The sequence below is a fragment of the Brevibacterium antiquum CNRZ 918 genome, from assembly GCF_900169145.1.
Lineage (GTDB): Bacteria > Actinomycetota > Actinomycetes > Actinomycetales > Brevibacteriaceae > Brevibacterium > Brevibacterium koreense.
The window spans coordinates 57,672-114,573 of the sequence record NZ_FXZD01000003.1 but is presented as its reverse complement, the minus strand read 5'-3'; the positions used below and the strand labels follow the sequence as shown (position 1 = coordinate 114,573).

General features: G+C 63.9%; 50 protein-coding genes and 1 tRNA gene (1 of these 51 running past the window's edge). 21 read left to right on the top strand and 30 right to left on the bottom strand.

Going from position 1 to position 56,902, the window contains the following annotated elements:
• Positions 1 to 535, top strand: the 3' portion of a protein-coding gene (locus tag BANT918_RS05630) for a nucleobase:cation symporter-2 family protein (RefSeq protein ID WP_101619336.1). Its footprint begins 1,043 nt before the window's first position; the window shows 535 of its 1,578 coding nt (coding positions 1,044-1,578); its start codon lies off the left edge, out of view; the stop codon is at positions 533 to 535.
• On the opposite strand, the gene guaD is transcribed toward BANT918_RS05630, so the two are convergent.
• The 8 genes from guaD to BANT918_RS05590 all read right to left on the bottom strand — a co-directional run bounded on the left by guaD (position 504) and on the right by BANT918_RS05590 (position 9,953).
• Positions 504 to 1,811 carry a guanine deaminase gene (gene guaD / locus BANT918_RS05625; RefSeq protein WP_101619335.1) on the bottom strand — a complete coding sequence of 436 codons (1,308 nt, stop codon included), beginning with the start codon at positions 1,809 to 1,811 and terminating at the stop codon, positions 504 to 506. The two genes, BANT918_RS05630 and guaD, sit on opposite strands and share 32 nt — an antisense overlap.
• A gap of 40 nt (positions 1,812 to 1,851) precedes the next feature.
• A complete protein-coding gene (gene xdhC, locus BANT918_RS05620) occupies positions 1,852 to 2,661 on the bottom strand; it encodes a xanthine dehydrogenase accessory protein XdhC (protein WP_167389396.1) in 810 nt (269 codons plus the stop codon).
• Positions 2,658 to 5,072 carry a xanthine dehydrogenase molybdopterin binding subunit gene (gene xdhB / locus BANT918_RS05615; RefSeq protein WP_101619333.1) on the bottom strand — a complete coding sequence of 805 codons (2,415 nt, stop codon included), beginning with the start codon at positions 5,070 to 5,072 and terminating at the stop codon, positions 2,658 to 2,660. Before xdhB ends, xdhC begins: the two co-directional genes overlap by 4 nt.
• Positions 5,069 to 6,553, bottom strand: a complete 1,485-nt coding sequence (locus BANT918_RS05610) for a xanthine dehydrogenase small subunit (RefSeq protein ID WP_101619332.1) — start codon at positions 6,551 to 6,553, stop codon at positions 5,069 to 5,071. Before BANT918_RS05610 ends, xdhB begins: the two co-directional genes overlap by 4 nt.
• A 231-nt stretch (positions 6,554 to 6,784) precedes the next feature.
• Entirely contained in the window at positions 6,785 to 8,260 is a 1,476-nt protein-coding gene (locus BANT918_RS05605; RefSeq protein ID WP_101619331.1) for an NCS2 family permease, read from the bottom strand.
• Between the two features lie 455 nt (positions 8,261 to 8,715).
• Positions 8,716 to 8,803, bottom strand: a tRNA-Ser gene (locus BANT918_RS05600).
• 89 nt (positions 8,804 to 8,892) lie between these two features.
• Positions 8,893 to 9,339 carry a tRNA adenosine(34) deaminase TadA gene (tadA, locus tag BANT918_RS05595; RefSeq protein WP_101619330.1) on the bottom strand — a complete coding sequence of 149 codons (447 nt, stop codon included), beginning with the start codon at positions 9,337 to 9,339 and terminating at the stop codon, positions 8,893 to 8,895.
• Positions 9,340 to 9,398: 59 nt separating this feature from the next.
• Entirely contained in the window at positions 9,399 to 9,953 is a 555-nt protein-coding gene (locus BANT918_RS05590) for a tRNA adenosine deaminase-associated protein (RefSeq protein WP_101619329.1), read from the bottom strand.
• A 78-nt stretch (positions 9,954 to 10,031) separates the two neighbouring features.
• Here BANT918_RS05590 and upp point away from each other — a divergent pair, with 78 nt between their 5' ends.
• The 3 genes from upp (at position 10,032) to BANT918_RS05575 (ending at position 12,827) form a co-directional block, all read left to right on the top strand.
• Positions 10,032 to 10,670 carry a uracil phosphoribosyltransferase gene (gene upp, locus BANT918_RS05585; RefSeq protein WP_101619328.1) on the top strand — a complete coding sequence of 213 codons (639 nt, stop codon included), beginning with the start codon at positions 10,032 to 10,034 and terminating at the stop codon, positions 10,668 to 10,670.
• A gap of 288 nt (positions 10,671 to 10,958) precedes the next feature.
• Positions 10,959 to 11,786, top strand: coding sequence for a winged helix-turn-helix transcriptional regulator (locus BANT918_RS05580; RefSeq protein WP_101619327.1), 828 nt, complete (start codon positions 10,959 to 10,961; stop codon positions 11,784 to 11,786).
• A gap of 99 nt (positions 11,787 to 11,885) precedes the next feature.
• On the top strand, positions 11,886 to 12,827 hold the full coding sequence (locus BANT918_RS05575; RefSeq protein ID WP_101619326.1) for an endonuclease/exonuclease/phosphatase family protein: 942 nt from the start codon (positions 11,886 to 11,888) through the stop codon (positions 12,825 to 12,827).
• 26 nt (positions 12,828 to 12,853) lie between these two features.
• Here BANT918_RS05575 and BANT918_RS05570 read toward each other — a convergent pair whose 3' ends face one another.
• Together BANT918_RS05570 and BANT918_RS05565 are read right to left on the bottom strand one after the other, a co-directional pair.
• Entirely contained in the window at positions 12,854 to 14,044 is a 1,191-nt protein-coding gene (locus BANT918_RS05570; protein ID WP_101619325.1) for a MarP family serine protease, read from the bottom strand.
• 5 nt (positions 14,045 to 14,049) lie between these two features.
• The gene (locus tag BANT918_RS05565) at positions 14,050 to 15,528 is read right to left on the bottom strand and encodes a PrsW family intramembrane metalloprotease (protein ID WP_233430367.1); all 1,479 of its coding nucleotides are present in this window, start codon (positions 15,526 to 15,528) and stop codon (positions 14,050 to 14,052) included.
• Positions 15,529 to 16,111: 583 nt separating this feature from the next.
• Here BANT918_RS05565 and BANT918_RS05560 point away from each other — a divergent pair.
• Positions 16,112 to 18,097: an LPXTG cell wall anchor domain-containing protein gene (locus BANT918_RS05560; protein ID WP_101619323.1), complete on the top strand. Its 1,986-nt coding sequence runs from the start codon at positions 16,112 to 16,114 to the stop codon at positions 18,095 to 18,097.
• A 72-nt stretch (positions 18,098 to 18,169) separates the two neighbouring features.
• Here BANT918_RS05560 and BANT918_RS05555 read toward each other — a convergent pair whose 3' ends face one another.
• The 6 genes from BANT918_RS05555 to BANT918_RS05530 are packed head-to-tail and all read right to left on the bottom strand — an operon-like array spanning position 18,170 to position 24,582.
• The gene (locus BANT918_RS05555) at positions 18,170 to 18,958 is read right to left on the bottom strand and encodes an HpcH/HpaI aldolase family protein (RefSeq protein ID WP_101619322.1); all 789 of its coding nucleotides are present in this window, start codon (positions 18,956 to 18,958) and stop codon (positions 18,170 to 18,172) included.
• Positions 18,943 to 19,728: a fumarylacetoacetate hydrolase family protein gene (locus tag BANT918_RS05550; RefSeq protein WP_101619321.1), complete on the bottom strand. Its 786-nt coding sequence runs from the start codon at positions 19,726 to 19,728 to the stop codon at positions 18,943 to 18,945. Before BANT918_RS05550 ends, BANT918_RS05555 begins: the two co-directional genes overlap by 16 nt.
• 12 nt (positions 19,729 to 19,740) lie before the next feature.
• Positions 19,741 to 20,853, bottom strand: coding sequence for a 3,4-dihydroxyphenylacetate 2,3-dioxygenase (hpaD, locus tag BANT918_RS05545; RefSeq protein WP_101619320.1), 1,113 nt, complete (start codon positions 20,851 to 20,853; stop codon positions 19,741 to 19,743).
• A gap of 11 nt (positions 20,854 to 20,864) precedes the next feature.
• Positions 20,865 to 22,370 (bottom strand): 5-carboxymethyl-2-hydroxymuconate semialdehyde dehydrogenase, encoded by a 1,506-nt coding sequence (gene hpaE, locus BANT918_RS05540; RefSeq protein WP_101619319.1) that lies wholly within the window; start codon positions 22,368 to 22,370, stop codon positions 20,865 to 20,867.
• On the bottom strand, positions 22,367 to 23,104 hold the full coding sequence (locus BANT918_RS05535) for a GntR family transcriptional regulator (protein WP_101619318.1): 738 nt from the start codon (positions 23,102 to 23,104) through the stop codon (positions 22,367 to 22,369). Before BANT918_RS05535 ends, hpaE begins: the two co-directional genes overlap by 4 nt.
• A complete protein-coding gene (locus tag BANT918_RS05530) occupies positions 23,101 to 24,582 on the bottom strand; it encodes a fumarylacetoacetate hydrolase family protein (protein ID WP_101619317.1) in 1,482 nt (493 codons plus the stop codon). The genes BANT918_RS05535 and BANT918_RS05530 overlap by 4 nt, the downstream gene beginning before the upstream one ends.
• 43 nt (positions 24,583 to 24,625) lie before the next feature.
• Between BANT918_RS05530 and BANT918_RS05525 the strand changes: the two genes are divergently transcribed.
• Both BANT918_RS05525 and BANT918_RS05520 read left to right on the top strand, forming a co-directional pair.
• Positions 24,626 to 24,883 carry a hypothetical protein gene (locus BANT918_RS05525; protein WP_101619316.1) on the top strand — a complete coding sequence of 86 codons (258 nt, stop codon included), beginning with the start codon at positions 24,626 to 24,628 and terminating at the stop codon, positions 24,881 to 24,883.
• A 363-nt stretch (positions 24,884 to 25,246) separates the two neighbouring features.
• Entirely contained in the window at positions 25,247 to 27,220 is a 1,974-nt protein-coding gene (locus tag BANT918_RS05520; protein WP_101619315.1) for an FAD-binding monooxygenase, read from the top strand.
• Positions 27,221 to 27,335: 115 nt separating this feature from the next.
• Here the strand turns inward: BANT918_RS05520 and BANT918_RS05515 are convergent, their stop codons facing one another.
• The 5 genes from BANT918_RS05515 to BANT918_RS05495 form a co-directional block, all read right to left on the bottom strand.
• Complete coding sequence (locus BANT918_RS05515; protein ID WP_101619314.1) at positions 27,336 to 28,436, bottom strand: hypothetical protein; 1,101 nt, start codon at positions 28,434 to 28,436, stop codon at positions 27,336 to 27,338.
• A complete protein-coding gene (locus tag BANT918_RS17205; RefSeq protein ID WP_145996943.1) occupies positions 28,433 to 28,804 on the bottom strand; it encodes a hypothetical protein in 372 nt (123 codons plus the stop codon). The genes BANT918_RS05515 and BANT918_RS17205 overlap by 4 nt, the downstream gene beginning before the upstream one ends.
• Positions 28,805 to 28,866: 62 nt before the next feature.
• A complete protein-coding gene (locus BANT918_RS05505) occupies positions 28,867 to 30,516 on the bottom strand; it encodes an HNH endonuclease (RefSeq protein WP_101619312.1) in 1,650 nt (549 codons plus the stop codon).
• A gap of 76 nt (positions 30,517 to 30,592) precedes the next feature.
• Positions 30,593 to 31,204, bottom strand: coding sequence for a uridine kinase (gene udk, locus BANT918_RS05500; protein WP_167389395.1), 612 nt, complete (start codon positions 31,202 to 31,204; stop codon positions 30,593 to 30,595).
• Between the two features lie 79 nt (positions 31,205 to 31,283).
• Positions 31,284 to 32,858 (bottom strand): FCD domain-containing protein, encoded by a 1,575-nt coding sequence (locus BANT918_RS05495; protein ID WP_101619310.1) that lies wholly within the window; start codon positions 32,856 to 32,858, stop codon positions 31,284 to 31,286.
• Between the two features lie 185 nt (positions 32,859 to 33,043).
• Here BANT918_RS05495 and BANT918_RS05490 point away from each other — a divergent pair, with 185 nt between their 5' ends.
• Complete coding sequence (locus BANT918_RS05490) at positions 33,044 to 36,478, top strand: proline dehydrogenase family protein (protein ID WP_208618031.1); 3,435 nt, start codon at positions 33,044 to 33,046, stop codon at positions 36,476 to 36,478.
• A 129-nt stretch (positions 36,479 to 36,607) separates the two neighbouring features.
• On the opposite strand, the gene BANT918_RS05485 is transcribed toward BANT918_RS05490, so the two are convergent.
• Positions 36,608 to 37,369 carry a GntR family transcriptional regulator gene (locus BANT918_RS05485; RefSeq protein ID WP_101619309.1) on the bottom strand — a complete coding sequence of 254 codons (762 nt, stop codon included), beginning with the start codon at positions 37,367 to 37,369 and terminating at the stop codon, positions 36,608 to 36,610.
• 327 nt (positions 37,370 to 37,696) lie between these two features.
• Between BANT918_RS05485 and BANT918_RS05480 the strand changes: the two genes are divergently transcribed.
• From BANT918_RS05480 to BANT918_RS05450, 7 genes are all read left to right on the top strand, one after another.
• Entirely contained in the window at positions 37,697 to 38,836 is a 1,140-nt protein-coding gene (locus tag BANT918_RS05480) for an ABC transporter substrate-binding protein (protein ID WP_101619308.1), read from the top strand.
• On the top strand, positions 38,833 to 39,714 hold the full coding sequence (locus tag BANT918_RS05475) for an ABC transporter permease (RefSeq protein WP_101619307.1): 882 nt from the start codon (positions 38,833 to 38,835) through the stop codon (positions 39,712 to 39,714). Before BANT918_RS05480 ends, BANT918_RS05475 begins: the two co-directional genes overlap by 4 nt.
• Positions 39,699 to 40,598, top strand: coding sequence for an ABC transporter permease (locus BANT918_RS05470; protein ID WP_208618029.1), 900 nt, complete (start codon positions 39,699 to 39,701; stop codon positions 40,596 to 40,598). Before BANT918_RS05475 ends, BANT918_RS05470 begins: the two co-directional genes overlap by 16 nt.
• Positions 40,595 to 41,689, top strand: a complete 1,095-nt coding sequence (locus tag BANT918_RS05465; RefSeq protein WP_101619306.1) for an ABC transporter ATP-binding protein — start codon at positions 40,595 to 40,597, stop codon at positions 41,687 to 41,689. Before BANT918_RS05470 ends, BANT918_RS05465 begins: the two co-directional genes overlap by 4 nt.
• Positions 41,686 to 42,354 (top strand): HAD family hydrolase, encoded by a 669-nt coding sequence (locus tag BANT918_RS05460; RefSeq protein WP_101619305.1) that lies wholly within the window; start codon positions 41,686 to 41,688, stop codon positions 42,352 to 42,354. The genes BANT918_RS05465 and BANT918_RS05460 overlap by 4 nt, the downstream gene beginning before the upstream one ends.
• 26 nt (positions 42,355 to 42,380) lie before the next feature.
• A complete protein-coding gene (locus BANT918_RS05455) occupies positions 42,381 to 43,289 on the top strand; it encodes an endonuclease/exonuclease/phosphatase family protein (protein ID WP_101619304.1) in 909 nt (302 codons plus the stop codon).
• A 190-nt stretch (positions 43,290 to 43,479) separates the two neighbouring features.
• Positions 43,480 to 46,272, top strand: coding sequence for an ExeM/NucH family extracellular endonuclease (locus BANT918_RS05450; RefSeq protein ID WP_101619303.1), 2,793 nt, complete (start codon positions 43,480 to 43,482; stop codon positions 46,270 to 46,272).
• A gap of 96 nt (positions 46,273 to 46,368) precedes the next feature.
• On the opposite strand, the gene BANT918_RS05445 is transcribed toward BANT918_RS05450, so the two are convergent.
• Together BANT918_RS05445 and BANT918_RS05440 are read right to left on the bottom strand one after the other, a co-directional pair.
• On the bottom strand, positions 46,369 to 47,628 hold the full coding sequence (locus tag BANT918_RS05445; protein WP_101619302.1) for an MFS transporter: 1,260 nt from the start codon (positions 47,626 to 47,628) through the stop codon (positions 46,369 to 46,371).
• Positions 47,629 to 47,687: 59 nt separating this feature from the next.
• Positions 47,688 to 49,151: a benzaldehyde dehydrogenase gene (locus BANT918_RS05440; RefSeq protein WP_101619301.1), complete on the bottom strand. Its 1,464-nt coding sequence runs from the start codon at positions 49,149 to 49,151 to the stop codon at positions 47,688 to 47,690.
• 222 nt (positions 49,152 to 49,373) lie between these two features.
• Here BANT918_RS05440 and BANT918_RS05435 point away from each other — a divergent pair, with 222 nt between their 5' ends.
• Entirely contained in the window at positions 49,374 to 50,147 is a 774-nt protein-coding gene (locus BANT918_RS05435) for an IclR family transcriptional regulator (RefSeq protein ID WP_101619541.1), read from the top strand.
• 5 nt (positions 50,148 to 50,152) lie between these two features.
• Here the strand turns inward: BANT918_RS05435 and BANT918_RS05430 are convergent, their stop codons facing one another.
• A complete protein-coding gene (locus BANT918_RS05430) occupies positions 50,153 to 50,416 on the bottom strand; it encodes a DUF2277 domain-containing protein (RefSeq protein WP_101619300.1) in 264 nt (87 codons plus the stop codon).
• 85 nt (positions 50,417 to 50,501) lie between these two features.
• On the opposite strand from BANT918_RS05430, the gene BANT918_RS05425 reads away from it, so the two are divergent.
• A complete protein-coding gene (locus BANT918_RS05425; protein ID WP_233430366.1) occupies positions 50,502 to 51,245 on the top strand; it encodes a GTP pyrophosphokinase in 744 nt (247 codons plus the stop codon).
• Between the two features lie 3 nt (positions 51,246 to 51,248).
• On the opposite strand, the gene BANT918_RS05420 is transcribed toward BANT918_RS05425, so the two are convergent.
• Positions 51,249 to 51,809, bottom strand: coding sequence for a dihydrofolate reductase family protein (locus tag BANT918_RS05420; RefSeq protein WP_101619299.1), 561 nt, complete (start codon positions 51,807 to 51,809; stop codon positions 51,249 to 51,251).
• Between the two features lie 172 nt (positions 51,810 to 51,981).
• Here BANT918_RS05420 and BANT918_RS05415 point away from each other — a divergent pair, with 172 nt between their 5' ends.
• Genes BANT918_RS05415 through BANT918_RS05405 form a run of 3 tightly spaced genes read left to right on the top strand, consistent with a single transcriptional unit; the run spans position 51,982 to position 53,519 of the window.
• Positions 51,982 to 53,001, top strand: a complete 1,020-nt coding sequence (locus tag BANT918_RS05415; protein ID WP_167389393.1) for a type IV toxin-antitoxin system AbiEi family antitoxin — start codon at positions 51,982 to 51,984, stop codon at positions 52,999 to 53,001.
• Positions 53,001 to 53,207 (top strand): hypothetical protein, encoded by a 207-nt coding sequence (locus BANT918_RS05410; RefSeq protein ID WP_101619297.1) that lies wholly within the window; start codon positions 53,001 to 53,003, stop codon positions 53,205 to 53,207. Before BANT918_RS05415 ends, BANT918_RS05410 begins: the two co-directional genes overlap by 1 nt.
• A 24-nt stretch (positions 53,208 to 53,231) precedes the next feature.
• A complete protein-coding gene (locus tag BANT918_RS05405) occupies positions 53,232 to 53,519 on the top strand; it encodes a hypothetical protein (protein WP_101619296.1) in 288 nt (95 codons plus the stop codon).
• A gap of 22 nt (positions 53,520 to 53,541) precedes the next feature.
• On the opposite strand, the gene BANT918_RS05400 is transcribed toward BANT918_RS05405, so the two are convergent.
• Both BANT918_RS05400 and BANT918_RS05395 read right to left on the bottom strand, forming a co-directional pair.
• Positions 53,542 to 53,910 carry a VOC family protein gene (locus tag BANT918_RS05400; RefSeq protein WP_101619295.1) on the bottom strand — a complete coding sequence of 123 codons (369 nt, stop codon included), beginning with the start codon at positions 53,908 to 53,910 and terminating at the stop codon, positions 53,542 to 53,544.
• Positions 53,911 to 53,921: 11 nt separating this feature from the next.
• On the bottom strand, positions 53,922 to 54,455 hold the full coding sequence (locus BANT918_RS05395) for an O-acetyl-ADP-ribose deacetylase (protein ID WP_101619294.1): 534 nt from the start codon (positions 54,453 to 54,455) through the stop codon (positions 53,922 to 53,924).
• A 94-nt stretch (positions 54,456 to 54,549) separates the two neighbouring features.
• On the opposite strand from BANT918_RS05395, the gene BANT918_RS05390 reads away from it, so the two are divergent.
• The gene (locus BANT918_RS05390) at positions 54,550 to 55,434 is read left to right on the top strand and encodes a class II glutamine amidotransferase (protein WP_101619293.1); all 885 of its coding nucleotides are present in this window, start codon (positions 54,550 to 54,552) and stop codon (positions 55,432 to 55,434) included.
• 18 nt (positions 55,435 to 55,452) lie between these two features.
• Here the strand turns inward: BANT918_RS05390 and BANT918_RS05385 are convergent, their stop codons facing one another.
• Positions 55,453 to 55,677 (bottom strand): sulfurtransferase TusA family protein, encoded by a 225-nt coding sequence (locus BANT918_RS05385; RefSeq protein ID WP_101619292.1) that lies wholly within the window; start codon positions 55,675 to 55,677, stop codon positions 55,453 to 55,455.
• A complete protein-coding gene (locus tag BANT918_RS05380) occupies positions 55,674 to 56,729 on the bottom strand; it encodes a YeeE/YedE family protein (protein WP_101619291.1) in 1,056 nt (351 codons plus the stop codon). The genes BANT918_RS05385 and BANT918_RS05380 overlap by 4 nt, the downstream gene beginning before the upstream one ends.
• Positions 56,730 to 56,902: the final 173 nt, after the last annotated feature.

The window sequence follows — 56,902 nt, the reverse complement described above, 5'->3', positions numbered from 1 at the left end:
GGTCGTCGCGGCTGTGCCGATGCCCGTCCTCGGCGGCGCCGGGTTCATCCTCTTCGGAACCGTTTCGGGATCAGGCATCCGCAACCTCAAGGAGGTGAAGTTCGAGGGAAACATGAACCTCATCATCGTCTCCGCCTCGCTCGCCTTCGCACTCATCCCCGTGGTCAAGCCCGACTTCTACGAGCAGTTCCCGTCCTGGGTGCAGACGATCTTCCACTCGGGAATCTCCTCGGCCGCGATCATGGCGGTTCTGCTCAATCTCCTGTTCAACGAGCTGAGTTTCGGCAATTCGCGAAACCCCTCCGTCTACGGTGCGAAGCCCGCGCGCTTCCTCACACCTTCGAACCTCAAGGATCTGCGCGAAGGCGATCAGTTCATCGACGGAGTCTTCGTCGACTGCGATGGCGAGGAGATCCCACTCGTTCCCGACGAGCAGGCCGAGGAGATCCGCGCCGCGATCGACTGCGGAGACATCGTCGACACCGCCAGCGTGAAGCAGGTCGTCAGCGAGGAGTCGGAGCACCGCCGCCCTTGACGAGCTGACCGTCGACCCACACGCGGGTGATGTCGGCTGGTGTCCCCATGGCGAAGATCTTCGCCAGAGCGTCCTCGTCGCTGCCGGCGTGCCTGATGCCCACGTCCAGGGGCTGGTGCGCTGCAGGTGAGATGTAGGCCGCGTCGAAGCGCTTGCCCACGGACAGGTCACCCACCTCATCGCCGAGTTCGAGCGCCTCGGCGCCGGCGGCGGTGGCCAGGTGCAGCAGGTGTGCGGAGCTCAGCGGCAGACCGCCGGACGGGTCGAGCTGCTGCATGAAGTACGCCTGGACGCCCTCCTTGAGCAGGGAGAATCCTGTCCCCGCTCCCACATCGGAGCCGAGCGCGACGCGGACTCCGGCCTCGATGTGTCGGCGCAGTGGGAAGAAGCCGCTGGCCAGGTTCGAATTCGAGGTCGGACAGTGCGCCGAGGCGGCCCCGACCTCGGCCATTCTGGCCAGTTCACGATCGTTCGGGTGGACGTTGTGGGCCAGGATCGTCCGCCTGCCCAGCAGTCCCGCACGATCGTAGGTGTCGAGGTAGTCGCGTGCTTCGGGGAACATCTCGGCGACACCGGCGATCTCGTCGCGGTTCTCGTTGAGGTGAGAGGTCACCCAGACCCCAGGATTGTCCGCCAGCAGCTGCCCACCAGCGGCCAGCAGCTCCTCCCCCGCAGAGAAGGAGAAGCGCGGAGTGATGGCGAATCTGAGTCTGCCGTTCCCGTGCCAGCGGTCGATGAGACCCTGACTCTCGGACACTGATTGCTCGACGCTGGTCAGCAGCGGTTCTGGAAGGGTCTTGTCGCTGGTGACCAGTCCAGATGTGATCCGCAGACCCACCTCGGCGGCTTGGGAGAAGAAGGTGTCCATGGCGGTTGCGAAATGCGAACCGAAGACCATCGCCGAGGTGGTTCCCGCCGAGGTCAGCCCGGCGAGGAACTCGCCGGCCACGGCAGAGGCATAGGCCTCGTCAGCGAGCTTCGCCTCTTCTGGCAGGGCACAGTGGTCGAGCCACTCGAGCAGAGGCTTGCCGAGATAGCCGATCGCGCGGACCTGCGGGTAGTGGACATGGGTGTCGATGAGGCCGGGAATGAGTACGCCGGCACGCAGGTCGACCACCTCGGCGTCGGGATGCTCAGCAACCGCACTCGCGTAGTCGGTGCGGGCGATGATCAGCCCCTCAGCGACGACGATGGCGACGTCTGAGCCCGAGCGCAGAGTGCCCCCGGCGAAGGGGTCGATCGGTGTGTCGAAGACACGGGCACGGTAGATGAACATAGTGGTGCTCCTTGGAAGGTGAAGTGTGGCAGAAGGCCTGTCAGCCGATGCGGCCCAGCAGATCGGCGGCGACGCTGAGTGCGATCGTCGCCGGCTGCTTTCCGGGCAGATCGGGCAGGCCGATGGGGCAGTCGATGGTGTCAACAGTCTCGGGTGTGTGGCCTTCGGCGATGAGGTTCTTTCTGAACCGCTGCCATTTGGCACTCGAGCCGATGAGCCCGATGGACCCGAGGTCGCCGCGGGTCAGTGCCGCATCGCAGAGGTGGAGATCCTCGGCGTGGTCGTGGGTCATGATGAGCACATGCGTGCCCATGGGCAGCCCGACAAGCACCTCCTCGCCGACGACGGCGAACTCGCGATGGACCTGGGCCACAGGCGGTTCCAGTCGCTCGAGCTCCTCGAGATGCTCGGGACGGGAGTCGCTGAGGTGGATGTCGATGTCGTGGCGGGCCAGGATTCGGGTCAGCTCAAGTCCGATGTTGCCGATCCCGAAGATCGCCACCGAGGCGGGCACGGGCAGCGGTTCGAGCAGTACGCTGACCTCTCCCCCGCAGCATTGACGCCCGTATTTGGCCGGTGCCTTGTCGTTGAGTCGCAGCGTGAGCATCTCAGGTTCGGGTCGAGTCGCCTCCGATCCCGGCCCAGACGCTGCAGCCAGGATCTCGCGGGCACGGGTGACGGCAGTCATCTCCATGTTGCCACCGCCGATGGTCCCATGCAGGTCATCGGCGGTGACGATCAGCTTCGCTCCGGCCTCACGCGGGGCGTGCCCGCGAACCGAGGCGAGAGTGACGAGGACGGCCGGCACCCGAGAAGAACGAAGCTTCGCAGCTGTGTCCATCCAGGTCATGATGGGACACTGATGCCTTCCGGGCTCCCCTGCGCAGCATCTCCGGACACGGTAGCATCGCTGGCGGCAGGCAGCCGCACCGATTCGATGGCCCAGAACACGGCTTCGGGCGTCGCCGGTGAGGCCAGCTCGACGGAGGGACCGTGTTCGCCGGCAGTCTCCGAGCCGAACGCGGCCACAGCGCCTCGCAGGGCCTCCCGGACGGAGAATGCGAGCATGAGCGGTGGTTCGCCCACGGCCTTGGAGCCGTAGACGGCACCCTCTTCGTGTGCCTTGTCCAGCAGCGAGACGTTGAAGACCTCTGGCGCCTCAGAGAAGCTGGGGATCTTGTAGGTGCTGGCGGCTTGGGTCGCCAGGCGACCTCGGCTGGGCTTGTCTGATTCGTCCCACCGCAGGTCCTCCAGGGTCAGCCAACCGGCGCCTTGGACGAATCCGCCCTCGATCTGGCCGAGGTCGATCAGAGGTGAGAGCGAATCGCCGACATCATGGACGATGTCGACCCGGCGCAGTGTGTAGGATCCGTCGAAGCGGTTGACCTCGACCTCGGACGCGGCCGCACCGTAGGCGAAGTATTTGAAGGGCTCACCGGTCATGACCGACAGGTCCCAGTGCAGTCCTTCGGTTCGGTAGAACCCGGAGGCCGAGAGCTGGACCCGCTGGAAGTAGGCGGCGTTGATGAGCTCTTCCCAGGTCACCGTCTTCTTCGATGACAGCGCACTGACGATGCCGCGGTGGACGCTGACCTCGTTGGCGGGTGCCCCGAGGATTCCGGCGGCGACCTGTGTCAGCCGGCCCCGGATCTGTTCGCAGGCGTCCTTGACCGCACCGCCGTTGAGGTCGGTTCCGGAGCTTGCCGCCGTCGCCGAGGTGTTGGGGACCTTGTCCGTGCGCGTGGGCGCAAGCCGCACCGTGGACAGAGGCACCCCGAGGGTGGTGGCCGCGACCTGCAGCATCTTCATGTGCAGGCCCTGGCCCATCTCGGTGCCACCATGAGTGACGAGGACGGAACCGTCCTTGTACACGAGGACGAGGGCGCCGCCTTGGTTGAAGGCGGTGAGGTTGAACGAGATCCCGAACTTCACCGGGGTGATCGCGATCGCGCGTTTGACGTGCTCGTTCCGGGCATTGAACTGGTCGATTTCGGATTCCCGGGCCTCCACCTCGGCGGTGGACACGACCTGATCCCAGGCGGCCTCCATCCGCTCGGGATGACGCACCGGCTGGTAGTACGGGGTGTCCTGTCCGGCGGTGTAGAAGTTACGACGGCGCAGTTCACGGGCCGACAGCCCCAGCTTCGGGGCGACCCGGCCGAGGATGTCCTCCATCACCAGCATGCCCTGGGGTCCGCCGAATCCGCGGAAGGCCGTCTGCGAGGTCTTGTTGCACTTCGCAATGCGACCGGCCACACGGATGTTGGGCACCCAGTAGGCGTTGTCGATGTGACACATGGCGCGGGTGAGCACGGGCTCGGACAGGTCGAGGCTCCACCCACCGTCAGCGGTCAGAGTCGCGTCGAGGGCGAGAATCTTGCCCTCGTCGGTGAATCCGATCTTCCAGGACGAATGGAAGCCGTGGCGCTTGCCGGTCATCGTGATGTCGAGTGTGCGGTTCAGACGCAGGCGCACCGGGCGACCGGTGAGCTTCGCGCCGAGGGCCGCCAGAGCCGCATATCCGTGTGGCTGCATCTCCTTGCCGCCGAATCCACCGCCCATGCGCAGGCATTGCACGGTCACCTCATGGGCGGGAACCCCGAGGACGTGGGAGACGATGTCCTGCGTTTCGGTGGGGTGCTGGGTCGAGCACTGGACGAAGATCTGCCCGCTTTCATCGATGTGAGCCAGCGAGGCCTGGGTCTCGAGGTAGAAGTGCTCTTGGCCGGCGAACTCGAATTCGCCTTCGAACACGTGAGCGGCATCGGCGAAGGCTCCGGTGGCGTCGCCCTTGTCGATGACGGGCTGAATGCCGTGGAAGCTCTTCGCCTCGATCGCATCCCTCACGCTGACCAGAGAGGGCAGCGGTTCGTAGTCAACGACGACAGCTGCCGCTCCGGCCTTCGCCGCTTCGAGGTCGTTGCCGAGGACCCAGGCGATGGGCTGGCCGAAGAACATCACCTCGTCAACGGGCAGCATCGGCTCGTCGTGTTTGACGCCCTGGTCGTTGACGCCGGGAATGTCTTCGGCCGTGATCACACGGACGACGCCCGGGATCTCGTAGGCGCCGGCGATATCGACGCTGCCCAGCTTCGCGTGCGCCTGGGTGGACTGCACGGGGTGGGCGTGGAGGACGCCAGTGAGGCGTCCGACCAGGTCATCGGTGTAGAGGGCCGCTCCGGTGACGTGACCGAAGGCGCTTTCGTGGTGGTGGCTCTCACCGACGATGGGATCGGTGGGGCGCTGTGACAGCTGGCTCATCGTCCTGCCTCCTGTTCGGCAAAGAAACGCTCAAGCGAGGACCGCAGCATCGCGGTCCGGTATTTCGCACTCGCCCGGTGATCATCCATCGGGGTGCCCTCGGCGGCGAGGGTATCTGCAGCACCGTGCACGGTCTCCAGCGTCCAGGGTGCCCCCTCGAGCAGCGCCTCGGTGGCCTTGGCGCGAAGCGGGGTGGCCACGACGCCGCCCAGACCGATCCGGGCCTTGGCCACGACCCCGTCCTCGACTCTCACCGCGTAGCCGATTGCGACCGAGGAGATGTCGTCGAAGCGGCGCTTCGCGATCTTCTGGAACGAGGTCAGTGGTGCCAGTGGCAATGGGATGCGGATCGCGGTGATGAGCTCACCCGCACCGCGTACGGTCTGCCGGTAGCCGGTGAAATAGTCGGCGAGTTCCACGATTCGTGAGCCCTGCGCCGAGGTGAGCACGAGCTGTGCGTCCAAGGCCAGGAGCGCCGGCGGGGCGTCGCCGATGGGTGAGCCCGTGCCGAGGTTGCCACCGATGGTAGCGGCGTTGCGGATGAGTCGGGAGGCGAACTGAGGGATCAGTTTGCCCAGCAGCGGGATCGATCCGGCGAGTTCGCGTTCGAGTTCACTCAGTGTGTGAGCTGCCCCCAGCTCAATGTATTCAGCGCTGCGAGCGATGCCGCGCAGCTCGGGGAGGCGGTCGATGGCGAGCATCGATTTGGCGCGTGCGTTCTTGATGTTGACCTCCACGCCCCAATCGGTGGCGCCGGCGACGACGAGAACCTCGGGCTCATCGGCCAGGATGTGAAGCACCTCGGCGAGGGTGGAAGGACGACGGAACCGTCCGATTTCACCGGTGGCGGTATCGGCCCGGTGGATATCGGTGCTCGCCGAGTTCGGGGCCGGCTTCTCGCGACGCGCCGCGACCGGGTCGCCGGGTTCGGGCTGGCCGAGGGCGTAGGCAGCGTCTCGGATGGGGCGGTAGCCGGTGCAGCGGCAGAGGTTGCCTGACAGGGAATGGATGTCGAAGCCGTTGGGGCCGCAGTGGTGGTCGGCCGCGTTGTCGCCGGTGGTCGCAGCGGCATCGTCTCCACGTTCGGGCCGGTAGTATTCGGCGGCCATGGAGCAGATGAAGCCGGGGGTGCAGTATCCGCATTGGGATCCTCCGCGCACTGCCATCTCTTCCTGGACGGGGTGGACGCTCTCACCGTCGGCGAGGCCTTCGGCCGTGATGACCTCTTGGCCGTCGAGTGCCGCGGCCGGCAGCAGGCAGGAGTTGATCGAGGTCCAACGGGTTGTCCCATCGTTCTCGGGGCGGGCGACCATGATGGCGCAGGCCCCGCATTCGCCTTCGGCACAGCCTTCCTTGGCTGCCGTGAGTCCGACTCCGCGGAGGAAGTCCAGAGCATTTGTGTGTGGTGGCCCGTCGAATTCGTGAACGGCTGAGTTCACTGAAACCCGGGCGGTGGAACGTTGAGTTTCCGTGGCAGACATCGCACTTACCTCCTGCGCCTCGTCTCTGCGGCGCACAGTGCATGGTTGGAACAATTGCTTCGTTCTTCGAAACTTCTGGTTATCCATGCGAACAGCAGCGAAGAACGTGGAGTCGAGTTGACGCCGGCGACCCGGTTGGCTGGGTGCCCCGTCAGTGCAGCGACCGACTCAGGCTTCAGTCGCCGTGTGCGATCTGGCCCTTTCCCCAAGCAAGATGTCCAATCATTTCACTCATCCACCTAAGATAGCTGAAATCGGGCCGCGAACGAAGTACAGGACGAATCCTGCTGACACGACCCAGAGGAGCCAGTGGACGTCCCGGCCGCGCTTGCTCATCGCGTGGATGAGGGCCCAGGAGATGAATCCGACGCCGATTCCGTTGGCGATCGAGTAGGTCAGCGGCATCGTGACCATGGTCAGGAATACCGGCAGCGAGGTGCGGAAGTCACTCATGTCGATCTCGCGGATCTGCGTGACCATCATGGCACCGACGATGACGAGCGCGGCGGCTCCGGCTTCCATCGGGATGACGCCGATGAGCGGCGCGAAGAACATCGACAGCAGGAACAGTCCGCCGGTGACGCAGGCGGCGAGTCCGGTTCGTGCGCCTTCGGCGATGCCTGCCGCGGCGTCGACGAACACGGTGTTCGACGAGGCGGAAGCTCCACCACCGGCAACTGCGCCGATGCCTTCGACGATGAATGCACCGCGGATGCGGGGGAACATTCCGTCCTTCGTCTGCAGGCCGGCACTGCGAGCGAGGCCGGTCATTGTGCCCATGGCGTCGAAGAAGTTCGTGAACACCAGAGTGAAGACCAGCATCGTGGCAGCCAGGACGCCGATGCGCTCAAAGGATCCGAACAGGTCGAAGGCGCCGATGAGTGAGAAGTCCGGCAGCGCCACGACCTGACCGGGGATCTCGGGTGCGGCGAGGTTCCAGCCCACCGGGTCCGGGTTGACCGGGTCGCCCACGGTTCCCAGCTTCGCGAAGGCCTGGATGACCATCGCGAGGATCGTGGCCACGATGATGCCGATGAGGATTCCGCCCGGAACCTGACGTGCGACGAGGATGCCGATGAGGATCAGGGCGAAGACGAACACGAGCGTCGGCAGCGATGCAATCGACCCGTTCTGCCCCAGCTGGACGGGAGGTCCGGCCGGTGTGCGGGTGACGAAGCCGGAGTTGACGAAGCCGATGAACGCAATGAACAGGCCGATGCCGACCGTGATCGCGACCTTCAGAGCGTGGGGCACGGCGTTGAAGATCGCGGTTCGGATGCCGGTGGCTCCGAGGACGACGATGATGACACCGTTGATGACCACGAGCCCCATGGCTTCGGCCCAGGTGACGTCCTGGACCACGGAGACGGCCAGGAAGCTGTTCATGCCCAGTCCCGCGGCGAGCGCGAATGGGAGCCTCGCGACGACGCCGAAGAGGATCGTGATGACGCCGGCGATGAGGCCGGTGACAGCGGTCAGTTGGGCGAAGTCGAGCGTCCCGCCCGCGACATCCTGGGAACCGCCCAGGATGAGCGGGTTGAGGACGACGATATAAGCCATCGCAAAGAAGGCGACGATGCCTCCGCGGATCTCCTGCTTGATCGAGGAACCGCGTGATGTGATCTCGAAGAATCTGTCGAGCAGTCCGGGACTCCCGCTGCTCTCGGTGGCGGTTTTCGCATCCCGCCGTTGGTCGTTGTCAGCCATTTTCATGGACCACCTCAAGTTGTTCGATCTGATCAGTCGGCAACATCATCGTTGGCGACCACGCGCTTTGAACCTGCGCAGAGAAACGGACACCGCTTCCACAACAGAAGCTTCTTTTCGCATCATGGAAAGACACTTCCGTTCCGCCTGATAAGTTAAGTCTGTTTGGTGCAATGTGTCAACGGTCACAATCTGGCTGCAGGGCTTGACCATGTCAGTTCGTCCGCCTCGACCACACGCAATCATCTCAAACATCGCACTCATTGCCGTCATCGGGGTAAGGAGTCGCAGAGCCCAGGGGGTGCGAGTCCACGGACGGACACGGAGGGCTTCGCCTCCACATGGTTCGCCGAGGTGACTGCAGGCAAGGTGAAGTGACCACCCAGTCATCTCCGCACACAAAAAACCTGAGCCGCGACATCGTCTTCCAACGATGTCGCGGCTCAGGCAAAACGCGGTGGCGGTGGGATTTGAACCCACGGTAGGGGGTTACCCTACACAACATTTCGAGTGTTGCACCTTCGGCCGCTCGGACACGCCACCGCGGACAACATTACAGTCAGCCCCAGGTGACGTCCAAATCGAGCGGGCGTGACCTGAGCCACTGCCCTGCCCCACGTCCTCGGCGTCGCTCAGCCAGCGGGATTCCCCCGTTTCGCGGCGAAGAAGTCACTGAGCAGGCCCCGGCACTTCGTCGCTGCCACTCCGGAATAGACCTCCGGGTGGTGCAGCGCGGCGCGATCTCGCAGCAGGTCCCAGACGGAGCCTGCCGCACCGGCCTTCTCATCGAATGCTCCATAGACGACTCGGGCAATCCGAGATCCGACGAGTGCACCTGCACACATCGCACAGGGTTCGAGCGTGACGACAAGGGTGGCCTCATCGAGGCGCCACCGCCCGGTCGCCTCGGCGGCATTGCGCAGTGCCATGAGTTCGGCATGGCCGAGCGGATCCTGATCGACTTCTCGTCGATTGTGACCACGCCCGATCACCACACCATCACCGTCGAGGACCACAGCCCCGACGGGAACGTCGTCATGCTCGCGGGCCAGGGCCGCCTCGGCGAGAGCGAGTCCCATCCAATCCTGGAAGTGCGGGTGGCCACCGAAGCCGAGTTCCGCGTTCTCCTCCGGTGAACTCAGCGGGCGGCCTGGAGCTGGTCGGCGAACCCGACGGTCTCACCGACGTGGGCGACGACGCGGGCAGGGTCCGAGCGGTACTTCTCCACCTGTTCGATGAGTTCGGCGGGCAGGACTCCGCGGTCGGCATAGATCTCGGCATCGCCGCCCCATTCGGCGTCAGCGTCGAACTCGAGCATCGCGACCTCTTCCTCCTCGGCGTCGTCATCGGTCTGGGCTGCCGCCTCGTCGTCGAGACCGAACTCCTCTTCCGGCTCCGCCTCATAGGCGTCGGGCTGGGAATCGAGGAAGTCGGCGAAGATATCTGCGAAGGGACTGAGCTCAACGGCACGCAGGTCAGACAGGAAGACTCTGATCTCGTTGTTTTCGCAGACTCGCACGAGGCCGAACCATTCGTCCTCGTGCTCGATGACCGCGACCGATTCGCCGTCTTCCGACCCGGCGGCCTGCATCATCTCGACGAGGCTGTCGAGATCGGAGGCATCCCGAACATCGACATCGAGCGCACGAAAACCATCGCTGGTTTCGGCAAGGATCTCAGTGAAGTAGGACATGCTCCCATTGTGACGCTTCGGCCGACCTTTCACCACAGCTCCACGCGCGAAGATGAAAAGTTCCGTACCATTTCTCCTATGCGCCTTCATGTAGCCGATCACCCGCTCATCGCCCATAAACTCAGCGTCCTGCGTGACCAGAGCACCGATTCCGCTCGGTTCCGTCAGCTCACCGAGGAACTCGTCATGCTCCTCGCCTACGAGGCCACCCGCTCGGTCGCGGTCGAGGACAAGGAAATCACGACTCCAGTGACGACGTTCACCGGCACCCGCTTGGCCGAGCCGCGCCCGGTCGTCGTCCCGATTCTGCGCGCGGGCCTGGGCATGCTCGATGGAATGCTGCGCATCCTCCCCACCGCCGAGGTGGGCTTCCTGGGGATGGTCCGCGACGAGGAGACATTTGAGCCCAGTGCCTACGCAGATCGCCTGCCCGATGACCTCAGCGGCCGACAGGTCTTCGTCGTCGATCCGATGCTGGCCACGGGTGGGACCTTAGCCATGGCCATCGACTTCCTCCTCGCCCGAGGCGCCAGGGACGTCGCAGCGGTCTGCCTCGTCAGCGCCCCAGAAGGTGTCGAGCGGATTGAGAGGGATTACGCCCAGTCCGCGAATGTCGAGATCTACACGGCAGCGCTGGACGAGAAACTCAACGAGAAGGGCTACATCGTCCCTGGACTCGGCGACGCTGGTGACCGGATGTACGGAATCGTCGACTGAGCTGAACACCGCTTAACCGGTCCGAAGGGTGTGGCGAAAGGACGTCATATTTCGTCACACTCGTCTCATTTTCGGGCTTTCCTTTGCCACCGGCGAGTTTTGTGACAAATAATGAAGCCATGACTTCTACGACGCACTCGACGCGAATGTGCCCCGCAGGCATGTGTATGCTCTGCGTTCGTTGTCGGTGACCGTCTCCCCGCTGTCCGGCCTCGAACGAGTACACGCAGACTCCGCAGCGGACTCATTCAGTCACAACGGCCTTCCAGGTCGAAGCAAAGGACAGCAATGTCGAATTCAGAACCAGCGTACGCACATCCACGCAGCGCAGCTGCCATCCGTCGCGCAGGAGCCCGGTTGAGTGCTGTAGACCCGCAGAACCCGCCCCACACCTTCGGCCCCGCCGGTGTCGTACCCTCACCGAAGGCAGCGCGCGGAATCATCGTCTACATCGGCCTTGATGAGTCCAAGGCCGCCGCCGATGGGACCAACCTCTCCGCGATCGCCGGCGAGCTGCAGGCCTACGCGAAGGAACTGGCCTCCCAGGCAGAGACCCAGGCGGTCATCGCTTTGGCACCAGAAGGTCGCGGCAACGACATCGATGCCGTCCGTGCCGTGGCCAACGGCTCCCCCGCCGCCACCGGGACCCCGGCTGGAACACACGGCCCGGTCCGCTCGCGCATCCCCAGCCGAATCCACCCGCCGCCCCTGCGCCGCGAGTCCGAGCAGGGCATCGGCGAAGCCGCCCCCACAGGCGGCTTCGGATCCCGATTCAATGGGAACTTCCAGAACCGAGCCGCTGAGCGACTGCGCATCGACATCCCCCGCCGCGAGGTCCGCATCGACGGCGACCTCATCGATGTCACCACCAAGGAATTCGACCTCCTGGCGACTCTCGTCTCTCATGCCGATTCCACTCTGCCTCGTGAAGACCTCATCGCTGCCGTCTGGTCAGGTGGCGAAGTCCCTGATGAGAGGACTGTTGACGTGCATATCCGGCGTCTGCGCAGGCGTTTGGGAGAGTACTCTACGGTGATTCGGACAATGAGAGGCACCGGCTATCGCTATGACACTCACCCCGATGTCACGGTGTGGTCGGCCACCGCCCACAGATGACCCTCGCCCAGTACCACCAGCTCAACCTGGTCTCAAGTGAGGCACGTCGCATGACTCACCCAGCATGAGGACAGGCTCAGCGGTTAAGCTTCTTAATCGATGAACCAGGAATATTCTCAACCCAGAAAATCGCGCAGCCCAGCCAAGGGGATCACTGCGCTGATCTTCGGCGTGGCCTATGCGGCATTCCTCCTGCTCCACCACCTGCTGCCTACCAGGATGGGCGTTGCGCTGCTCGTCGAGAGCATCCTGCCGTGGACGGGAATCGTCCTGGCTCTCGTCCTGCTCATGTTCCTCATCCGCTTTTCGGTGCTGTCAGCAATCGGCATTCTGGTTCCGACAGTTGTCTGGGCCTCGATGTTCGGTTCCGCGGTGATTCCGGCGAACGACACCGGCGAACCGGACCTCACGGTGGCTACGCACAACGTGGGAGCCAGGCTGCCCGAGCCCACAGCGGCGGCGAAGAGCCTCGTGTCCGCCGACCCGGACATCGTCACGATTCAGGAACTGGAGTCCCTGTCAGGCAAGATCATCCACAAGGAACTCGATTCCTCGTTCGAACATTCGCAGGTCGTCGACACGATCGGTGTGTGGTCGAAATGGCCGATGTCTGCACCCGAAGAGGTGGACCTGGGGCTGCAGTGGCCGCGCGCCTTCGCCACAACCGTCTCCACAGACCACGGCGACATCAGGTTCTACTCCGTGCACATGCCTTCGGTGCGCCCCGGTCATGAAGCCATGCGCAATGCTGCGATCCGCAGATTGGCCACAGAAGTCGAAACCGATGCAGCCGAGCACGTCATCGTCGCCGGTGACTTCAACACCGCAACGACGGACACCAACTTCTCGACCCTGTCTCCCCCGCTGGAGGATACGCGGGTCGAAACCGGCGGCGGATTCGGCTTCACCTGGCCCGCTCGCTTCCCCGTCACCCGACTCGACCACGTACTGTATCGCGGGTTCGACGCCACCTCCGACGAGGTGCTCGACCGCGGCTCGAGTGACCATCGCGCCGTACTCGCCGGCCTTGACTTGAAGTAATCGCCGGCCTTGACCTGAGATAGTTGTCAGCCGGTGCACTGCCCTGTCGGCTGCGGAGCCCGGTTCTGCGCTCCCGCTTGCAGTTCGTCGCTGATCTCCGCACGTGTGAGGGCATACCCTGTCTCCTCATCGGTGGCAGACCTGGCGAAGACCATCCCCACCACATCACCGTTCGCGTCGAGCAGCGGACCTCCCGAGTTTCCTTCGCGGACGATGCCGCGGATCGAATACACCTCGCGCACCACTGAACTCGAATCGTAGATGTCCAGGCCCCGCGCGTTGATCTTCTCTCGCACTCGCGAAGGAGAGATCGTATAGGGCCCGTTCTGGGGGAAACCGGCGACCACTGAGTCGTCTCCCGGCCCCAGCCCGTTGCCGAAGTCGAGAGCGGGCGCATCAAGCTCGGGAACCCGCAGGACGGCCACATCGGCCTCAGAATCGAATTCCACTACCTCGGCGGAGTAGGGCTTGCCCTTACCTCCGACTTGGACCGCGAGGTCCGTTGAGCCTGCAACGACGTGGGCGTTGGTGGCGATGAGTCCGTCGCTGTAGACGAACCCCGACCCCTCGGATCCTGTCGGACAGGTGGTGGCAGTGGTCGTGATCTTGACGACGGATTCCTCGACGCCACGACCGACATCGACCATCGCGGAGTCGGGTTTTCCAACGCCGCGTATCTGCTCTGTCTGGCCAGCGAACACTTGCGGGAACCCTGTGGCCTTAAGACCTTGGGAGATGTCGCCCAGCGCGATCTGCGAGGAGTACGGGATCGTCCGGTCGACGGCCGCTATCACCGATGAGTCCGCGACCCACCGGTTCGGTTCGACCCACGGTGTGGTCCGAATGAACCCCGCCGCCAGCCAGATGACAAGGACGTAGACTACACCCGCGGTGACCGTGCCGCCGATCGAGTCGATGCCCTGCCCAAGCTGAGAGTCCATGGATCGTTTGATCCATGCGCCGATCCCGTTGCCGGCGAAGGCGAACAGAACGCTGAGGACAAGCGGCATCGACGCCAGGAGGATGACGACACCGGGATTCTCCATTGCCTGGGTGCCTTCGCTCAGGCTTTCGCCCAGGGGTGAGAGCAGCCGGCCCACGATCCAGCCGACAACGAAGCCGACTGCGGTGCCGAGACCGATGATGATTCCCTGGCGGAACCCGGAGAAGAGCGCAGCAATCCCCAGGATGATGATGACGACGTCTACGATCATCATAGAAGTCAGCGCACCACGCTGTTCGATGCAGCGAGAAGGCGATCGCGGGCGGAGGAGAACTTCTTCAGCTGGAAGCTCTCTATGTCACGTTCCTTCTGCCCGCCGACTCCGGCCAGGAGCCGCATGCGCGTCGTCGAGAGATCTCCGGAGGTACGGATCATGGTGCGCATCTCCTCCTTGCCGCCGGGGAACGAATCGGCCCAACGTTTGCCGAACTTCCGTCCCTTCCACGTTGCGAGCATGTCGACTTCGGAGTAGGTGAGCCATCCCGTGTTCGCGTAGTCGCCGAGCATATTCTGCGTGTGGAGGCGTTCACTGCGGCGCAGGACAATCCCGAGCACCACCCAAAGTGTGGTGAAGATGAAGCTGAGGACGATGAGTCCGATGATCGACACAAACTCGTTGATCTGGCCCAGCCCGGTCATCGTGCCGTTCCAAAGGGCGTGCAGAATCATGCCGACGAGGAGGCCAGGCAGCCACATCAGGATGATCGCCCACCATTGCCACTTGCGGGCGGCAAGGCCGATGGTCACGCCGGCACAGGTACAGAACACCGTGTGCAGCAGCGGAGAGAACAGGCAGCGGAGAATGAAGGTCCACAGCAGATCCATGCCATCGCCTTGCTCCCACGCGCCGCCGAGGTAGAGCACATTTTCAGTGAAGGCGAAGCCGGCACCGATAAGGGCACCATAGACGAGTCCGTCGAGGGGACCTTCGAAGTGCCGGCGAGCAGCGAGGACGATGACAACGAGCAGTACGGTCTTCGTCGTCTCCTCGACGATCGGGGCCTGGATCACGGCGCCGACGGCATCGGGCATTGCCCCGACGCCGGCGAAATAGAGCGCGACCTGGCTGACGAGGGAGACGAAGAGGGTGAGGATGACGGCGGCGACGGCACCCCAGAGGAGACAGAGTCCGAGGATGATCTTCGGCTGCGGTTTCCACCGGTCGAGCCAGAGCACGTAGGCGACGATCGCGATCAGTGGCACCGCTGACAACGCAACCAGCGCGAAGAGCCTCAGGCCGAAGCTCAGTCCTCCGAGAAGAGCGAGAAGCAACAGTCCGACGAAGAGGCCGACCACTGCGAGGATGGCGATCACCAAGCGCACGATGTTTGCGGTCGACCCGGGCTCTTCCTCGGGCTGGGACTGGCGCACAGCCCCGGTCCACGGGGTCTCCGAGACCACCTGCTGAGGTGCCTGCACGTGGGCACGGACCCGCATCTCCTGGGTCACGGTCGGTGCGAACCGCGCCTGTTCGTAGACGCGTCGCTGCATCGGCGGCTGGCTCGTCGGGGCGCCGAGGCGAGGATTGCCCTGACCCTGTGACGCCGGGTTCATCCCCGGCTGGGGGATCTGACGAGGGGGCTGCTGCGGGCCCGGCCCCTGCGAACCGGGACCGGGCTGCGGCGGTCGAGGACGAAACCGGTCGTTGTTCGGGCGCTGCGGCGGCGGGACCGGCTGCTGCGGCGGGGGCTGTTGCATCGGTGGCCCCTGTGGCGGCATCTGGGCCTGACCATGTGGCGGCATTCCTTGCTGAGGCGGCATTCCTTGCTGAGGAGGCACATTAGGGTTCCGGGGGTCGGTGCCCTGAGGAGGATGCGCGCGCTGGGGCACGGGTTCGCCCGGATGCGCGTTCTGCTGCGAGTCGGGGCCGTTTCCGGGGCCCGCCTGATGCGACATATATCGTCCTTCTTCGTCTGGAGTTCACCGCCTTGACAAGTTTACGGTCCATTGCTGACGCCAGGCCCAGAACGGTGTGGCCATACCGCAACAGTTGCTGACATTCGGCGACCCACTCACGTTCGCTCCCATGTGGACGAATCACCGTTCCCGCCGACCACCTCGGCGAGGGACAGCAGCGATGAAATCGTGGGCTGCCCGTCCAATCTCGATGGTAACCACCGTGACCTGGAATGACGTCTGCCCGCGAGCACCCTCGCCTGTCCACACCCCCACTGCTGTCGACATCGACTCGTGTTCGTTTTCCTGTGGATGATGCCGGGTGAATTCACAGGCAGATTTTCTGCACTAGTCAGGCTCGACACATTCATCGTGGAATCGGAATATGACTACTCGCAGACGCTTCGCTCTCCGCTCCGCTCTCCTCCTCCTGGTCCTGGCTCTGGCCTCTCTCATCGGACTCGGACCGGCCATGGCCCAAGGACCGTCCGCTTCGCTTGGCGAAGTGCCGATGCTCAAGGCCAGCGACGCCTATGGTCCCGGCATCTGGCATCACGCACCGCAGGGCAAGACCTGGTATGGCGCCTACCGAACCTTCGATGACACGCATGCATACTGCATCGATGCCGGCAAACAATCTCCTCTGCCCAAGTACTTCACGAACTCAGAAGCGCAGAAGATCACCACCGCGCAGACCGCGTGGGCGCTGCACGAGTACTCCGGGTCCACATCGGCCGATGTGCAGGCAGCCTTGAGCGCGCTGGCACGTCTGGATGAGGCGATCCCGCATGATCACAAGGTTCCCCCGCAAGAGCCCGGCGACCTGGGAAAGAAGTTCACGGGTGCCGCGAAGCAGTTCTCAAAGATCAGCACCGAAGCCAAGAAGTTCGCTGGTCCCTATACCCTCGATGTCAGCCTGACCCCAGTCGTAGACATGCCGGTGCTCGAGCCATACGGCGGTCAGGAGCCGGAGGACGGTGATGTCAAACGAGTCGATGACAGCAAGGGCGACGACACGAGGCCCCAGTTCCCCATGACGGGTACGGTCACGCTTTCCGTGTCCTTGACCAGCGCCTCAGGCACCGCCGTGCCGGGCATTCCTCTCACTCTCGACGTCAACGGAACCGAGAACGCACCGAAATCCCTGACCAGCAAGGCCAAACCCGTCGTCACCACCCTCAAGCTCAACGCTCCCGGCACGGTCACGGCCAAGGCATCGGCACGCCTCGCGCCAGAGTCTGTCCTGCTCTACGAACCTCAGAAGACCAAACGGGTCCAACGCGTCATCACCCCTGACGAACCTGTCGAGGTCTCTGCTCAGGCGAAGGTCGACATGACCTCGAAGCCTCGTGTCTCCACCGAAATCTCCGACCAGAGCCCGCAGTCAGGCGATTCGATCACCGACACGTTCACCGTCTCGGGCCTGGTCGGCGACCACACGGTCACCGTCGAGCACGAGCTGTGGCAGACGCAATCGATGCCCGAACCCGGGAAGAAGAACGACGACGCCGAGGTGATCGCACGGGTGACGTCGAAGGACGTCGGCAACGGCACACACCGATCCGATGCGATCACTGTTCCCCAGGACTTCCACGGATGGATGTACTTCACCGAGACCATCGCCGGTGACAAGTCCACGAAGGAATGGAAGGGCGTCCACGGTCAGCCGCGGGAAACAGGCTTCGTTCCCTGGACCCCGAGCGCCGAGACGAAGGCGGTTCTCAAGGTCAACGCCGTCCATGATGAAGTCACGGTCAGCGGACTGCGCCCGGGCGGAGAAGCAGTGATCACGATGACGGCATATCACTCGGACACCGAGCCAGAGCAGTCGAAGGAAGTCAGCGGGACAAAGCTCCACTCCCAGGACATCACCGTGGTCGGGGACGAAGAGGGCACCGCAACGGTGAGTTCCAAGGCCATCGACATGCCCGTCGGGTGGGTGACCTATGTGACCACGATCCAGGACAACGACGAGCACCAGAAATGGACGAGCGACTGGGGCATCCCCGCTGAAACCGTGCACCGGCCACCTGAGGAGACGCCGACGCCGCCACCGGAGGAGCCCACTGCTCCCCCAGCACCGCCGGAACCAACACCGCCCGAGGAGCCCTCGACACCGCCTGAAGAACCCACTCCGCCACCTGCCCCGCCGGAGGCACCGGAGCCACCCGCCCCGCCGGAAGCACCCGCCCCGCCGGCTGAGCCAGTCTCGGAACCGGTCGCTGACAAACCTGCAGCACCCGCCCCACCGGCACAGCTGCCGAGGACGGGCACCACGGGCAACGGAATGCTCATCGGCGCCGGAATCTTCCTCATCGGGCTCGGAGCCACGGCCCTGCTCATCACCGGCAGACGCCGAAACAAAGAGTAAGGAGTAAGGCGGTGGCCCGGAGGACACACGTCCTCCGGGCCACCGCCACGCTGCTCAGCTGCTCTCAGCCGATCAGTCGCGCACCCAGGTCTCGGCCCAGGCGCGGGCGCCGTTCATCATCAGACCGACATCGGCACCGACGAGGACGAAGGAGGCACCGGCGTCAAGGTACTTCCCCGCCTGCTCGGGATCGAAGGCATTGACACCGACCGGTTTGCCGGCCGCCTTGACCGCGGCGAAGGTCCGCAGCACTGCATCAGTGACATCCGGGTGGGTCTGCTGCCCGAGCAGACCCATCGAAGCAGCAAGGTCAGAGGGCCCGACGAACACTGCATCGATCCCATCGACTGCAGCGATCTCGGCGGCGTTGTCGACCGCCGTCGCAGATTCGATCTGCACGGTCAGGGACACGAGTTCCTCGGCACGGCCGAGGTAGTTCGGCACCGCATTCCAGCGGGAGGCCCGCGCCAGTGCCGATCCCACCCCTCGCACACCGTGAGGCGGGTAGTGCACGGAACGCACGGCCGCCTCGGCGTCAGCCGGGGTATCGATCATCGGCACGAGCAGGTTCTGCGCGCCGAGGTCGAGGAACTGCTTGATGAGCATCTGGTCATTCACGGGCACCCGCACGACAGGGGTCGCCGGGTATCCGTTCATGGCGCGCAACAGACCGGTCGTGGTTTCGAGGCCGATCGGCGAATGTTCGGCGTCGATGAGCACCCACTGCATCCCCGAGGATGCGGCGATCTCCGCGGCCACAGGCGAACCGGAGCAGACCCACATTCCGGCCAGATGCTCCCCCTCGCCCAGCTCAGCCATGCGCTGAGTCAGCGTCGGTGGCAGTTCTACTCGAAACGGCATGTGATGACTCCCAGATCTCCGTAGTCGGCGTGGACGGTATCGCCCGAGCTGACCCACATGGGGCGGGTGAAAGACCCTGCCAGGACGGTCTCCCCAGCTCGAAGGACATCGCCGTGTTCGGCCAGCTTGTTCGCCAGCCACACGATGCCGCGGGCTGGATGGTCGAGGACGGCTGCGGCGAGGCCGGAGTCCTCGACCGACTCATTGCGGTACAGCAGTGCCCCGACCCGGCGCAGATCAACCGCGTCGACGGCCACCGGACGACCGCCGAGGACCATGGCCCCCAGCGCGGCATTATCGGAGATCGTGTCGACGATGGTGCGGCCTTCCATCTCGATCCGCGACGACAGCACCTCGAGTGCCGGCACCACGTATTCGGTGGCCCGCAGCACGTCGATGAGACTGATGTCCGGTCCGCGCAGTTCGTCCTTGAGCACGAATGCGAGTTCGACCTCGACACGCACGCCCGAGTACTGCGAGTGGTCGATGACCGAACCTGTGTCGTAGACCTGATCGGCGAAGATCGCCCCGTAGTCGGGTTCACTGATGCCCGTCGCCTGCTGCATCGGCTTCGAGGTCAGGCCGATCTTGTGACCGATCAGTCTCCGCCCGGAGGCCTCACCTCGGCGACGCCATTCGTTCTGCACTGCGTAGGAGTCCTCGACGGTCATGTCGGGATACTTGGTTGTCAGCAGACCGATCTTCGTCCGGTTCTTCTCCGCTTGCGCCAGATCGTCGGCGATTGCGGCGATCGTTGTTTCATCGAGCATGTGCGCGTCTCCTCAGAGCTGGTGGCCCAGTTTGAACTCGTCTTCTCCCTCGCCAGCACCGGAGTGCTCGCCGACGGCGGCCGTCGCGTCCTCACGCCGAGTGTAGGAGAACCCGTCGGCGCCGATCGTCACGTCCATCTCGGAGTCGTCGGTGCGCTGAGTCAACGACACCGGATTGCCGTCGAGGTCGAGGACCGTGGAGGCGTCCGTGTACCAGGACGGCACGACCGGGTTGCCCCACCAGTCGCGGCGCTGATTGTCGTGGACGTCCCAGGTCACGCGCGGGTTGTCGGGGTCACCCGTGTAATAGTCCTGCGTGTAGATCTCGATGCGGTGGCCGTCGGGGTCGCGCAGATAGAGGTAGAAGGCATTCGAGACGCCGTGCCTGCCCGGTCCGCGTTCGATCGTGTCGGACAGGCGCAATGCCCCGAGCTTGTCGCAGATGGCGAGGATGTTGTGCTTTTCGTGCGTGGCGAAAGCAACGTGGTGCATGCGCGGGCCGTCGCCGCCGGTCATCGCCGTGTCATGCACGGTGGACTTCCGGCGCATCCACGAGGCGTAGACAGTGCCTTCGGAGTCCTGGATGTCCTCGGTGACCTTGAAGCCCAAGTTCTCCATGTAGTCCACGGCCTTCGGCACGTCCGGGGTGACCTGGTTGAAGTGGTCGAGACGCACAAGTGCCCCTGGGGAGTAGAGGTCGTAGCGCCAGGCCAGGCGCTCGACGTGCTCGACGTCGTAGAAGAACTCGTAAGGGAAGCCGAGCGGATCCTGCACGCGCACCGAGTCACCGATGCCGCGGACGAATCCGTCCTTCTTCCGCTCGACTCGGCAGCCGAGCTCACGAAAGTACGCTTCGGCGGCGTCGACCTCTTCGGGGCTGCGCACACGGTAGGAGAATGCGGCGACTGCGGCCACCGGTCCCTGTCGCAGCACAAGGTTGTGGTGGATGAATTCTTCCATTGACCGCAGGTAGACGGTGCTCTCGTCTTCCTCGGTGACCTGCAGGTCGAGGACGCCGACGTAGAAGTCGCGGGACTTCTTCAGATCGGTGACGACGATCTCCATATAGGCACAGCGGATGATATCCGGGGCCGGAACTGATGGGACAGGGATTGTCTGGGACATGTGTTTTCCTCTCACTGCTTCCCGAAGACTGGATTGTGGACCTCGCCGAGGTTGATGTGCACGGACTGCTGTTCCGTGTAGAAATCGATCGACCGGTATCCGCCCTCGTGTCCCAGGCCCGAGGCCTTGACTCCGCCGAAGGGGGTGCGCAGGTCGCGGACGTTGTTCGAGTTCAGCCACACCATTCCGGATTCGACGGCCTGCGAGAAGTTGTGTGCCCGCTTGAGGTCGGAGGTCCAGATGTAGGCGGCCAAACCGTACTTGGTGTTGTTGGCCAGCTGCAGCGCCTCCTCATCGGATTTGAAGGGAGTGATCGCGACGACGGGACCGAAGATCTCCTCCTGGAAGATCCGTGCGTCGGGGGTGACATCGGCGAAGACGGTCGGCTCGACGAAGTTGCCGGTCTCGAAGCCTTCGGGGCGGCCGCCGCCGGCGACGAGGCGAGCTTCCTGCTTGCCGATTTCGACGTAGGACATGACCTTCTCGTAGTGCTCGGGGTGGACCAGTGCTCCCACCTCGGTGCTGGGATCCGAAGGCAGGCCCACCTTCACGCGCTTGGCCTGAGCAGCGTAGCGCTGAACGAACTCGTCATAGACCGACTCTTCGACGAGGATGCGCGAACCGGCGGTGCAGCGTTCGCCGTTGAGGGAGAAGACGCCGAAGACAGTGGCATTGATCGCCGCGTCGAGGTCAGCATCGGCGAAGACGACGGCCGGTGACTTCCCGCCGAGTTCCATGGACAGGCCTTTGAGCCAGGGAGCGGCATTGGCGAAGATCGTCTGACCCGTGCTCGACTCACCGGTGAACGAGATGAGCGGGACATCGGGGTGCTTGACGAGGGAGTCTCCGGCAAAGCCCTCTTCGCCGAAGCCGTTGACCATGTTGAAGACGCCTGTGGGCAGTCCGGCCTCTTCGAAGATGCCTGGCCACAGCGATGCCGACAGCGGGGTGAATTCGGCAGGTTTGAGCACGACGGCGTTGCCGGTCGCGATTGCCGGAGCCAGCTTCCAGGACTCGAGCATGAAGGGCGTGTTCCACGGAGTGATGAGCCCGGCGACGCCGATCGGCTTGCGGTTGACGTAGTTGGCCTGACGGCCGGGAACCTTGAACGCGTCGTCGACCTGCGCGACGATGAGATCAGCGAAGAAGCGGAAGTTCTCCGCGGCCCGGTTGGCCTGTCCCTTCGCCTGGGTGATCGGCAGGCCGGAGTCGAAGGACTCCATCTCTGCCAGTTCCTGACTGCGGGTCTCGGCGATGTCGGCGATCTTGTTGAGCACGCGGGCACGCTCACGTGGGAGCATCGAGGGCCAAGGGCCTTCGTCGAAGGCCTGCTTCGCTGAGGCGACGGCGGCGTCGATGTCGGCCTTCTTGCCTGATGCAGCCTTGATGTAGGGCTCGTTGGTCACCGGATTGATGACGTCGAATTCCTCGCCGTCGATCGAATCGACGAATTCACCGTTGATGTAGTGACGGATCTTCTCCGGCAGGTTCGCTGGAGTTGCAGTGGACTTCGTCATGACTTGCCCTCTTCTCTGTCGATGATTCCTGTAGTTACACGGGTATCGGTGGTTTTGGCTTGGGCTTCCTGATAGCTGGCGAGGGTCGCCGAGCGGTGATTTCTCACGACTCGCTCAATCTCCTCCGCCGAGGCGCGGGCCCGGATGAGTGCAAGGATCCTGGCGTGCTCGTCGACTGACCCCTGCGCCCGCTCGGGCACGAAGGAGAAGGTGGAGTTGCGCAGGTGCGCCAGACGATCCCATTCGACGGCGACCAAGGAATGCAGTCGCTCGTTCGGGCAGCGTCGGAACAGCGTCGCGTGGAATTCGTGGTTGAGGCGGGTGAATTCGGTGGGATCGAAATTCGCGAGAAGGTCTCGCATGCGCTCATTGATCGCATCCGCCTCGGCGAGATCGTGCTCGCCCAGGAACTCGAGAGCCTGCGCGGTCGCGGCCCCCTCGAGGACCGCCACAGCCTCCATCGACTGCGCGTAGGAGCTCTGGTCGACCATGGCCACACGGGCCCCGACATTGCGTTCGAAGGTGACGAGCCCGTCGGCCTCGAGGCGGCGGATGGCTTCCCTGACCGGAACGACCGAGGTATCGAGTTCGAGAGCGATCTGAGCCAGCACCAGCTTGTGCCCGGGCTCAAAGGTCTGATCCGCGATGCATCTTCGGATCCAGCGGTAGGCCGTCTCCGCCTTGCTCAATGAGCTCGGCTGGGTATGCGCGTCGACGGTGTCAGCGGTTGTCATCGTGAGGCTTTCCAGGCGTCGAACTTGTCTTTCCATTCGCCCTTCGGGGGAAACAGAGACTCGATCGGGTTGCCGGCGGCGACCTGTTCGGCCACCCAGCCGTCCTCGATCTCCTTCGCCAGTGCCGCGTCGACGACCTCCTCGACGAGATCGCGTGGGATGACGATGACGCCGTCGTCGTCTCCGACGATCACGTCGCCGGGCAGCACGGTGGCGTTTCCGCAGGCCACGGCCACGTCAGATTCCCATGGCACGTGTTTGCGGCCAAGCACGGCAGGGTTCTTCGACGTCGAGAACACGGGTAGGATCCCGGCCACCTCAGCAGAGTCGCGGACTCCCCCGTCGGTGATGACGCCGGTCGCGCCCTGGGCTTTGGCCCGCAGCGCCAACACGTCGCCGAGGGTTCCCGAGCCGGACTCGCCGCGTGCTTCGATGACGACGACCTCACCGGACTGCAGGGAGTCGAAGGCCCGCTTCTGGGCGTTGTATCCGCCGCCGTGAGATTTGAACAGATCCTCGCGGTTGGGCACGAAGCGCAGCGTCTTCGCAGTGCCCACGATCTTCGTGCCGGGCACCAGAGCACAGACTCCTTCGATGACCACGTTGTTGAGTCCGCGTGCACGCAGCTGTGCGGAGAGACCAGCCGTCGGCGCCTCGGCGAGCTTGGCGCGCAGCTCCTGGCTCAGCGCATCGGTGAGAGTTTCCTCCGGTGCCAGACCAGCGGCTTCCCGTGATCCCCAGGCGTCGACTTGCAGTGCTTCGTCGACGGCGGGCATGCTGCCGAGGTTCGGGTCGAAGTCGCCAGGGCCCTCGACGACGTTCGTGACGAGGCGACCCGAGCTGAGTTCTGATCCGGTGCTCGCCGAGGTGGCCGTGACCTCGACCTCGACCGTATCCCCGGGTGCGACGACCGTCGACCCTGCGGGAGTGCCGGTGAGGATCACGTCACCGGGTTCCAGCGTCATGTGCTGGCTGAGATCGGCGACGATCTGGGTCAGGGGGAAGATCAGCTGCGCGGCGCTCGTGCCGTCGTCCTGCTTGACCTCGCCGTTGACCCAGGTGCGGATGCGCAGGGACTGCGGATCCGCCTCGGAGGCGGGAATGATGCTCGGACCCAATGGGGTGTAACCGTCACGGCTCTTCGAGCGCAGATTGGAACCTTTGTCGGCAGTCTTGATGTCGTAGAGACCGAAGTCGTTGGACGCGGTCACTCCCTCAACAAAGGTCCAGGCTTCTGCGGGGCTGACGGATCTGGCCGTTGTGCCGATGACGACGGCGATCTCACCTTCGAAGGCGAGCAGCGAGGTCCCCGCAGGACGCTCGATCGTGTCACCCGAAGCAGCCAGGGAACTTGTTGCCTTCAGGAAATAGGACGGCTGGGAGGGCCGTTTTCCGCGCTGGGCCGAGCGTGATTCGTACGCCACGTGGACGGCAACGATTTTGCCTGGTCTGACTGGGACACCAGCTGGAGTCGACATCGATCTCGCACCTCATTTCAATTGGCTTTCACCAAGATCGTATATGATGCCGTTCTGGAGGACAAGTGGCCTGCGTCACTTCAGCGAGGGTGGCGCCGGCGGCCGCGCTTCCGGGATGATCTTCGACGAACCCTTCTCCAGCCTGCTGATTTCGACGCTGTCGACCATACTCGTCTGGGCCACCGCCGGCATCAGCTTCCCGTTCCGCCCGCTGGGCACATTCCCGGCCGGACACTACGGAGACAGGTTGGGCCACCGTGTCCGTCGCCCACGTCATATCTACCGAGAGCCCTCGTACTGATAACGCCGATCGCGCCCAGTGTCGTCGGTCATCGGATTCAGCGGGGCGTCAATGAACCGCCCGCCTTCCACGAGACCGCGGCGCACAGGGAGCAGGCGACCACCCCTCGGACAGGCTGCCCAAGACCCGCGGACCCGACCGCCTCTGCGCCCACCTATCCCGCCATCATGACGGCGATCTCCCCGGTCGCCAGACCGGCACCGCAGGGCCGCTCGGGCACTCCGCTGGGCACCGGCCATGAGGAGTAGCAATCTGTGAGCCCGATCATAGGAATTCTTCAATGATGCCCTGGATACCACATGATCGTATATGAACTGCTAGCATTGGAAAGTCACGAAGACGTGTGATGAACCGGAGGTTGACATGCACTTTCACCAGCACGGCTATGTGTCCGCAGATCCGCGGATCGAAGCTGCAGCAGGTTATGGAATCGATCGCCCAGCCGACCTGCCCGATGAGGTTGATGTCCTCATCGTCGGCAGCGGACCGGCCGGCATGATCGCGGCGGCACAGCTCTCTCAGTACCCGGAGGTCAGTACCCGGATCATCGAGAAGCGCGACTCCCGCCTGGTCATCGGGCAGGCCGATGGCATTCAGGCACGCTCGGTCGAGACCTTCCAGGCGTTCGGGTTCGCCGAGGAGATCATGCGCGAGGGCTACCACATCACCGAGATGGCCTTCTGGAATCCGGACCCGGAGAATCCCGAGCACATCATCCGCACCGGACGGCCGAAGGACGATGAGACGGGAATCAGCGAATTCCCGCACCTCATCGTCAACCAGGCGCGAGTGCTCGACTACTTTGCGCAGTTCGCCAAGCAGTCTCCCGCCCGCATCTCTCCCGACTACGGCTTCGAATTCGTCGACCTCACGATTGATGGTGACGACGCTGGCGACTGCGCGGCAGTCGATTCCAGTCATCCGGTCACGGTCACCCTCCGGCGCACAGCCGGGGAGCGTGCAGGTGAAGTACACACCATCCGCGCCGGCTACGTCATCGGCTGCGACGGTGCCCGCTCCGGCGTCCGTAAATCCATCGGACGCACGATGACCGGCGACCAAGCCAACCATGCTTGGGGCGTGATGGACGTGCTCGCAAATTCGGACTTCCCGGACATCCGCACCAAGTGCGCAATCTCCTCGAAGCACGGCAACATCCTCCTCATCCCCCGCGAGGGCGGGCATCTGTTCCGCATGTACGTCGACCTGGGCGAAGTCTCCGACGACGATGCACGCAAGGTGCGGCAGACAAGCATCGACGAAATCATCGCCAACGCGAACGCCATCATCAGTCCCTACAGCCTCGATGTGAAAGAAGTCGCCTGGCACAGCGTCTACGAAGTCGGTCACCGCCTCACGGACGCCTTCGACGACACCGATGAGACTGCGGTCGGCTCACCGTGCCCGCGCGTGTTCATCACCGGCGATGCCTGCCACACTCACTCGGCGAAGGCCGGCCAGGGCATGAACGTGTCGATGCAGGACGGGTTCAACATCTCATGGAAGCTCGGTCAGGTGATCTCCGGACGGTCCTCACAAGAGCTGCTGCGAACCTATTCCGCAGAACGCCAGGTGACTGCGAAGAATCTCATCGACTTCGACAAGGAATGGTCGACCCTGATGGCGACCCCGCAGGAGGACCTGCCGGAAGAGACCTATCTGCAGGACTTCTACGTCAAGACTGCCGAGTTCCCCGCCGGGTTCATGACCGAGTACACGCAATCAATGATCACTGCGTCCCCCAAACACCAGGAACTGGCCAGCGGGTTCCCTGTCGGCAAGAGGTTCAAATCGGCTCAGGTGCAGCGCAGCTGTGACGCCAACTTCATCCACCTGGGCCATGAGGCCAGGGCTGACGGCCGCTGGCGTGTCTACGTCTTCGCGGATGCACCTGCTCCGATGCTCGGCGATGGTGCAGCCGGTACGGGCGGCTGGGCCGATGACGGCGCAGCAGGTTCGACGAAGTCCAAGGTCACGCAGTTGGCTGACTGGCTCGAATTCGACCCGGCTTCGCCTCTGGTCAGGTTCCGCCGTGAGGGCGCTGACCTCGATGCACTCATCGAACTCAGCGTCGTCTACCAACAGGACCATACCGAGTTCTCATTCCCCGATGTTCCAACGGCTTTCCGCCCGCATGTGGGCGAGTTCGACCTCGAATACGTGGAGAAGATCTTCGCGGCCATGCCTGAGGAGGACATCTACGATGAGCGCGGCATCAGTCGTGAGGGTGCTGTGGTCGTGGTTCGCCCCGATCAGTATGTCTCGGGCATCTTCCCTCTTGACGCTCACGATGAGATCGGCGAGTTCTTCGCAGGAGTGTTCGTTGCCGAACAGTGACGGCCGATGATGATTCCTGCTCCGTGATGAGCTGAGAAGAATCCTGGTCTGTGAGGCGAGTGCCCTCAGCCTGAAAAGTCATTCCGGGCTGAGGGCATTGCTGTGCGGGTTGGCGTCACCGCGTTTGGGGGAAATCGAATGAGCGGCCCTGCCTGTCACCGATGAAGCCGGCGATTCCGGCCGTTCCGGCGAGCACGAGGGCTCCGCTTCCCAGAACCCAATAGCTCACCCCCGCATCGGGGTAACCGATGAGCGTGGCTCCCCTGCGTTCCCCCGAGGAATCGGTGATCAGGAGTCGGGCTGTCGGCGGATCGATCATGCTCACTTCCAACATAATGAACAGAGCAAGGCCGATCACTATGACGATCATTGACCACCAGAGCGGTGGATCAACGAGCCACGCAATCGCTGCGCATAGGAGCACCGCCGCCCACGGAAGAATGACGTCGAGCCCGATGTCGCTGAATCTGAATGGCGGCCTGCCCAGGGAAGTCATGGTGACGCTGTGCTCCGCCGAGGCCCGGTTGGAGAAGATGGGCACCCAGATCATCACCACCCAGGCGCTTACGCTCACGAGAGGCAACAGCCGCGCGATGTGTTCGGCTGCCAAGCGGTGCCGACGAGCTCGGATCTGACCGTCGCGTCCTGGCTTGGTCGAGAACCATCGAGTGATTCGTGGGCCGTCGTTCTTCCCGGAGCGACGACGTTCTCCGATCAGGCCACAGATGCCAGCAGCAATCAGGGCGATCCCACCGACCGTCCAGAGCACGGCACCCGGTGCCGGAGACGCGACCTCCATGCCGCCGATCCACTGTCCGCCGCTGTCTTGACCGTCCCACATGATTGTCGGCGGATCGATGCTCTCGCTGGTCAGGAAGATCAGCACAACGACTCCGAGCCCGGAGGCGGACCACGACCAGAACTTCAGCCCGTTGCAGAGCCACACCGAGATCGCGCAAGCCAGCAGGCAGCTCCAGATGATGACGAACTCGAAGTCAGTCTCGATTGCCCTATCAGGAAGACGACCGAGCGACGTGACGACGATCCGCACGGAGTCGCCGAAGTGCAAGCTGTTGTTCGCGCTGTCGAGGACCGGCACCCAGATCATCACGACCCAAGCGGCCAACGCGAGCAGGGGAAGAGTTCGGGCAGTGCCCCGCAGTCTCTCGCCACCTCGCATCACGCCATCTCTCCCCACGCCGTTGCCCTTGGTCACAGCGCTGCTCCTCCCCATGCCTGCGCCCTGGGCTTGTGTCGCTGCCCGTTGATCCACCCACAGGTGCCGGCCGCGATGCGGGCCAAACTCCCGATGGCCCACAGCACGAAACCGAAGTCCGGGAGGCCGACCTCCATGCCACCTGTCGGCATTGCGTCGTCGGTCTGCCCATCCCACATCAGGAAGGGTGGATCGATGGCTGCGGATGACCACGTTTGCGAGTGCCCGAAAAGCCACGGCAGGAGTTGCGCGGTTCGCAGCGGTGCCCGTCCTTGTCGCGTCCTTTGTCGTGGCGGCGAATCCTCAGCGGTGGCATCTGCGTTGCCGCCGCTATCAGGCAAGTGAGCATCGTTCTCGTCGGCATTCATACTCAGAATCATGCAGTCTGACGTGGTGGCAGCAGTGTCGGATTTGTTGCAGTTTCACCACGTCATACCGCGTCGAGCAGCGCCTGTCGTAGGTATCTCTCCGCACAGCTGTCCCCTGGGCCACCGACACTGCGGGAGTCGCGGCGATAGTTGGGTCGAATCGTTCGCGGAATGGGAAGGGGGTCGACGACCTCGGCGATTTCGAACTCAGGAGGTTCATTCTGCCCAGACGTGGCTCGCTGGCTCTCCTCGTACTTCTTCGCTTCCGATTCGGTGATGGGACAGAACGGGATCTCCACTTCGCGGTATTCGGTGTCAGGCGGCGCCCCGGGCCGCTGCGGCTCCAGCAGTCCGGAGAGTTTGAGTCGCCAATCGTCATCGCGTGGCGAAGACTGTGAGATGCCAGTGCCTGCCGAGGCTGCTGTTGCGGGCGAGGCTCGTGGGTACTTCATCCGCCTGACGAAAGGAGCGGTCGGATCGTCGTATTCACGACCGCTGGGAGTGGTGACCTTCAGCCCCTCTGCCGTTGCTTCGTGCTTCCAACCAGGATGTTCCTTGGCATAATTGCATGCGGCGCACAGTCCCGAGCCGTTCTCCCACGAGGTTGCACCGCCGGAGGCATACTCATCGGCATGGTCGGCATGCCTGATGCGCGCGTCGCACCACGGCGTCCGGCACACATCGTCACGGTAGACGACCATTTGCCTCAGCAGACCTGTGAACGCCCGGCCGCGAGATTCCATCCCCACCAGCTGACCGTCGGTGGCGCGGGTGAACATGCGTCGGATGAAGACCTCGGCCTCGTTGGCGGCGATGAAGTTGCGGGCCGTTCGAGCCGGGAGAGGGCCGAAACCCGGCAGCCAGGCGGGGACCATTCCATCGGAGAGCAGTGTTTCCGCTTCCACGACAAGGTGCACTTCGGTGGGAACGGCTGCCGCACTCGACTGTCCCGTCATCCGTTCAACGAAGGTGTCGGCCATCAGCTGATTGTTTCTGCGCCCTTCGGCGCCTCCAGCGGCGGATACCGATTCGGCCGCACCTTTCAGCCCCTCATAGACGGCAACGGCCTGCTGGATGGGAAGGATAGCGGACACTCTCCCCATTCCGTCATCGAGCGCGGTCATGGTCACCCGCCGATTCGCCGCTGCCCTCGTCGCCCGCTCTGCCGCCGCCTCGGCGTTCATCTCCTCTGCCAAGGCACGCGCTTCCGTGCGCAGGCTCCGCAGCCCGGCCGGCCCCATGCTCATCTTCATCCGGGTATCGACCTTGCGTCGGTCTGCGCTGGGCAGCGTCGCGGTTTCGTCGGCCATCACACGGGCCTTGTCCTCGGAAATCTCCCCCGAGGCAAGAGCCTTGAAGGTGTTCGGCATCTCGTGGACGATTGCGCGCGAAGTGGAAAGAAACTTTCGGCCGGAACCCGGCGAGACCTTCTTCGCCAGGGCGATTTCCTCAGCAGATCGGATTCCACATTCACGCGCGGGAACTTGGTTGAGCGCATCCCGACGTCTGCGCAGGGCCTCGAACGCCACAGCCTCGGCGGACTGCGCGGACACGACGGTCGCCTTCAGCCCTTCGAACGCGGCGATCCGCGCCAGTGTCTCGGCTTCGGTCGCAGCGGGCTCCTCGCCACGCAGCAGGGAGGCGAAGCGGTCGATCTCGGCAATGAGATCAAGGTCGCCCGACGGTGCCTCCGGAACGGTCTCCGTGTCCATGCAAACACACTACAAGTCACCCCTGACACGAGATCTCCCGAACCCTGTCGAACACACGACAACATCGGATGCAGCTCTAGCCGACGTCCCTCTGGATCCGGTTGAGGACCATGTCCATGGCCACGATATTATGCCCGCCATCAGGGATGATGATGTCGGCATTGCGCTTCGAGGGCTCCACATACAGCTCATGCATCGGCTTCACGGTTCCCAGATACTGGTCCTCGACCGACTGCAGGGTCCGGCCTCGTTCGACGACGTCGCGTTTGATCCGCCGCAGCAGGCGAACATCGGCGTCCGTGTCGACGAAGAGTTTGATGTCGAGCAGCTCGCAGATCCGCGGTTCGGCGAAGATGAGAATCCCCTCGACGATGATCACCGGCGATGGTTCGACGAGCGTCGTGCGATCGCTGCGATTGTGGATCGAGAAGTCATAGACCGGGCTGTCGACCGAGTGTGAGGACCGCAGTGCGCTCAGGTGTTCGACGAAGAGGTCGTTGTCGAAGGCGTCGAGGTCGTCGTAGTTGACCTGCTCGCGTTCTTCGTAGGTCAGTTTGTCTCGTCGCTTGTAGTAGTTGTCGTGAAACAGAACGGATGGCGGGCCCACACATTTGTCCAGCAGCGCCTGGGTCAGGGTCGTCTTTCCGCTGCCGGTGCCGCCGGCCACGCCTACAATCAAGGTCTCCACGGTTCAACTATCCCTTTCGGCTCGGACTATCCCCAAATTTATACCAGTCACCCTCGCCGAGGTTGCCCGGCGGGACCGTTTATCCCCGACGTGTGAGCTGTGCCCAGAGGTCTTGGTCGAACCGACGCCGAGCGAAGAGTCCGGCCATATGCCTGACCGCGTTGTCGACCTTGCCTCGCCAGGCGTCCACCGCGGTCTCCGCGTCCCCGAGAGACAGTGCCCTGAAGATGGCACGGTCATCGATGAGGATGCGATCGCTGGCCGGTGAGTAGTCGAGCTGCAGGACCGAGATGAACAGGCGCAGGCGCAGGGTCAGGGCTTCGAAGGCTCGGGCGCTCTGCCGCAGGCCAGAGGCCCGGGCCAGTTCCTGCTGGAAGTGGAGATCAGCGTCCTCGACGTCGATGCCGCTCTTCGTCGCCGCCGATGCCTCCACCTGCCGCAGGGCCAGCTGCACAGGCACGAAGTAGCGCTTCGGCCGCAGCGCCAGAGACCGCAGGAGAACCTCTCCCACCGCCATGCGTCCGGCATAGAGGTCGAGAACGTCGAGGGTGGTGATCAACGGAATCCTCGAACCACCACGTGAGCCGTCGAGCAGCTTGTCATCGACCATGCGCCGCAGTGCGGCATCCACCGAGGAGCGGGGCACCTCCATCCGTCGTGACAGGAGGCGCGGATTGATCCTGTCTCCGGGCTGATAGCCCGAATCGATGATCTCCTCGCGCAGGGCGATCGCGAGGTGTTCGGTGATGGAACGAGTCTCCTTCGGCAGCCACGAAGAGATCTCCATTGAGTCAGAAGAAATGGAACTTCTCCTCGCGTCGGTGTGGCTCGACTGCCGCCACATGACTCCTTCGAAGCCGTGGCGCACGCGGGCGGCGAGAATGTCGAGCAGAGACCCGGGAACATCGCGGCAGGCTGCGAGGCCAGATTTCGCGTCGTCGAGGAACTCTGCGAACTCGCGGTGGACCGCGATCTCGGCAGCCCCAACCAGATCACCCCCGCCCGAGGCGCTCGTCTCCCCGAAGGGATCGAAGACGATGAAGCGTTCGCGCTGCCCACCAGCCCGAAGCAGATCGAGCGTCGCCGAAGCATCGGTCTGGCGATGCTCACTGTCGAAGCGCTGCGGCCAGTGCTGGACTCCTGCCGAACGCAGAGCGGCCACGATCCCGGCGATGCGGCGCTGAACCCGTCGCGCCGAGACTGGGCTCGCACCTCCGCCTCCGCCGGTGCCCCCATCTTCAGCCTCATCACTGCCGCGCTCACCAGCAACGCGAATGCCGATGACGACCAGCGGGAAGCCACCCGCAACAACGGTGATCTCGTCACTGCCGAGCAGCTGGTCCGATGGCACCGTCATCCCCCTCATCGCCCGGGACACGATGCTCTGACTCAGCCCTGTCGCATCGGCCAGAGCCCGGGTCGAATAGTCCTTCCCCGAGATTCTCGCCCCGGCGGTGCTCACCAGAGCTTCGACGACCTGGTCGGCCGTGCTCTGGATCTGCGGGCGTCCGCTGCGCGGGCGGTCGTCGAGGTCGGATCGCCCCATCCACCGACGCAGGCTCGACGGTGAGATGTTCAGTTCAGCAGCCACCTCGGCGATGGAGGACGAGTCCGTCCTGGCAACAGCGGCGCGACGCATCTCTGAGGAGTACATGATGCGATTCTATTACTTCTGACTCAACTATGTCTGCGATTGGTCACGAGCTCTTCACCCCGGATTTTCTCCGGCGCATACTGGTCTCAACGATCCCGTCAACAGTCGACGGCGACGCGGGAGCGCCTGGCACAGACCCCAGCCAGACTCGTCCAGAGTTCGTCCAACAGAAAAGGAACGAGCAGTTGTTGCACACAGACTCAGATCTCGACCAGCTCACCAGTCGCTCCATCGACACCGTTCGCAAATGGCTGCGTGTAGCAACGAGCAAGACCACGGCGAAGAACCCGGCCGCTGAACGCCTCTCGGCAGTGCTCTCCGACCCCAACGGGCTCGACTTCACCGTCGGATTCGTCGATCGGGTCGTGCGCACCGATGATGTGCACGCCGCCGCCGACGCCCTGGCGGAAGTCGGCAAGCTCGCCCCCGAGACGATGTCGGCTCTCGACCGCGCCCAGATCAAGACCGGCGCCGCGCTGGCCCGCGCACTGCCGCAGGTCGTCGTGCCCGCAGCCCGCACCCGCCTGCGTCAGATGGTCGGACACATGGTTGTCGACGCCCGCGACAAGCAGTTCGGCAAGGCCGTCGCCGCGCTGACCGCCGACGGACACCGGCTCAACATCAACCTCCTCGGCGAGGCTGTACTCGGTGATGGCGAAGCCGACCACCACCTCGAGGAAACCCACCGACTTCTGGCTCGCGAAGACGTCGACTACGTCTCGGTCAAGGTTTCCTCGGTCGCCTCTCAGATCTCGATGTGGGCCTTCGACGAGACCGTCGACTACGTCGTCGAACGCCTGCGCCCGCTCTACCAGCAGGCGGCTAAGGCACCGACGGGGTCGAAGTTCGTCAACCTGGACATGGAGGAGTACCAGGACCTCGAACTCACGATCGCGGTCTTCACCCGCCTGCTCGCCGAACCTGAGTTCGCGAACCTCGAGGCCGGCATCGTCATCCAGGGCTACCAGCCTGACGCGCTGGGCGCGGTGCAGCGCCTGAGCGAATTCGCCAACGAACGAATCGCCAACGGCGGAGTCGGAATCAAGGTTCGCCTCGTCAAGGGAGCGAACCTCGCGATGGAGACCGTCCACGCGGAGATCGCCGGCTGGCCTACGACCACCTGCGATTCGAAGCAGTCCACCGATGCGAACTACAAGCGCGTCCTCCACTGGCTGTTCACCCCCGAGCGGATGAAGGGGCTGCGCATCGGCGTGGCAGGTCACAACCTCTTCGACATCGCCTTCGCCCACCACCTGTCCGTCGACCGCGAGGTCACCGACCGCGTGGAATTCGAGATGCTGCAGGGCATGGCCTCGGAACAGGCCGCTGCAGTGACCGAGGACGTCGGAGATCTCCTCCTCTACGTCCCGGCCGTGCATCCGAAGGAATTCGACGTCGCGATCTCCTACCTCGTGCGCAGACTCGAAGAGAACTCGTCTCACGAGAACTTCATGTCCGGCATCTTCGACCTGGCCAACGGCAACGAGGTCTTCGTCCGGGAGGCAGACCGCTTCCAGGACTCCGTCAAGCAGCTCGAGGACATCCTCGCGACCGACGGTGACAGCGCACCAGCGCCCAACCGGAACCAGGACCGTTCGACCGAGCGCGATGTCCCAGGAACTGCCCCGACCGAGTTCTTCAACGAACCGGATACCGATCCCTCACTGCCTGCGAACCAGAAGTGGGCCAAGGAGATCATCGCCGAGGCGACCGCCCCCGGATATCTCGACGACCGGCAGAAGACTCCGAAGGTCGATTCGGCTGCGAAGCTCGATGAGATGATCGCCAATGGCCGCGAGGCCGCCAAGGCCTGGCGCGAGCTGGGTGCTGCCGGTCGCGGCGAGATCCTCCACCGCGCGGCAGAGGTGTTCTCCGTCCGTCGCGGTGAGTTCATCGCTGTCGAGGCCGCCGAGGTGGGCAAGATGCCTTCGCAGTCCGATCCTGAGATCTCCGAGGCCATCGACTTCATCCGCTACTACGCGCTGAATGCCGCCGAGCTGGAGAACCTCGAGGGCGCGAACTTCGTCCCCGATGAGATGGTCGTCATCACCCCACCGTGGAACTTCCCCATCGCCATCCCCACCGGCGGAACCGTGGCAGCCCTTGCCGTAGGTTCGGCCGTCATCCACAAACCATCCAAGCCCACACCGCACTGCTCTGCACTCATCATCGACTGCCTGTGGGAGGCCGGTGTACCCAAGGACGTGCTGCAGCTGTGCACGCCGTCCGACCGGGACCTCAGCCGCCACCTCGTCGCCCACCCGGATGTCGATCGTGTCATCCTCACCGGTGCCTCCGAGACCGCGGCGCTGTTCAAGTCCTTCCGTCCCGATCTCCACGTCAATGCGGAGACCTCCGGCAAGAACGCACTGGTCATCACCCCTGCCGCCGACCGCGATCTGGCCGTGGCCGATCTCGTGCACTCGGCCTTCGGGCACGCCGGACAGAAGTGCTCGGCCGCGTCACTGGGCATCATGGTCGGGTCCACTCACGACTCGCAGCGCTACCGCAAGCAGCTCATCGATGCGGCCTCGTCCATGGTCGTCGACTGGCCGGCAAATATGTCGGCGACGATGGGACCGCTGACCGAGGATCCCTCGGACAAGCTCGAGCGGGCGCTGACATCGCTGGAACCCGGTGAGTCCTGGCTGCTTCAGCCCAAGCAGCTCGATGACACGGGCCGCCTGTGGAGCCCGGGAATCAAGGAAGGCGTCAAGCCCGGATCGTTCTTCCACCTCACCGAGGTGTTCGGTCCGGTGCTCGGCCTCATGCACGCTCGTGACCTCGACGAGGCGATCGAGTTCCAGAATGCTGTGGACTTCGGCCTCACCGGCGGCATCCACTCCCTTGACCCCGATGAGGTGCGCACCTGGCTCGAGAACGTGCAGGTCGGCAATGCCTACGTCAATCGCGGCATCACCGGCGCAATCGTCCGGCGCCAGTCCTTCGGCGGCTGGAAGCAGTCCTCCGTCGGACTCGGCTCGAAGGCGGGTGGCCCGAACTACCTCATGCTCTTCGGCCACTACACCGACGATCCCTCCACCCTGCCAGGCGCTGCTGACACGAGCCAGAACCTCGAGCTGGCTAAGGCCGACGATGAGCGTTGGCTGGCTCGCGAATTCGGGGCGGCGAAGGACCACACCGGCCTCCAAGCAGAAGCGAACATCTTCCGCTACCGGCCTCGTCCCGTCACCCTGCGAGTGACCTCGACCTCGTCGCTGTTCGATCTCGAGAGGTCACTGCATGCCGCGAAGTCTGTGGGGTCGATCGTGCAGCTGTCCGTCGCCGAGGATGTGGCCTCCGAGGTGAAGATCGCCGTCACGAACGCGCGCGTTCCGGCTCGTACCGAGTCCGCGTCGACCTTCGCCGATATGGTCGGCGAAGGTCGATACGACGATTCCGTCGGTGCCCGCATCCGCGTGCTCGGACCGCAGGAACCCGAGCTGTTGGCGGCGACCGCCTCCCGTCCCGAGGTTGCCGTCATCGATGAGCCCGTGACCTCCTCGGCACGGGTGGAGATGCGGTACTACGTGCAGGAGCAGGCCGTGTCCATGACTCTGCACCGCTTCGGCAACCCCAGCCGCGACTTCCACGAACTGGCGGCCGAACTGAAGGCCTAAGCAGATCGAGAAACCGGCTGCCGGCTGTCGAAAGGCGCCCCAGAATGACCTTTCACCAGGTTGTTCTGGGGCGCCTTCGATATGCCGCACTGCTGCTGTCGCAGGACTCCCGGCGGTCGCCGGGCGGCGTCAGAACCAGCTCTGCTCGTCTGCGGTGAGCCAGCTGATGGGGTTGACATTGCGTCCGTTGGACATCGCCACCGACAGAATATTGGCGAGATAGCGGTCTTCGGAGATCTCCAGTGGACTCCCCGCGCCGTCTCGGCTGCGGCGCAGGTGGCGCAGCAGCGGTCGCCCACGGGACACCTCGAGCAGAGCAGCATCCTGCTGGCCGCAGACCGTCGCGGAGAAGACATGGTCGGCACCGGCGAAGACGATGCCGTGCTCCTGCTCGAGCCAGCCGCTGACGGATGCCGCGTCGGCGGAGACCTTCTCGACCAGCTCCCCGAGCTCCTCCGGGTAGCTGGTCCTCTCGACCATCACCTTCTCACCGTCGAGGAGACGAACACGCAGCACACGCAGCACACGTGCACGAGGGTCGACATTGAGTGCAGCCGCGTTCTCCTTGCCGGCGATGTGCCAGCCCTGCTCGATGACATGGCCGCCGGGAGTGCGACCATGCGCGCTGGCCCACTGCGCAAAGCTGCGGAACTCCTCAGCCACGGCGGCGGGCCGAGGCTTGCGCAGCACCGTCTTCCGGGCACCTCGGCGACCGCCTACGGTGCCTTCGCTGACAAGCAGGCGCAGGGCCTCGCGCACCGTTCCGGGAGCGACTTCGTATTCAGCGGCGAGCGCCGCCTCGGATTCGAGACTCTGCCCCACCTGCCGCGCACCATTGCGAATAGAATCACGGATCTGCTCCGCAATCTGCTCATACCGTGCCTCGATCACTCCTGCGATCCCCTCATGATCGTCCTTCCAGTCCAGCCGGTCATCTCACCACGGCATACAGTAACGTGCATCTACGGTACCGCAGGAGATCAGGCGCAGCCGACAGCGATCTCCGCCCGTATCGTCGGTCCAGAAACCACCTCATCGCTACCGTCGATTTCCGTTGCTCACTAGTGAACTTTTAGTTAATTTCAGAACCTCACTAGTAATCTGGTTTGGTATTATCGGACCGATTCTCTATCGTGGACGTAACTTGAACCATCCCAACAGCCACCGCAACACGCTTGCGCACAGATCTGCGCACACGTCCGAAAGGCGAGTACAACGATGTTCAGACAGACAACGAAGCTCACTGCCGCCCTCACGCTGGGCACTCTGGCAGTCCTCTCCGGCTGCGGCGGGAGCGCAGAGTCCGAGGAGTCGGCCGATTGGCGCGCGGCGACCTCGGTTGAAGACGGCGGCGGCATGGATGCCCTCGTCGAAGCCGCCCAGGCCGAAGGCACCCTCAACGTCATGGGGCTCTTCCCCGATTGGGCGAACTACGGCGGACTGCTCAAAGCGTTCTCGGACAAGTACGACATCGAGGTCAAAAACGACACCTCGACCGGCGCCAGCCAGGACCTCATCAACGCCGTCAAGAACAGGCAGGGGCAGGAGACCTCGCTCGACTACCTCGACACCGGCGAGTCCTTTGCTGTCGACGCGTCGGAACAGGGCCTGCTCGCGGAGTACCGCCCGGCGACGGCCGACTCTCTTCCCGAGAACATGCAGTCCTCGGACGGCACCTGGTTCAACCACCTCGGCGGGACCATGGCCATCGGCTGTGACACTGCGGCGGTGAAGACATGCCCGACGACGTTCGCGGATCTCCTCGATTCCGAGTACAAGGGCAAGGTCGCGATTCGCGGCAATCCGACGACAGGCGAGGCCGGATTCATGACGGTCATGGCGGCATCGCTGGCCAACGGCGGCTCGCTCGACGACATCCAGCCGGGAATCGACTACTTCGCGCAACTCTCCAACAAGGGCAACCTCGTGCCGACGGAAGCCGAAGCCGGCACAATCGAGACCGGGGAGACCCCGATCGTCATCAACTGGGACTACCTGCTGCTGCAGTGGGCCGATGACCTGTCCGACGGCGGAGTCGATATGTCGATCGAAATCCCCTCCGACGGGACCGTCGCCTCCTACTATGCCGCCTCGGTCAATGACGATGCGCCGCATCCGGCCGTTGCCCGTCTCTGGCAGGAATTCGTCTTCAGCGATGAAGGGCAGAACCTTCTGCTCAAGGGCTATGTGCTCCCCGGCCGCCTCGACAGCATGGTCGACGACGGCACCGCCGATGAGAAGGCGCTGTCGAAGCTGCTCGACGATGCAGTGGACAAGGAAGCACCCCAGCCCACCCAGGAGCAGCGTGACTCGCAGGCCAAGGTACTCGCCGACAACTGGGCGAAAGCGGTCGGATGATTTCTGCTCCACCCGATACCCGACGCAGACCGAGCCTGTCGCCGGCATGGGCCGCACTGGCTCCGCTGACCGTCATCCTCGCGCTCTTCTTCGTCGTCCCGATCGGCGGAATGGTCGTGACCTCCCTGCTCGTTGGCGGTAGTTCACCGGGGACGTCGACCTTCAGCGTCGACAACTTCACTGCTTTGGGGTCCGGCTCCCGGTCCATGGCGCTGAAGAACAGTCTGCTCCTGTCGTTCACGGCTGCGAGCGTCGCGGCCGTGTTCGGCGGCATCTGCGCATGGGCGATCTCAACAGTGAAATCGAAGGTCGTCGACTCACTGACGGCAGTGATCTCCAGTGTTCTGGCCAATGACGGAGGCGTCCCGCTGGCGTTCTCCTTCATCGTCGCCGTGGGCAACACCGGTTACTTCACTGCGCTGATCACCGCGGTCGATTCCAGCTTCACGCTCTACAGCGTCAAGGGCCTCATCCTCATGTACCAGTACTTCCTCATCCCGACGATGATCCTGCTGACGCTGCCCAGCTTCGTCGCACTCAAACAGCAGTGGCGGGAAGCCAACACCTCGCTGGGAGGAAGCAGCTGGACATTCTGGCGCCGCGTCGGTCTGCCTGTGATCACCCCAGCACTGCTCGGGGCATGGCTGCTGATGTTCGGCTCGGCCTTCGGCACCCATGCCTCGGCTGCGGTCCTCATCGGCACCGGGGCCTTCCCCCTCATCCCACTCGAGATCGCTGGCCAGCTCGCCGGCTCGGCCGCCACTGGCGGCGAAGGCGTGGCAATGGCTCTGGGTGTGACCACCGGAGTGATCGCGGTGATCGTGCTCATCGCCTTCAACGCACTGACGAAGAGGAGCGCAAAGTGGCTCAACAGCTGAACGCCGGCACCCGTCCGCGACCTGCCATGACCAAATTCCTCGTCTGGCTGCCGATCGTCGCCTTGGCGATCTTCATCCTCACCCCGCTGCTGAGCTCGCTGACCTACTCGTTCTTCCGCTCCGACGGCAGCTTCACCACCTCGGGGCTGACCGGTCTCGCCGACTCCGGAAAGATCGTCGCGCCCCTGACCCGCAGCCTCATCGTGTCCGTGCTCGCCGCCGCCGTCCTCATCGCCACAGTCGTTCCGGCAGTGGTCGCGGTCCATCTCTGGGCACCGAAGATGCGCTCTGTTCTCAGCATCCTCTGCACTCTGCCCCTTGTAGTTCCTGCGATCGCGATCGTGGCAGGACTCTCGGCCGTGCTGCGCAATCTGGCTTCCCACGGCCGGGGCAGCCTCGGGATGGAGCTGAACACGATACTGCAGTCACAGGACCTTCCCCTTGTGCTCGTGGGCACATATGTCGTGCTCTGCCTGCCCTTCACCTTCAGATCGATCGACGCGGGCCTGTCGACGCTGCCGCTGCGCACGCTCTACGAGTCCTCGTCCATCCTCGGCGCGCGCATGGGCACCACCCTGTGGCAGGTGGTCATGCCGAATATCCGCGGACCGATCATCTTCTCCGCGTTCTTCACATTCGCTCTCTCGATCGCCGAATACACTGTGGCCGCGACCCTGTCGATCAACACGCTCCCGGTGTTCCTCAACACCCTCTCCAGCACGAACTTCCGTGGCTCGATCACACTGTCCGTGCTGCTTAACCTCACCACGTGGCTGCTGCTGGCTTCAGCGACTCTGAGCGCTTCGCGCTTCGGACACCGCTCACAGGCAGAGCCCGCACCGACCGCGGCCAACGAGCCTCGAAAGGAAGCCGAGATCTCATGAGCACAGCAACGAAGAGTCCACCCATTCAGGCAGCAGCGAAGGGTCGGGGCGAGTCGATGTCGGTCCGCTTCGACCGGGTCAGCAAATCGTATGGCGACACCGAAGTGCTGCGTGATTTCAGCATCGACATCGCCGCCGGCAGCATGGTCAGCTTCCTCGGCCCCTCGGGCTGCGGAAAGACGACGACCCTGCGCATCCTCGCCGGATTCGAACCCGTCAACGGCGGCGACGTCATCGTCGGCGGCGAATCAGTGCTGCAACTGCCACCCAACCAGCGCAGCATGGGAATGGTGTTCCAGAGCTACAGCCTCTTTCCCAACCTCAGCGTCCTCGACAACATCGAGTACGGACTGCGCATCCGCAAGGTCGATGGCAGCGCCCGGCGCCGACGCTCCGAGGAGCTGCTCGAGATCTGCGGGCTCACCGAGATGGGCACGCGCTACCCGCATCAGCTCTCCGGTGGGCAGCAGCAGCGCGTGGCTCTGGCCCGCGCCCTGGCCACACAGCCGAAGGTGCTCCTGCTCGATGAACCCCTGTCGGCTCTCGACGCCTCGGTCCGCTCCTCGCTGCGCGACGAGATCCGCCGAGTCCAGCAGACCCTGGGCACCACGACCGTCTTCATCACCCACGATCAGGGTGAGGCCCTGGCCATCGCCGACAGGGTGGCCGTGATGAACGCAGGCGGAATCGAGCAGTACTCGGCGCCAGACGAGATCTATTCCCGCCCTGCCACGTCATTCGTCGCACGCTTCGTCGGTTCGATCAACGAATTCGCCGTGCCCGCGAACTGGGCGACCGGCGACCGCCTGCCGATCACCTCGGACGCCGATGACGTCATCTTCGTCCGCCCTGAGAACCTCAGCATCGCTGCAAGAGACGACGGCTTCCTCCAGGTCAAGCGTCAGACCTACACGGGTGAGCGGACCATGATCCACCTCGGCCGGCCCGACAGCGAGACCGCCGAATGGTCCGCGTCCGTGTCCTCGGCCAGTGCCGGCGCCCTGCAGACGGGCACACGCGTCGAGGCCGCAGTGACGGCCGACGCCGGCCTGCGCCTGCCTCGCGCTGAAGCCGAAGGAGCCCGGGCATGATCCTCTCCGATCTGGAGGGCGCGATCTTCGACTGCGACGGAATCCTCGTCGACTCCGAACAGCCGTGGATCGACCTCATGACGAGCTATCTGCGCACCCTCGGAGCCAGTCATATCCCGGCTGAGCGGCTGCGCGGGCTCACCGCCGCCGAGGCGGTCACGTCGTTGGCCGAGATCCATCAGCACCTTGGCTCACCCTCTGCTGCGACCCCACCGACGGCCGCCGAGGTGGATGCCGCCTACAGTGACGCGCTCGCAGACTTGAGCGCCCCCATGCCAGGGGCGCTGGAATTCGTCGCGTCGATGTCGGGGACCGTCCCGGTGGCGGTGGCCAGCAACGGGCGAGCCGCAGACGTCCGGGGACTGCTCGAACGCGCTGGGATGCTCCGCCTCTTCGACATCATCGTGACCATCGATGACGTCGAGCACGGCAAACCCGACCCCGCACCCTACCTTCTTGCCGCACAGCGTCTCGGCGTGGCCGCCTCGGCGGTGGTCGCCTTTGAGGACTCTCCTGTCGGGTCACGGGCCGCCGCAGACGCAGGCTGCACCGTGATCGGCATCAACGATGATCCAGATGTCGAGCTGGCCGGGGATGTGCGCCTGGCAGACTTCGGGCAGCTGCGTTTCGACCGCACTGCACACTCAATCCATCTGCTCCGGTGAGCAGTCGACCGAAACAGGAGACTCCCATGTCCACATTCACCCTGCAGACGTGGAACCTCTGGTACGGAGGCCGAGAGGTCGACTTCGGCCAGGAGAAGCAATACGCGATCGCCGCTCAGTTCCCCGCGGACGTGCTCGCGCTCCAGGAATGCTGGGGAAACGCCGCGGAGAATCTGGCTCCGAAGCTCGATGCAGCCTGCGCGCAGTCCGCCTTCGACAACGCCGTGCTCAGCACCGGTGAGCTGAGCGCGGTGAACACGGACACGATTCCCTACGCTCAGGCGGCCGTGATCCGACCGGTACCGGGCTCCGCGGAGATCCTGGTGTGGTCTGTGCATCTGGCCCCCTATCCCTATGCTGTCTACACTGCGCTGCAAGGCGGCGGCCAAACGGTCGCCGATGAAGAGGAGGCGCCACGGGTGAGGCAGATCGAGCAGATCCTTGCAGAAACCGACCGCATCTGCACCGAGCTGGGAAAACCGGAACTGCCGGTGGTGATCTGCGGGGACTTCAACACACCAGCCACAGGTGACTGGGCAGGACGGTCAGATCGGCCCGACATCGCGTGGGGATCGCCGGATGCGCTGCTTGACGCCGGTTTCATCGATTCCTTCCGCCAGGTCCATCCCGATCCGTGCACTGTCCGCGCCGACACCTGGTCGCCGATCGAACCTCTCACCCATGCCGGGCACGAGGAGAAGCCGGAGCCGGGACGCACCGACGGCGCCGAACCGCGCGACCGCCTCGACTTCATCTTCTCCAGGGGGCTGCAGATAGTCGACAGTGTGATCCGCGGCGCCAGCGCTGAAGGTCTCGACGAACCCGGGTTCGTCGATGTCGGCGGCCGCTGCGAACACATTCCCAATCAGCGGCAAAACCGGTTCCCCTCCGATCACCAGCTGGTCGAGACCGTATTCACCTGCCCGGAGGACTGAGCCAGGTCACGATGTCCTGATTTGGTGTCCGGACCGTGTAGTAGTCTCGAGTCCACCAGTGCACCCAGCGTTCATTCGCAGAGTTCACATCTCGTTCACAAGGTCGTCACCGATGACGCCCTGTCGCTGGATAGGGTGCATGCGACTGCACCGGAATCTCTCGCGGTGCCCGAGAACTCGAAAGGCTCCTATGACAGTCTCCAAGACGGCCTCATCGTGCGCGGCGCTCAGCCTCGTCGCGGCGATGGGCCTCACGCTTCCTGTCGCTCCGGCGACCGCGGCACTCGCGGCCGAAGATCCGCACATCAGCGAGATCGGCTATACGCTCGAGACCGACTTCATCGAGATCGCGGCCGATCCCGGCACTGACGTCTCGGGATGGACCATCGGGTCCGTCACTCGCGGAGGCAGTGTCCAGGCGGCGGAGAACACCACCACCGTTCCCGAGGGCACCACCGTCGGTGAGTCGGGTGCTGTGGCAGTCGATGTGGCGATCACGAACTCCGTGAAGTCCGGCAGCGCCGCCGATGGCAGCTACGGATCGTCTGCTTTCGCCATCGACGATGACGGTGTGCTCATCGGTTTCGAGCAGATCGGCGGAGTCACCGATGGCATGGGCGTGACGGGCAAGTCGAACAAGCACACCCCGGACGCCGTCGTCGGCGAAGAGGCCGCACCCACCGGTGCCACCGCTTCAGGCGGAGCGTCCATCCAACTCATCGACGGCACCTGGACATCCGCAGCCCCCACCCCGGATGCGCTGCCCGGTGACAGCGGAGACGACGGCCCGGATACCCCAGTCCCCGAGGATGTCACCCCGATCGCCGAGATCCAGGGCACCGGGGACGAAAGCCCACTGCAGGGCGAGACCGTCAAGACCCAAGGCGTCGTCACAGCTGCCTACCCGAGCGGCGGCCTGAACGGATACTACGTGCAGACACCGGGCACAGGCAGTGCCGAGGATGAGACACCAGGCGCCTCGGACGGCATCTTCGTCTACTCTCCCGACACGGTCTCCGACATCGGCATCGGCGACCATCTCGAACTGACCGGCAAGGTGTCAGAGCGCTATGGGCAGACTCAGATCTCAGTCAGCGGCACAGGGAAGACGGCCGTGGATGAGCCCGCCGAGGCGGTCAAGCCGGTCGAGGACGTCTTCCCCGACGAGGCTGCCGCACGTGAAGCCCTCGAAGGCATGCTGCTGCAGCCCAGCGGGGAGCTGACCGTGGCCGATAACTACAACACGAATTCCTACGGCGAAGTGGTTCTGGCCACCGGCGACAAAACCCTTCCGCAGCCCACCGATGTGGCCCGACCGGGAAGTGCCGAAGCCAAGGCCATCGAGGCCGAGAACCTCAGTCGAGAGGTCGTCCTCGACGACGGTGCCACCGTGAACTATCTGGAGAACGACAAGGACACTGTCCTGCCCTACGTCTCGAACGACGCCCCCGTCCGGGTCGGCGCTCAGGCCACAATCACCTCGCCGGTGGTGCTCGGCTTCGATCACGAGAAGTGGCGCTTCCAACCCACCACCCGCCTGACCGGGGACAACGCCGAAGCGATCCAGCCTGCCAGCTTCGCCGACACCCGCACCGAGGCCCCCGAGGACATCGGCGGCCAGGTCAGCCTGGCCAGCTTCAACGTCCTCAACTACTTCACCACCACCGGCGATCAGCTCTCCGGATGCAGCTACTACGATGACCGCCAGGGCAACCACATCACCGTCCGCAGCGGCTGCGAGGCTCGCGGCGCGGCCAATGCCAAGAGCCTCAAGCGGCAGGAGACCAAGATCGTCACAGCGATCAACAAGCTCGATGCCTCGGTCGTCTCTCTCATGGAGATCGAGAACTCGTCGGTCTTCGGCGAGGATCGCGATGCTGCGCTGGGAACTCTGGTCTCACGCCTCAACGAGGCTGCCGGAACCACGAGGTGGGACTTCGTCCCTTCCCCCGAAGATGTGCCGGCAGATGAAGATGTCATCCGCACGGCCTTGATCTATCAGCCCGCCGAGGTGGCTCCGCAGAACGATTCCACGATCCTTGACGATCAGGCTGCGTTCTCCAACGCCCGCGAACCCCTGTCGCAGGCCTTCGCACCGAGGGACGAGTCCGGTGAGCTCGAAGCCGCCAAGACCTTCCTCACGATCTCAAACCACTTCAAGTCCAAGGGTTCAGGCGAAGGCCCCGGCAATGAGGACAGTGGTGACGGGCAGGGCAATTCGAACGCGGATCGCGTGAAGCAGGCGAAGTCCCTCGTCGAGTTCGCAAGCGAGCAGCAGAAGGCCGCAGACAGTGACTTCGTCTACCTGCTCGGCGACTTCAACTCCTATACGCAGGAGGACCCGATGCAGGTCTTCTATGAGGCCGGGTTCAAGGACGTCGGAGCCGAGAAGACGGACAAGTCGACGTATGTCTACCAGTCCCGGACGGGCAGTCTCGATCACGTGCTGGCGTTGGATGTTTCGGGTTCGGACGGTTCGGACGCTCAGGCTGCCCTGCCGTCAAGTGCCTTCGATGCGATCATCGGCGCCGATGTCTGGAACATCAACTCGGTCGAAGCACTGGCACTCGAATACAGTCGCTTCAACTACAACGCAGGCGACTTCTACGCTCCGGATCAGTTCCGCGCTTCGGACCACGACCCGGTCGTCGTCGGACTCTTCGAGCCTGCAGATGATGGCGGAAGCGACGACGGCGCTTCGGACGAGGACAATGCTGGGGCAGACGGCGGGGCAGACGGCGGCGAAGGCGCCTCGGCTGGCGCAGACGGCGACGATGCAGAAGCGGCCGACGACGGCGCTTCCGACAGCAGCTCCGGTGCCGACAGCGATGCCGGCGACGACAGCGATGCCGGTGCCGGCGACGACCTGCCTCGCACCGGCGTCGATCCGACGCTGATGATGGCGGTTGCGGCCGGGCTGCTCGTCGTCGGTGCGAGCATCATGCTCATCGTCCGTCGACGCCGCGTGGGAGGGCGACTCTAGCCGACGACTGAGACTGTGAGGGAAGAGAAGGTTGATTTCTGAACTTGAGATCAACTTTCTCTTCCCTCGCTTTCGTCTGGGCCTCAGCCCTGACAATCATCGTCCGGCGGCGTCCACTGCCTTCGGAACGATCGCCATCGCTGCGAAGCCGAAGACGGCGACAACCGCGAAGAGATAGAAGCCCCACGGGTAGGCGATGCCTGCCGTGACGAGGGTGCCGGTGATGAACGGGCCGACGATGGCACCGATGCGTCCCACTGCCGAGGCCATGCCGATCGCGGTACCGCGGGCAGTGGGCGGGTAGATCGCGGATACGAAGGCGTAGACGAGGACCTGGGCGGAGAACACGAACACACCGGTGATGAATACTGCGATGTTGAGCAGGATCTGGCTCGCCATCGGGATGCTCAATGCCGCGAGGAACACGGCGGCGAGGATGAACCACAGCAGCACGATCGGTTTCGTCCCGTGCGTGTCCGCGAGCCAGCCGGCGATGACGAGGCCGACGACGGCACCGACATTCATGACGAACAGCATGACGAGGGAATCCGAGACCTCGTACCCGGCATCGGCCATGATCTTCGGCAGCCACGTGTTGAGGCCATAGACGAGCAGCAGGCCCATGAAGCTTGCTGCCCAGACGCCGATCGTGACCAGTTTGAACCGGCCCACGAACAGTCCTGCCACCCCGGTCTTCGGGGCCACGGCAGCAGTTTGGGCGGGACGGTCCTTCGCGGCCCGGGCATCGACGAAGGCCTGAGATTCGGGCAGCTTCCACCACAGCAGCGGGACGAGGACGAGTCCTGCCACACCCCCGGCGATGAAGAGCAGGTGCCAGTTATGGGAGTAGAAGACGGCGAGCAGAGAGATCGCCACGGCGCCGGCGTGGTAGCCGGTCATCGTCAGCGTCGTCGCCTTGCCGGTCTTACCCGACTTGTTGTGCTCGCTGATGTAGGCGAGGCAACCCGGCATCACCGCGCCCAAGGCCAGCCCGGCGATGAACCGGAAGGTCGTGAACAGTGCGACGTTCGGGGAGAATGCGACAAGCAGGGTGAAGATGCTGAAGATCAGCACACAGACGATGATCGTGTAGCGACGCCCGAAGCGGTCGGAGATCGGCCCCACCGCCGCAGCCCCGAGGCCCACACCTACCAGGCTCAGAGTCGCCACGAGCGTCGCGGCCTCGGTGGTGAAGCCGATGGCGTTCGTCGCCAGAAGCTCGGGGATCACGGCCCCGAGCACGACGAGGTCGAAGCCCTCGAGGGCGACGGCCAGCCAGCACAGGATCGCCGGCCAGCGGGTAGTGGCCGCCGTTCGGGCAGAGGTGGTGACAGGGGCTACGGCAGGTGTGGACATCGGTGTCTCCGGTCGGTCGTTCGCTCGGTCAGAATTCGGGGCGGTGCAGAATCAGCGGATCAGAATGGGTATGGGGCAAGCTGGGAGCGCATCGTCACCCACTGGGTTTCGGTGAAGGCTTCGATGTTGGCCTCCGCTCCACCGAAGCGGGACCCGTTCCCGGAGTCCTTCGTGCCGCCGAAGGGCACGTTCGCCTCATCGGAGACGGTCTGCTCATTGATGTGGATCTTGCCGGTGTCGACGAAGTCGGCCAGCTCGATGGCCGTGCCCACATCGCCGAGGATGCCCACGGACAGCCCGTAAACGCTTGAGTTGACGAGCTCCGCGGCTTCTTCGAGAGTCGAGAAGCGGCTCACAGGCGCTACAGGTCCGAAGATCTCCTGCGTCCAGGCCGGGTTCGAGGGGCTCAGGTCCGCCAACACCGTCGGTGGCACGAATGCTCCTTCACCGGTTCCTCCGGCGACGAGTCGTGCACCGTCGGCCTGCGCCTTGTCGATGATGTCGCGGATCCGGGTCCGCTGGTTGTCGTCGATGATTGGACCCAGCGCGACCTCCTCGGTGGCGGGGTTGCCTACGGGCAGGTTCCTGGCACGCTCGGCCAGCTGTTCGACGTATTCGTCGTAGATGGACTCGTGGACGAGGTGGCGACCCGTGGTCATGCAGATCTGGCCCTGGTGCATCCAGGAACCGAAGGCTCCCGCCGAGGTGGCCGGACCGACCTCTGCTCCGGGGAGGACGACGAGTGCGTTGTTTCCACCGAGTTCCAGGTGGCAGCGTTTGAGGAGGCGCCCGGCAGTTTCGCCGACCTTGCGTCCGGCTGCGGTCGACCCGGTGAAGGAGATGACCGAGACCTCAGGAGCAGAGACCACGGCTTCGCCGGCTTCCCGACCTCCGGGCAGCACCTGCAGGAGTCCCTCGGGAAGACCCGCCTCGGCGAAGATCCGGGCCAGGCTCACCCCACCGCAGACCGCGGTGCGCGGGTCCGGCTTGAGCAGGACCGCATTGCCCAGCGCGAGTGCCGGGGCGACCGAGCGGATCGAGAGGATGAGTGGGAAGTTGAAGGGTGCGATGACGGAGACGACTCCGGCGGGCACCCGGCGAGAGAATGACCAGCGGGGTTCGTTCGAGGTCAGGACCTGGCCCTTGGGGTGGCTGGGCAGGCCGGAGGATTCGTAGCAGATCTGCTCAGCAGAGCTGACTTCGAGACCTGCCTTGGCAGAAATCCCGCCCGATTCACGGATGATCCAGTCCGAGATCTCCTCGGCGTGCTCGGCCCACAGTGCGCCGGCCCGGCGGAGGACGGCTGCGCGCTCGGCAGGCGGCGTCTTCGCCCATTCCTTCTGGGCGGCCGCGGCACGGGTGGCGGCGGCGTTCACGTCATCGGCGTTCGCAGCGCCCAAGCGTCCCAGCGACTGACCTGTTGCGGGTTCGATGACGTCATAGGGCTCGTCTGCACCGTTCGTCCATGCCCCCGTGAAGATCTTGCCGTGCCACTGGGTGCCTAGGAAACTGTTCTCGCTCATGTCGTTCTCCCCTATTCCTGCTCTGGTCGGGTCTTGACTGTGTTGACTTCGATGAGGGGCGATCAGGTGCTTGGCTGCCGCTCCTTCGAGGTCGGCCTTTTCAGGCGCGGGTGATGCACGCGACTGCCACCCTAATCGGCCACAATAGTGATGCAGACCACGGGGAGCCATCGGTGATCCATTGATTGAGAATACGAGCACTCTATGGCTACGATTGCGGTCATGGCGAACTCTCTATCGGGCGATTCCATGATCGATCGGCTGGTCCGGGTCCTCGGCTCGTTCGAGCCCGATCATCCGAGCTTAAGCACCGACGAGCTGTCCGAGCGAGCGGGATTGCCGAAGTCCACGGCATACCGACTGATCAACGATATGATGCGGCATAATCTGCTCCAGCGCGACCCCAACGGTCGAATCAGGATCGGCGTGGGAATGTGGGAGCTGTCGAATCGGGCCTCCGACGCCGTCGATCTCGCGACCGTGGCCAGACCCCATATGAGCGCGGTTCATGACTTCGTCGGCGAGAACACCCAGCTGGGCATCCTGCGCGAACGCGAGGTCCTCATCATCGAGAGGATGTCGAAGCCGGCAGCGGTCATCCACCGCTCGAAGACAGCCGGGAGACTTCCTGCCCATGCCTCATCGTGCGGATTGGTGCTGCTCGCGCACGCTCCGAAGCACGTGCGAGAGGCCTACCTGCGCGGACCGCTCGCCGCGATCACCGAGAAGACGACGACCGATCCGGCTGTGCTGCGGACGATGCTGACGACGATCCGGACCTATCGCTTCGCAGAGCTTGCCGGTCATATCGATGACGGCACCACCGGAATCGCGGTGCCCGTCTTCGACGGCAACGGGCTGACGATCGCCAGCCTCGGCGTCGTCGTCGACTCCGAGCACCACATCGGAGTGCCGGCGATCATGCAGGCCCTGCGCACCGCCTCGGCGGGGATCACGAAGGATCTCGAGGCTCGGGGGACGACCGTGGTGGACTGATTGAGTCAGGCTCGTGCCGCGTATCTGGCTCGTCGCTTCTCGGCCTCGACCTCACGATTCTTCGCCGGTGCAGTGGTCACCAACGCGTTGAGAAGATGCTGAGTCGTGTGAGCGACCTCTTCGACGGCCGCTTCGAAGGCCTCGGCGTTGGCGTGGGACGGCTTCGTCGTGCCCGCGATCTTGGCCACGTACTGCACTGCCGCGGCATGCACTTCGTCCGAGGTGGCGTGGGGTTCGAAATTATGAAGGGTTCTGATGTTCCTGCACATGATCCAACAATAGGCCGCAGGGCTGACATAGGACAGAGAAGCGCCGCGGATACACTGACACAGGACACCCAGACACTGGAGAATCATGACCGAACGACAACAGCTCCCAGACATGGCGTTGACGCCGAATCAGGTGGCGAGCGTGCGATCCCTGCGGCACGATTTCTCGTTGCTGCTCATGCAGCATCGCTTCGTCATCGACGAGCTGCTGACCAAGATCTCGATTCTGCGTGAAGAGTCCTTCCACACGCACAGCTACAATCCGATCGAGCACATCACCTCGAGGGTGAAGTCGCCGCAGAGCCTGCTCGAGAAGGTCAATCGCCGGCAGCTTCCACTCGACGTCGCGACGATCCGCTCGAAGATCACCGACATCGCGGGTATCCGCATCACCTGCAGCTTCATCGCCGATACCTATCACGTGCTCGACATGCTGACCTCGCAGAATGATGTTCGGATCGTGGAGATCAAGGACTACATCGCCAACCCGAAGCCCAATGGCTACAAGAGCCTCCATGCGATCCTCGAAGTGCCCGTCTTCCTCAATGGGGGCCCGACACCGGTGATCTGCGAAGTCCAGATCCGCACCATCGCCATGGACTTCTGGGCCAGCCTCGAGCACAAGATCCACTACAAATTCTCGGGTGAAGTTCCGGAGCGGCTCATCGAGGAGCTCACCCAGACCGCCGAGGTGGCCAGCCAGCTCGATCGCCGGATGGAGCAGCTGCACGCCGAGGTCCACGACAGCGATCCCAGCAGCACTGCCGGCGAGGATTTCGATGAGGAAGCACTGCGCATTCTGTGGGAGCTGAGCTCACGGCAGGAATGAGACCTATCGCTTCGGACGATAGGTGCGCACGAAGGCCTCCCTGTTCGCCTCATCGATCTCGACGAGTTCCCAAACGATGCGCCTGCCGCCGGGAACATCGAAGATCCTGGTGCCGTCACCGAGGAAGACCGGGGCGACGAAGACCTGCATCTCGTCGATGAGATCGACTTCGAGAGCCTGCCGGGCGATGTCGGCGCTGATGATCTGGATATCGCGATCACCGGCGATGGGCTGGGCCCGGTCGACCGCCTCGGCGATGGAGCAGTTCATGGCGGTGACGTTCGGATCGTCGGCGAGCTCCTCGGGACGGTGGGTGAGGATGAACTCGGTGCCCGACCACGCTCCCCCGTAGGCCTCGGAGGTCAGCTCGTCGCGTTCGTCGGCCTGGGCCTTGGCCGCGTCATAGCCGCGGCGGCCGGAGATGATGACGGCGACCCTCGACGCGAGGTTCTCGACCGTGCCGTCTGCCAGTGAGCCGAGGCCGGACATCCAGGACATATCGTGATCCGGGCCGGTGATGAACCCGTCGAGCGAACTTGTGAACCCCCACGTGACTCTTCCCATTGCTCCCCCTCGAGTATGTGGACTGGTGTCCCTCATTATCGCCCGATCCGTCTTTGTATGCGCGGCCCCGCGTCGACAGAGGTGGCCTCGACCCGCGGTTCTGTTGCCGAAGGGGTCTCCTCTCGCGTCGCCAGGCGTTCAATTATTGTCGATGTTCAATTATTCTGAACATATGAGAAAACTTGAACATTCGGATCACCGCACCCCAGAGTTCGTCGGGCGAGCAATCAGCCACCTCGGCGAACTCGGTGCGCACGCCGAATGGACGAGCCACTCAGATGAGGACGGGCGAGCCGTCTCCGGCACTCTCGTGATCAGTGCCGAAGGCAGGCGGCACGAATTCCAGGCACTGGCCAGCACGACTGTCACAAAGGCCGATGTGGCAATGCTTCCTCACGACCGGAAAACGATCCTCATCTCGGAGCAGGTCGCCCCCACTCGCGCACTGCAACTCAAAGACCACGGTTGGGGCGGATACGCGGACGCAGCGGGAAATGCTTCACTGCGTGCAGACGGACTGATCATCGAGATCACGGGCAAGCGCAGTTCCGGTACCATTCCTGTCGCCACTGCAGCCCCGTTTACCCGTGCGGGCCTGCCAGTGACATACTCCCTTCTGACTGCCAATGAGCACTTCGGCATCACACCCTCCCAGCGTTCTCTGGCGGCGAGCTCCGGAGCTTCCTTGGGAACTGTCAATCGCGTCGTCCGCGCTCTGCGCGAGCGCACTCCCTCAATGCTGCAGGGGAAACATAACCAGCTCCCGCGAGCCTCAGCATTGGAGCGCGAATGGATCTCCGCCTACACTGCCATGCAGCCCAGCATCTGGCCTGAGGAACGCTTCACCAGTACCGTCTGGAGGACTCCCGCAGAGCTGCTTGAAGCGTCTCTCCCCCCGAACGCACTGTTGGGTTCCGAAGCAGCGGCCGCCCGCCTCGGCGCACCAATCCGACCTGCCTCTGTGCTGATCCACTTCGACGGCGACACACGTGCCCGGCGGGAACTCATCCAGGAGGGACGCCTACGCCGGGCCGACGACGGCTTGATTCGCGTTCGACCGGCATTCTGGAAGTTCTCCCCTGTGCCGACCTTCAACCAAACGGCACCCCGACTCCTCGTACGAGCCGACCTGCTGCTCGAGGACGACCCACACATCGACGAAATCCGTACCGAATACTTCGGGGACGAGTGATGCTCGATCTCACCGGCCACACCGACATCCCCGTCCCCGAAGAGGTTCTTGCCGAATTGGCAGACGTGTGCGGGAAGTCAGGCACAGAAATGTTCGTCATCGGTGCCGCCTCGATGTCACAGGCATCCGAGAAGCGCACTCAACCTCCGTTCTCGTACGTCTGCCGAAAGGCACCGAAGTCTACGATGCATCCCCGGCTGCTCTGACCGCCCTCAAGATTCTCGCCTGGAGTGAGCGCCGTCATCCTCAGCGCATTGTCCGAAAGCCCTTTCGACGATGAAGTCTGGAATGACGATGACGCCCTCGACGCAACTGATGCCGATATCATTTCGGCGGCCAGCTACCACTATGCTCGCATCGCTGCCGAGCCCTTCACACCACATGATGGCAGGGTCGTGCTCAATATCATCCGGGACCAAGCGCAGCGCTCGACGCTGATCCGAAATATGCGGACCCCGTTTGCTGAAGATCTCCTCGAAGCATACTCCCGAGGGTTCTCAGCGGGGCTCGAACTCTGACAGTGAAGGCCGGGCCTGTGCCTCATTCCCCATCTTCGGTGACTCTGTGCGCGGTGATGTTGACGACGTTGCCATCGGGGTCGCGGACGAAGAAGCGCGTCACGCCCCACCCCTCGTCGGTGAGCGGATGGACGATGTCGAAGCCGCTGGCCTTCGCCTCAACGTAGGCGGCATCGATGTCGTCCACCTTGAGCGAGAGCACAGGATTCGCTGGGCTGGTCTCATCCTCGGTGACCACCTGCACGGCAGCCCTGGACTCAGGCTCGGTGAACCTGGCCACCCAGCCGAGATTGAACTCCTCCTCGCCGAGGCCGAGGAAGTCCTGATAGAAACCGCGAGCGGCCTCGATGTCGGTCACCTCGATATCGGGGATAACGCTGCGAACCTTCATCTTTTTCCCTCTCACCATTGGTCGTGGTCGAAGACCTGGCAGAACACACTCGTCATCGAATCGTTGAAGAGGACGAAGACCACCTCGGCGATCTGCTCCCAGCGACCGCGCTGCCGGCCATCGACGATGACCGCGTGGGCCGCCTCGGCGACGTCCCTGGCCGACCAGCCGTAGACTCCCCCGCCGATGGCCGGGAAAGCCACCGAGGTGGCACCGATCTCCTCGGCCAGGTTGAGGCTCGATTCGAAGCAGGATTCGAGGACCTCAGGGTCGGCCTCTCCCCGGTGCCGATTCGGGCCGACGGTGTGGATGACCCATGTGGCTTCGAGCGCTCCGGCCGCTGTTGCGACGGCCTGACCCGCGGGAAGCCCGCGCGGGTGGCTGGTGCGACGAATCTCGCGACAGGCCTCGAGCAGTTCCGGCCCGGCCGCCTTGTGGATCGCGCCGTCGACGCCCCCTCCGCCCAGCAGACTTGAGTTGGCGGCGTTGACGATCACATCCACGGAAGCCTCGGTGATATCTCCCTCGAGCACCGTGATCTTCATGATTCAAGTCTAGTCAGCGCGAAACTCAAGTGATAGGGAGTAGCCTGAAATTCAGTGCCCCCTCGGCGAATCTCACAGAAGGACACGGCGAACGATGTGCAGACTGCTCGGCTATATTTCACCGGAAGCCGTGACCACGGCCGATCTCATCGGTGCCGAAGAGTGTCGTCAATGGCAAAATCTTGGCCGTCTCCATGCTGACGGCTGGGGCACTGCCTGGATCCGGCCGACGATCGATTCGTTCGACTCCGCCCGTCCCCAGGGAACGACATCCGGGAAATTCGACACCGGCACGAACACTCCAGCTGAGGAGGACACCATCTCACGTGGAGGCCAACTCGAGCGGTATCGGACACCACACGAAGGCGCCGATGACGAGCATCTCACCGAGGTCCTGACCCAGAGACCCTCAGCAGGCAGGATCGCGCACCTGCGAATGGCGACGATGGGGATCGACCTCGTTGAGAACACCCACCCTTTCCTGGCAGACAACATCGCCTTTGCACACAACGGTTCCATCCATCCGATTGAGCGGCTGCGCGAGTACGCCAGCGAGACGGAGATCGAACGCATCGGCGGCTCGACCGACAGTGCCATCATGTTCGCCCTCATCCTGCGTCGTGTCGCGGAGGGAGACGACCTCCTCAATGCCACGGTTGCCACGGTCCGGATGATCCGAAGCGACTTCGACCATCCCGGGATCAATCTGCTCGTCCTCACCGCCGAGGAGCTGATCGTCGTCCACGACACCGCCGGCACACCGATTCCGTATCAGAATTTCGACACCTCGGGCACCGACGGGGAACTGCCTCTCGACCACAAGGACCACTACTACCGCATGAGCTGGCAGCGGTTCGATGACGGAGCGACGGTCGTCAGCTCTTCGGGCCTCGACCACAAGGGCTGGTCCCTCATCGAACAGAGCACAGCCATGCGCCTGTCGGTGGTCAACGGGGACGAGACCATCGTCCGCCTCTGAAGCCGAGTGCGGGACGAATCAGGCCTTCTGCACAGTGATCGTCCAACTCGCGTCACCGGTGCGATCGAAGTGGGTCACGGGGTAGCCGTTCTCGGCCGCCCACTGGGGAATCGCCTCGGTGGCCTGGGTGCAGTCGAAATTGATGACGAGCTCATCGCCGCCGTTCAGTTCGCCGATCGCATCCTTGGCCTCAACCAAGGGGAACGGGCAGACGAGTCCATTGGTTTCCAGTACCTGTCTCATACACTCCTGCTTTCTACGGGTCGCGCGACACCTGTCCGCGTTCCTGATTTGATGGTGAGCTTCGCGGCGACTCCCGCCCCGACGATCATGAAGAACGTCGCAACCCAGCCCTGATACTCGAACTGCGCGGTCGAGACCATGGAATTGCCGACGGTGCAGCCACCGGCGATTGCGGCACCGACGCCCATGCCGATTCCACCGAGGATGGACTTGACCACGGTGGCCTGATCGGGGACCCGGATCCGGAATTCGCCCGAAGCCTTCGCCGCGATGAACGACCCGAGCAGGATGCCGATGACGAGCATGACACCCCAGTCGATGAGCTCCACATCGCCGGTCGCCAGGTAACCCGTCAGGTTCGCCGAGGGGGTTGTGATCCCCAGACCGGAGTTGCGCCCTGTTGCCGCCGACAACGGCCAGGCGATCGTGGCAATGACGCCGATGACCACGGCCGTGGCGAACGGATTCCAGCGCTTCTCCGTGAGAATGTGGGCCAGCCCCTTCTTCCTTGGAGGCAGAGTCGCGACCGGGGTGGCGGTGCTCCGATTGTGGTGAACGGTGACCACGATTGCCACAGCAGTGAGGATTGCGACGAAGACCCACGGGCTCAGGCCTGTTGAGGCCTGGAGTGTTCCGCTGTCCAAGGTGATCGAGCGCAGCCCCTCGGTCGCCGAGGTGGCCGGTCCGTTCTTCATCACCGCAGAGGACAGCGCGTAGAAGATCAGGGCGAACCAGCTGCCGACCAGACCCTCGCCCGCCCGGTAGTAGGTGCCGGTGGCACAGCCGCCGGCGAGCACGATGGCGAAGCCGAAGATGAGGCCGCCGATGATGGAGGCCAACCATGGGAACGGCGAGGTCTCCAGAGTGATGATGCCGAGGGCATTGAGCCCGAAGAGTCCGATCGAATGCACGGCGATGAGGAGGATGAGCGCCGAGAACCAGCGTGTGTTCCCGGTCAGAGTGAGATCCCGGAAGGCTCCGGTCACGCAGAATCGTCCTCGCTGGAGAACGAACCCGAGTGCCAGGCCGACGATCAGTCCTGTGATGATCATTCATGAGCTTTCTGCTTGAGAGGCGGGTGACTGCCATGATCATTCTTCAAGGTGCCGATTCAACTGTTGAGCTAAATTCTGTTCATGCGATCAACGAATGTCAGATACTAGGTACGCACGGAGAAGAATAGATTCCATTCTGCTCAACAATCCATGTATTCGTCAACATTGCT

Excerpts from the sequence above, each read along its gene's own strand:
- guaD (WP_101619335.1), bottom strand. The coding sequence starts at position 1,811 with ATGTTCATCTACCGTGCCCGTGTCTTCGACACACCGATCGACCCCTTC.
- xdhC (WP_167389396.1), bottom strand. The coding sequence starts at position 2,661 with ATGACCTGGATGGACACAGCTGCGAAGCTTCGTTCTTCTCGGGTGCCG.
- xdhB (WP_101619333.1), bottom strand. The coding sequence starts at position 5,072 with ATGAGCCAGCTGTCACAGCGCCCCACCGATCCCATCGTCGGTGAGAGC.
- BANT918_RS05610 (WP_101619332.1), bottom strand. The coding sequence starts at position 6,553 with ATGTCTGCCACGGAAACTCAACGTTCCACCGCCCGGGTTTCAGTGAAC.
- BANT918_RS05605 (WP_101619331.1), bottom strand. The coding sequence starts at position 8,260 with ATGGCTGACAACGACCAACGGCGGGATGCGAAAACCGCCACCGAGAGC.
- tadA (WP_101619330.1), bottom strand. The coding sequence starts at position 9,339 with ATGGGACTCGCTCTCGCCGAGGCGGCCCTGGCCCGCGAGCATGACGAC.
- BANT918_RS05590 (WP_101619329.1), bottom strand. The coding sequence starts at position 9,953 with ATGTCCTACTTCACTGAGATCCTTGCCGAAACCAGCGATGGTTTTCGT.
- upp (WP_101619328.1), top strand. The coding sequence starts at position 10,032 with ATGCGCCTTCATGTAGCCGATCACCCGCTCATCGCCCATAAACTCAGC.
- BANT918_RS05580 (WP_101619327.1), top strand. The coding sequence starts at position 10,959 with ATGTCGAATTCAGAACCAGCGTACGCACATCCACGCAGCGCAGCTGCC.
- BANT918_RS05575 (WP_101619326.1), top strand. The coding sequence starts at position 11,886 with ATGAACCAGGAATATTCTCAACCCAGAAAATCGCGCAGCCCAGCCAAG.
- BANT918_RS05570 (WP_101619325.1), bottom strand. The coding sequence starts at position 14,044 with ATGATGATCGTAGACGTCGTCATCATCATCCTGGGGATTGCTGCGCTC.
- BANT918_RS05565 (WP_233430367.1), bottom strand. The coding sequence starts at position 15,528 with ATGCAACAGCCCCCGCCGCAGCAGCCGGTCCCGCCGCCGCAGCGCCCG.
- BANT918_RS05560 (WP_101619323.1), top strand. The coding sequence starts at position 16,112 with ATGACTACTCGCAGACGCTTCGCTCTCCGCTCCGCTCTCCTCCTCCTG.
- BANT918_RS05555 (WP_101619322.1), bottom strand. The coding sequence starts at position 18,958 with ATGCCGTTTCGAGTAGAACTGCCACCGACGCTGACTCAGCGCATGGCT.
- BANT918_RS05550 (WP_101619321.1), bottom strand. The coding sequence starts at position 19,728 with ATGCTCGATGAAACAACGATCGCCGCAATCGCCGACGATCTGGCGCAA.
- hpaD (WP_101619320.1), bottom strand. The coding sequence starts at position 20,853 with ATGTCCCAGACAATCCCTGTCCCATCAGTTCCGGCCCCGGATATCATC.
- hpaE (WP_101619319.1), bottom strand. The coding sequence starts at position 22,370 with ATGACGAAGTCCACTGCAACTCCAGCGAACCTGCCGGAGAAGATCCGT.
- BANT918_RS05535 (WP_101619318.1), bottom strand. The coding sequence starts at position 23,104 with ATGACAACCGCTGACACCGTCGACGCGCATACCCAGCCGAGCTCATTG.
- BANT918_RS05530 (WP_101619317.1), bottom strand. The coding sequence starts at position 24,582 with ATGTCGACTCCAGCTGGTGTCCCAGTCAGACCAGGCAAAATCGTTGCC.
- BANT918_RS05525 (WP_101619316.1), top strand. The coding sequence starts at position 24,626 with ATGATGCCGTTCTGGAGGACAAGTGGCCTGCGTCACTTCAGCGAGGGT.
- BANT918_RS05520 (WP_101619315.1), top strand. The coding sequence starts at position 25,247 with ATGCACTTTCACCAGCACGGCTATGTGTCCGCAGATCCGCGGATCGAA.
- BANT918_RS17205 (WP_145996943.1), bottom strand. The coding sequence starts at position 28,804 with ATGAATGCCGACGAGAACGATGCTCACTTGCCTGATAGCGGCGGCAAC.
- BANT918_RS05505 (WP_101619312.1), bottom strand. The coding sequence starts at position 30,516 with ATGGACACGGAGACCGTTCCGGAGGCACCGTCGGGCGACCTTGATCTC.
- BANT918_RS05495 (WP_101619310.1), bottom strand. The coding sequence starts at position 32,858 with ATGTACTCCTCAGAGATGCGTCGCGCCGCTGTTGCCAGGACGGACTCG.
- BANT918_RS05480 (WP_101619308.1), top strand. The coding sequence starts at position 37,697 with ATGTTCAGACAGACAACGAAGCTCACTGCCGCCCTCACGCTGGGCACT.
- BANT918_RS05475 (WP_101619307.1), top strand. The coding sequence starts at position 38,833 with ATGATTTCTGCTCCACCCGATACCCGACGCAGACCGAGCCTGTCGCCG.
- BANT918_RS05465 (WP_101619306.1), top strand. The coding sequence starts at position 40,595 with ATGAGCACAGCAACGAAGAGTCCACCCATTCAGGCAGCAGCGAAGGGT.
- BANT918_RS05460 (WP_101619305.1), top strand. The coding sequence starts at position 41,686 with ATGATCCTCTCCGATCTGGAGGGCGCGATCTTCGACTGCGACGGAATC.
- BANT918_RS05455 (WP_101619304.1), top strand. The coding sequence starts at position 42,381 with ATGTCCACATTCACCCTGCAGACGTGGAACCTCTGGTACGGAGGCCGA.
- BANT918_RS05450 (WP_101619303.1), top strand. The coding sequence starts at position 43,480 with ATGACAGTCTCCAAGACGGCCTCATCGTGCGCGGCGCTCAGCCTCGTC.
- BANT918_RS05445 (WP_101619302.1), bottom strand. The coding sequence starts at position 47,628 with ATGTCCACACCTGCCGTAGCCCCTGTCACCACCTCTGCCCGAACGGCG.
- BANT918_RS05440 (WP_101619301.1), bottom strand. The coding sequence starts at position 49,151 with ATGAGCGAGAACAGTTTCCTAGGCACCCAGTGGCACGGCAAGATCTTC.
- BANT918_RS05435 (WP_101619541.1), top strand. The coding sequence starts at position 49,374 with ATGGCGAACTCTCTATCGGGCGATTCCATGATCGATCGGCTGGTCCGG.
- BANT918_RS05430 (WP_101619300.1), bottom strand. The coding sequence starts at position 50,416 with ATGTGCAGGAACATCAGAACCCTTCATAATTTCGAACCCCACGCCACC.
- BANT918_RS05425 (WP_233430366.1), top strand. The coding sequence starts at position 50,502 with ATGACCGAACGACAACAGCTCCCAGACATGGCGTTGACGCCGAATCAG.
- BANT918_RS05420 (WP_101619299.1), bottom strand. The coding sequence starts at position 51,809 with ATGGGAAGAGTCACGTGGGGGTTCACAAGTTCGCTCGACGGGTTCATC.
- BANT918_RS05415 (WP_167389393.1), top strand. The coding sequence starts at position 51,982 with ATGAGAAAACTTGAACATTCGGATCACCGCACCCCAGAGTTCGTCGGG.
- BANT918_RS05410 (WP_101619297.1), top strand. The coding sequence starts at position 53,001 with ATGCTCGATCTCACCGGCCACACCGACATCCCCGTCCCCGAAGAGGTT.
- BANT918_RS05400 (WP_101619295.1), bottom strand. The coding sequence starts at position 53,910 with ATGAAGGTTCGCAGCGTTATCCCCGATATCGAGGTGACCGACATCGAG.
- BANT918_RS05395 (WP_101619294.1), bottom strand. The coding sequence starts at position 54,455 with ATGAAGATCACGGTGCTCGAGGGAGATATCACCGAGGCTTCCGTGGAT.
- BANT918_RS05390 (WP_101619293.1), top strand. The coding sequence starts at position 54,550 with ATGTGCAGACTGCTCGGCTATATTTCACCGGAAGCCGTGACCACGGCC.
- BANT918_RS05385 (WP_101619292.1), bottom strand. The coding sequence starts at position 55,677 with ATGAGACAGGTACTGGAAACCAATGGACTCGTCTGCCCGTTCCCCTTG.
- BANT918_RS05380 (WP_101619291.1), bottom strand. The coding sequence starts at position 56,729 with ATGATCATCACAGGACTGATCGTCGGCCTGGCACTCGGGTTCGTTCTC.